General features: G+C 71.4%; 55 protein-coding genes (2 of these 55 cut by a window edge). 40 read left to right on the top strand and 15 right to left on the bottom strand.

The window, feature by feature from the left end:
* On the bottom strand, positions 1 to 20 hold the 5' portion of the coding sequence (locus JMJ56_RS07495) for an arylsulfatase (RefSeq protein WP_202831007.1). Its footprint begins 637 nt before the window's first position; only the first 20 of its 657 coding nucleotides appear in the window; its start codon is at positions 18 to 20; its stop codon lies beyond the left edge, outside the window.
* On the bottom strand, positions 20 to 475 hold the full coding sequence (locus JMJ56_RS07500; protein ID WP_202831008.1) for a hypothetical protein: 456 nt from the start codon (positions 473 to 475) through the stop codon (positions 20 to 22). The genes JMJ56_RS07495 and JMJ56_RS07500 overlap by 1 nt, the downstream gene beginning before the upstream one ends.
* 209 nt (positions 476 to 684) lie before the next feature.
* Here JMJ56_RS07500 and JMJ56_RS07505 point away from each other — a divergent pair, with 209 nt between their 5' ends.
* Positions 685 to 843, top strand: coding sequence for a hypothetical protein (locus JMJ56_RS07505; protein ID WP_202831009.1), 159 nt, complete (start codon positions 685 to 687; stop codon positions 841 to 843).
* A 57-nt stretch (positions 844 to 900) separates the two neighbouring features.
* On the opposite strand, the gene JMJ56_RS07510 is transcribed toward JMJ56_RS07505, so the two are convergent.
* Positions 901 to 2,073, bottom strand: a complete 1,173-nt coding sequence (locus JMJ56_RS07510; protein WP_202831010.1) for a M20 aminoacylase family protein — start codon at positions 2,071 to 2,073, stop codon at positions 901 to 903.
* Between the two features lie 142 nt (positions 2,074 to 2,215).
* Between JMJ56_RS07510 and JMJ56_RS07515 the strand changes: the two genes are divergently transcribed.
* Positions 2,216 to 3,451, top strand: coding sequence for a family 1 glycosylhydrolase (locus JMJ56_RS07515; RefSeq protein WP_202831011.1), 1,236 nt, complete (start codon positions 2,216 to 2,218; stop codon positions 3,449 to 3,451).
* On the opposite strand, the gene JMJ56_RS07520 is transcribed toward JMJ56_RS07515, so the two are convergent.
* The gene (locus tag JMJ56_RS07520) at positions 3,448 to 4,392 is read right to left on the bottom strand and encodes an SMP-30/gluconolactonase/LRE family protein (protein WP_202831012.1); all 945 of its coding nucleotides are present in this window, start codon (positions 4,390 to 4,392) and stop codon (positions 3,448 to 3,450) included. The two genes, JMJ56_RS07515 and JMJ56_RS07520, sit on opposite strands and share 4 nt — an antisense overlap.
* 163 nt (positions 4,393 to 4,555) lie before the next feature.
* Here JMJ56_RS07520 and JMJ56_RS07525 point away from each other — a divergent pair, with 163 nt between their 5' ends.
* A complete protein-coding gene (locus JMJ56_RS07525; RefSeq protein WP_202831013.1) occupies positions 4,556 to 5,398 on the top strand; it encodes a hypothetical protein in 843 nt (280 codons plus the stop codon).
* A gap of 352 nt (positions 5,399 to 5,750) precedes the next feature.
* Entirely contained in the window at positions 5,751 to 6,092 is a 342-nt protein-coding gene (locus tag JMJ56_RS07530; RefSeq protein ID WP_202831014.1) for a hypothetical protein, read from the top strand.
* Positions 6,093 to 6,222: 130 nt separating this feature from the next.
* Here JMJ56_RS07530 and JMJ56_RS07535 read toward each other — a convergent pair whose 3' ends face one another.
* Positions 6,223 to 6,387 carry a hypothetical protein gene (locus JMJ56_RS07535; protein ID WP_202831015.1) on the bottom strand — a complete coding sequence of 55 codons (165 nt, stop codon included), beginning with the start codon at positions 6,385 to 6,387 and terminating at the stop codon, positions 6,223 to 6,225.
* Positions 6,388 to 6,458: 71 nt separating this feature from the next.
* Complete coding sequence (locus tag JMJ56_RS07540; RefSeq protein ID WP_202831016.1) at positions 6,459 to 6,632, bottom strand: hypothetical protein; 174 nt, start codon at positions 6,630 to 6,632, stop codon at positions 6,459 to 6,461.
* A 293-nt stretch (positions 6,633 to 6,925) separates the two neighbouring features.
* On the opposite strand from JMJ56_RS07540, the gene JMJ56_RS07545 reads away from it, so the two are divergent.
* From JMJ56_RS07545 to JMJ56_RS07585, 9 genes are all read left to right on the top strand, one after another.
* Positions 6,926 to 8,833, top strand: coding sequence for a transglycosylase domain-containing protein (locus tag JMJ56_RS07545; protein WP_236037554.1), 1,908 nt, complete (start codon positions 6,926 to 6,928; stop codon positions 8,831 to 8,833).
* Positions 8,834 to 8,875: 42 nt separating this feature from the next.
* On the top strand, positions 8,876 to 9,514 hold the full coding sequence (locus JMJ56_RS07550) for a nitrogen regulation protein NR(II) (RefSeq protein WP_202831017.1): 639 nt from the start codon (positions 8,876 to 8,878) through the stop codon (positions 9,512 to 9,514).
* Between the two features lie 272 nt (positions 9,515 to 9,786).
* The gene (locus JMJ56_RS07555) at positions 9,787 to 10,794 is read left to right on the top strand and encodes an amino acid ABC transporter substrate-binding protein (RefSeq protein WP_202831018.1); all 1,008 of its coding nucleotides are present in this window, start codon (positions 9,787 to 9,789) and stop codon (positions 10,792 to 10,794) included.
* Between the two features lie 59 nt (positions 10,795 to 10,853).
* A complete protein-coding gene (locus JMJ56_RS07560) occupies positions 10,854 to 12,056 on the top strand; it encodes an amino acid ABC transporter permease (RefSeq protein ID WP_202831019.1) in 1,203 nt (400 codons plus the stop codon).
* Between the two features lie 4 nt (positions 12,057 to 12,060).
* Positions 12,061 to 13,191 carry an amino acid ABC transporter permease gene (locus JMJ56_RS07565; RefSeq protein WP_202831020.1) on the top strand — a complete coding sequence of 377 codons (1,131 nt, stop codon included), beginning with the start codon at positions 12,061 to 12,063 and terminating at the stop codon, positions 13,189 to 13,191.
* Positions 13,192 to 13,204: 13 nt separating this feature from the next.
* Positions 13,205 to 13,990: an amino acid ABC transporter ATP-binding protein gene (locus JMJ56_RS07570; protein WP_328702304.1), complete on the top strand. Its 786-nt coding sequence runs from the start codon at positions 13,205 to 13,207 to the stop codon at positions 13,988 to 13,990.
* Between the two features lie 136 nt (positions 13,991 to 14,126).
* Positions 14,127 to 15,977 carry a potassium transporter Kup gene (locus JMJ56_RS07575; RefSeq protein WP_202831021.1) on the top strand — a complete coding sequence of 617 codons (1,851 nt, stop codon included), beginning with the start codon at positions 14,127 to 14,129 and terminating at the stop codon, positions 15,975 to 15,977.
* 93 nt (positions 15,978 to 16,070) lie between these two features.
* Positions 16,071 to 16,436, top strand: coding sequence for a hypothetical protein (locus tag JMJ56_RS07580; protein ID WP_202831022.1), 366 nt, complete (start codon positions 16,071 to 16,073; stop codon positions 16,434 to 16,436).
* A gap of 81 nt (positions 16,437 to 16,517) precedes the next feature.
* The gene (locus JMJ56_RS07585) at positions 16,518 to 17,042 is read left to right on the top strand and encodes a ferritin-like domain-containing protein (RefSeq protein WP_202831023.1); all 525 of its coding nucleotides are present in this window, start codon (positions 16,518 to 16,520) and stop codon (positions 17,040 to 17,042) included.
* A 7-nt stretch (positions 17,043 to 17,049) separates the two neighbouring features.
* Here the strand turns inward: JMJ56_RS07585 and JMJ56_RS07590 are convergent, their stop codons facing one another.
* Positions 17,050 to 18,363, bottom strand: a complete 1,314-nt coding sequence (locus JMJ56_RS07590) for an NAD(P)/FAD-dependent oxidoreductase (protein WP_202831024.1) — start codon at positions 18,361 to 18,363, stop codon at positions 17,050 to 17,052.
* A gap of 174 nt (positions 18,364 to 18,537) precedes the next feature.
* Here JMJ56_RS07590 and JMJ56_RS07595 point away from each other — a divergent pair, with 174 nt between their 5' ends.
* On the top strand, positions 18,538 to 21,735 hold the full coding sequence (locus JMJ56_RS07595; RefSeq protein ID WP_202831025.1) for a DEAD/DEAH box helicase: 3,198 nt from the start codon (positions 18,538 to 18,540) through the stop codon (positions 21,733 to 21,735).
* Here the strand turns inward: JMJ56_RS07595 and JMJ56_RS07600 are convergent.
* Positions 21,674 to 23,455 carry an SLC13 family permease gene (locus JMJ56_RS07600; RefSeq protein ID WP_202831026.1) on the bottom strand — a complete coding sequence of 594 codons (1,782 nt, stop codon included), beginning with the start codon at positions 23,453 to 23,455 and terminating at the stop codon, positions 21,674 to 21,676. The two genes, JMJ56_RS07595 and JMJ56_RS07600, sit on opposite strands and share 62 nt — an antisense overlap.
* 104 nt (positions 23,456 to 23,559) lie before the next feature.
* On the opposite strand from JMJ56_RS07600, the gene JMJ56_RS07605 reads away from it, so the two are divergent.
* Both JMJ56_RS07605 and JMJ56_RS07610 read left to right on the top strand, forming a co-directional pair.
* Positions 23,560 to 23,919, top strand: coding sequence for an HPF/RaiA family ribosome-associated protein (locus JMJ56_RS07605; RefSeq protein ID WP_202831027.1), 360 nt, complete (start codon positions 23,560 to 23,562; stop codon positions 23,917 to 23,919).
* A 3-nt stretch (positions 23,920 to 23,922) separates the two neighbouring features.
* On the top strand, positions 23,923 to 24,834 hold the full coding sequence (locus tag JMJ56_RS07610) for a cation diffusion facilitator family transporter (protein ID WP_202831028.1): 912 nt from the start codon (positions 23,923 to 23,925) through the stop codon (positions 24,832 to 24,834).
* A gap of 215 nt (positions 24,835 to 25,049) precedes the next feature.
* Here JMJ56_RS07610 and JMJ56_RS07615 read toward each other — a convergent pair whose 3' ends face one another.
* Together JMJ56_RS07615 and JMJ56_RS07620 are read right to left on the bottom strand one after the other, a co-directional pair.
* Positions 25,050 to 25,199 carry a hypothetical protein gene (locus tag JMJ56_RS07615; RefSeq protein ID WP_202831029.1) on the bottom strand — a complete coding sequence of 50 codons (150 nt, stop codon included), beginning with the start codon at positions 25,197 to 25,199 and terminating at the stop codon, positions 25,050 to 25,052.
* Positions 25,200 to 25,400: 201 nt separating this feature from the next.
* Positions 25,401 to 26,336, bottom strand: coding sequence for a hypothetical protein (locus JMJ56_RS07620; protein WP_202831030.1), 936 nt, complete (start codon positions 26,334 to 26,336; stop codon positions 25,401 to 25,403).
* Positions 26,337 to 26,494: 158 nt separating this feature from the next.
* On the opposite strand from JMJ56_RS07620, the gene metW reads away from it, so the two are divergent.
* Positions 26,495 to 27,094, top strand: a complete 600-nt coding sequence (gene metW, locus JMJ56_RS07625; RefSeq protein WP_202831409.1) for a methionine biosynthesis protein MetW — start codon at positions 26,495 to 26,497, stop codon at positions 27,092 to 27,094.
* 8 nt (positions 27,095 to 27,102) lie between these two features.
* Here metW and JMJ56_RS07630 read toward each other — a convergent pair whose 3' ends face one another.
* From JMJ56_RS07630 to JMJ56_RS07640, 3 genes are all read right to left on the bottom strand, one after another.
* Positions 27,103 to 27,333, bottom strand: coding sequence for a hypothetical protein (locus tag JMJ56_RS07630; RefSeq protein WP_202831031.1), 231 nt, complete (start codon positions 27,331 to 27,333; stop codon positions 27,103 to 27,105).
* Between the two features lie 228 nt (positions 27,334 to 27,561).
* A complete protein-coding gene (locus JMJ56_RS07635; protein WP_202831032.1) occupies positions 27,562 to 28,230 on the bottom strand; it encodes an SDR family NAD(P)-dependent oxidoreductase in 669 nt (222 codons plus the stop codon).
* A 13-nt stretch (positions 28,231 to 28,243) separates the two neighbouring features.
* A complete protein-coding gene (locus JMJ56_RS07640) occupies positions 28,244 to 29,374 on the bottom strand; it encodes a M20 family metallopeptidase (protein WP_202831033.1) in 1,131 nt (376 codons plus the stop codon).
* Positions 29,375 to 29,460: 86 nt separating this feature from the next.
* Here JMJ56_RS07640 and JMJ56_RS07645 point away from each other — a divergent pair, with 86 nt between their 5' ends.
* From JMJ56_RS07645 to JMJ56_RS07700, 12 genes are all read left to right on the top strand, one after another.
* On the top strand, positions 29,461 to 30,399 hold the full coding sequence (locus tag JMJ56_RS07645; RefSeq protein WP_202831034.1) for a bifunctional riboflavin kinase/FAD synthetase: 939 nt from the start codon (positions 29,461 to 29,463) through the stop codon (positions 30,397 to 30,399).
* A gap of 166 nt (positions 30,400 to 30,565) precedes the next feature.
* Positions 30,566 to 33,397 (top strand): isoleucine--tRNA ligase, encoded by a 2,832-nt coding sequence (gene ileS, locus JMJ56_RS07650; RefSeq protein ID WP_202831035.1) that lies wholly within the window; start codon positions 30,566 to 30,568, stop codon positions 33,395 to 33,397.
* Positions 33,397 to 33,888 (top strand): signal peptidase II, encoded by a 492-nt coding sequence (lspA, locus tag JMJ56_RS07655; protein WP_043360312.1) that lies wholly within the window; start codon positions 33,397 to 33,399, stop codon positions 33,886 to 33,888. Before ileS ends, lspA begins: the two co-directional genes overlap by 1 nt.
* 2 nt (positions 33,889 to 33,890) lie before the next feature.
* Positions 33,891 to 34,475 (top strand): DUF3035 domain-containing protein, encoded by a 585-nt coding sequence (locus JMJ56_RS07660; protein ID WP_202831036.1) that lies wholly within the window; start codon positions 33,891 to 33,893, stop codon positions 34,473 to 34,475.
* A gap of 119 nt (positions 34,476 to 34,594) precedes the next feature.
* Positions 34,595 to 35,986, top strand: coding sequence for a M16 family metallopeptidase (locus JMJ56_RS07665; RefSeq protein ID WP_202831037.1), 1,392 nt, complete (start codon positions 34,595 to 34,597; stop codon positions 35,984 to 35,986).
* On the top strand, positions 35,983 to 37,275 hold the full coding sequence (locus JMJ56_RS07670; RefSeq protein ID WP_202831038.1) for a M16 family metallopeptidase: 1,293 nt from the start codon (positions 35,983 to 35,985) through the stop codon (positions 37,273 to 37,275). The genes JMJ56_RS07665 and JMJ56_RS07670 overlap by 4 nt, the downstream gene beginning before the upstream one ends.
* 68 nt (positions 37,276 to 37,343) lie before the next feature.
* Entirely contained in the window at positions 37,344 to 38,978 is a 1,635-nt protein-coding gene (gene pgi / locus JMJ56_RS07675; RefSeq protein WP_236037555.1) for a glucose-6-phosphate isomerase, read from the top strand.
* Between the two features lies 1 nt (position 38,979).
* Complete coding sequence (locus tag JMJ56_RS07680) at positions 38,980 to 39,729, top strand: metallophosphoesterase family protein (protein WP_202831039.1); 750 nt, start codon at positions 38,980 to 38,982, stop codon at positions 39,727 to 39,729.
* A gap of 92 nt (positions 39,730 to 39,821) precedes the next feature.
* Complete coding sequence (mutL, locus tag JMJ56_RS07685) at positions 39,822 to 41,618, top strand: DNA mismatch repair endonuclease MutL (protein WP_202831040.1); 1,797 nt, start codon at positions 39,822 to 39,824, stop codon at positions 41,616 to 41,618.
* Positions 41,619 to 41,676: 58 nt separating this feature from the next.
* Positions 41,677 to 43,020: an NtaA/DmoA family FMN-dependent monooxygenase gene (locus JMJ56_RS07690; RefSeq protein WP_202831041.1), complete on the top strand. Its 1,344-nt coding sequence runs from the start codon at positions 41,677 to 41,679 to the stop codon at positions 43,018 to 43,020.
* Between the two features lie 134 nt (positions 43,021 to 43,154).
* The gene (locus JMJ56_RS07695; protein WP_202831042.1) at positions 43,155 to 43,655 is read left to right on the top strand and encodes a hypothetical protein; all 501 of its coding nucleotides are present in this window, start codon (positions 43,155 to 43,157) and stop codon (positions 43,653 to 43,655) included.
* Positions 43,656 to 43,717: 62 nt separating this feature from the next.
* The gene (locus JMJ56_RS07700) at positions 43,718 to 44,620 is read left to right on the top strand and encodes a polysaccharide deacetylase family protein (protein WP_202831043.1); all 903 of its coding nucleotides are present in this window, start codon (positions 43,718 to 43,720) and stop codon (positions 44,618 to 44,620) included.
* On the opposite strand, the gene JMJ56_RS07705 is transcribed toward JMJ56_RS07700, so the two are convergent.
* Complete coding sequence (locus JMJ56_RS07705) at positions 44,511 to 45,293, bottom strand: glycosyltransferase family 2 protein (RefSeq protein ID WP_202831044.1); 783 nt, start codon at positions 45,291 to 45,293, stop codon at positions 44,511 to 44,513. The two genes, JMJ56_RS07700 and JMJ56_RS07705, sit on opposite strands and share 110 nt — an antisense overlap.
* Positions 45,293 to 46,084 carry a lysophospholipid acyltransferase family protein gene (locus JMJ56_RS07710; RefSeq protein ID WP_202831045.1) on the bottom strand — a complete coding sequence of 264 codons (792 nt, stop codon included), beginning with the start codon at positions 46,082 to 46,084 and terminating at the stop codon, positions 45,293 to 45,295. Before JMJ56_RS07710 ends, JMJ56_RS07705 begins: the two co-directional genes overlap by 1 nt.
* Before the next feature lie 124 nt (positions 46,085 to 46,208).
* Between JMJ56_RS07710 and JMJ56_RS07715 the strand changes: the two genes are divergently transcribed.
* The 11 genes from JMJ56_RS07715 to JMJ56_RS07765 form a co-directional block, all read left to right on the top strand.
* On the top strand, positions 46,209 to 46,970 hold the full coding sequence (locus JMJ56_RS07715; RefSeq protein ID WP_202831046.1) for a class I SAM-dependent methyltransferase: 762 nt from the start codon (positions 46,209 to 46,211) through the stop codon (positions 46,968 to 46,970).
* On the top strand, positions 46,967 to 47,608 hold the full coding sequence (locus tag JMJ56_RS07720; RefSeq protein WP_202831047.1) for a methyltransferase domain-containing protein: 642 nt from the start codon (positions 46,967 to 46,969) through the stop codon (positions 47,606 to 47,608). Before JMJ56_RS07715 ends, JMJ56_RS07720 begins: the two co-directional genes overlap by 4 nt.
* Before the next feature lie 151 nt (positions 47,609 to 47,759).
* Positions 47,760 to 48,044 (top strand): phosphopantetheine-binding protein, encoded by a 285-nt coding sequence (locus JMJ56_RS07725; protein ID WP_202831411.1) that lies wholly within the window; start codon positions 47,760 to 47,762, stop codon positions 48,042 to 48,044.
* A 4-nt stretch (positions 48,045 to 48,048) separates the two neighbouring features.
* Positions 48,049 to 48,504 carry a hypothetical protein gene (locus JMJ56_RS07730; protein ID WP_202831048.1) on the top strand — a complete coding sequence of 152 codons (456 nt, stop codon included), beginning with the start codon at positions 48,049 to 48,051 and terminating at the stop codon, positions 48,502 to 48,504.
* Positions 48,494 to 49,819 carry an AMP-binding protein gene (locus JMJ56_RS07735; protein WP_202831049.1) on the top strand — a complete coding sequence of 442 codons (1,326 nt, stop codon included), beginning with the start codon at positions 48,494 to 48,496 and terminating at the stop codon, positions 49,817 to 49,819. Before JMJ56_RS07730 ends, JMJ56_RS07735 begins: the two co-directional genes overlap by 11 nt.
* Positions 49,816 to 50,097 carry a 3-hydroxyacyl-ACP dehydratase FabZ family protein gene (locus JMJ56_RS07740; RefSeq protein WP_202831050.1) on the top strand — a complete coding sequence of 94 codons (282 nt, stop codon included), beginning with the start codon at positions 49,816 to 49,818 and terminating at the stop codon, positions 50,095 to 50,097. Before JMJ56_RS07735 ends, JMJ56_RS07740 begins: the two co-directional genes overlap by 4 nt.
* Positions 50,079 to 50,990, top strand: a complete 912-nt coding sequence (locus tag JMJ56_RS07745) for an LpxL/LpxP family acyltransferase (protein WP_202831051.1) — start codon at positions 50,079 to 50,081, stop codon at positions 50,988 to 50,990. Before JMJ56_RS07740 ends, JMJ56_RS07745 begins: the two co-directional genes overlap by 19 nt.
* Positions 50,987 to 51,547, top strand: a complete 561-nt coding sequence (locus JMJ56_RS07750) for a LolA-related protein (RefSeq protein WP_202831052.1) — start codon at positions 50,987 to 50,989, stop codon at positions 51,545 to 51,547. Before JMJ56_RS07745 ends, JMJ56_RS07750 begins: the two co-directional genes overlap by 4 nt.
* Positions 51,544 to 53,844, top strand: coding sequence for an MMPL family transporter (locus JMJ56_RS07755; RefSeq protein ID WP_202831053.1), 2,301 nt, complete (start codon positions 51,544 to 51,546; stop codon positions 53,842 to 53,844). Before JMJ56_RS07750 ends, JMJ56_RS07755 begins: the two co-directional genes overlap by 4 nt.
* Complete coding sequence (locus JMJ56_RS07760; RefSeq protein WP_202831054.1) at positions 53,837 to 55,045, top strand: beta-ketoacyl-ACP synthase; 1,209 nt, start codon at positions 53,837 to 53,839, stop codon at positions 55,043 to 55,045. Before JMJ56_RS07755 ends, JMJ56_RS07760 begins: the two co-directional genes overlap by 8 nt.
* On the top strand, positions 55,042 to 55,150 hold the 5' end (the start) of the coding sequence (locus tag JMJ56_RS07765) for a beta-ketoacyl synthase chain length factor (RefSeq protein ID WP_202831055.1). It continues 683 nt past the right edge of the window; only the first 109 of its 792 coding nucleotides appear in the window; the start codon lies at positions 55,042 to 55,044; its stop codon lies off the right edge, out of view. Before JMJ56_RS07760 ends, JMJ56_RS07765 begins: the two co-directional genes overlap by 4 nt.

Here is a 55,150-nt window from a genome sequence, read left to right on the forward strand (position 1 = left end):
TGGATCAAGGCGATGCGCATCAGCCCCGCCTCGTGCAGCGCCGCAGCAGCGAGGGGAAGTCGCTGCAATCGGTGAAGGCGATCTCGTCCGGTCCCCGCCGCTCCACCCGCAGCACGTCCGGGTTGCCGCCGCAGCCGAAGCCGAAATCCGGCGGCAGGCGGCTGCTGAAGGCGCTGCCCTGCGGCGCCGCCGGCAGGAAGCGGAATTCGAGGCCGTTCGGCTGCAGGGCCACGGTCTCGATCACCCGCTGCCGGTAGGGCGTGTCGAGCAGGCTGGCGCGCATGACGATGTCCTTGGTGAAGACCACCGTCGGGCTGCCGAAGCAGTTGGGCGTATCGGCATCGTTCGGCGGGAAGAGCCCGCCCGTCCAGGCGCCGAAGACCCATTCATGCGGCGGCCCCTGCCGCCCCTGCGCCCGCAGGATGGTGGGGCAAGCGAGCGTCGCCATGGTGACAAGCAGGGCCCGACGACGCATCCGTCTCTCTCCAGGTTTTCCGTGGTCACCCTGTGTAGCGCCCTTCCTGCCGCAAGCCCAGGTGGCGGGGCCGCACGGCGCCAAGGCCGCCCTGCGGGAGGCCAACCGCCACAGCCCCTTCGCACGGAAGCGTGACTCCAGGCGGGAGCGGCGCAACCCCTGCCCCGCCCGCCGCGTCTGCCGGATACCGCAAGCCCCCGGAGGACCCCATGGATTCCGACAACCTCGTCGTTTGGCTCTTCGCCATGACCCTCATCGTCGGCGCCGCGCTCGGCGTCTGGCAATGGACCCGCACCAAGCAGGCCAAGCGCACCAACGAGCATTCCGTGGCGACGACGCCTCAGGCCGGGCCGCAGCCCAAGGCCTGAGCATCCTCAGGTCCGGCGCGGGCATCGGACGGCCTGGACCGTGCAGCCCGGGAACGGCTACCCGCGCGGCAACTCCTGCTCGACCAGCGTGGCGAAGTAGCTCGCCCCGATCGGCAGCAGGTCGTCGTTGAAATCGTAGCGCGGGTGGTGCACCGGCACACCGCCGCGCTCCGCTCCCTTCTGCCCCATGAACAGGAAGGCCCCCGGCCGCTCCAGCAGCATGAAGGAGAAGTCCTCGCCGCCCATCACCGGCGGCAGGTTGCGATGCACGCGCGCCTCGCCCAGCACCCGCGCCGCCGCCCTCGCCGCGCGGTCGCTCTCTCCGGCATGGTTCACCGTCGCCGGGTACTTCCGCGTATAGACCACCTCCGCCTCGGCCTCATGCGCCGCGGCGGTATTCCGCGCCACCACCGGGATCAGCCGCTCCATCGCATCGCGCACCTCGGGCAGCAGCGTCCGCACCGTGCCGCCCAGCTCCGCCACCTCGGGGATGACGTTCATCGCGCTGCCTGCATGAAATTGCGTGACGCTGATGACGGCGCTCTGCAACGGATCGACCCGCCGCGCCACAAGCGCCTGCAACCCGACCACGATCTGCGCCCCCACCATCACCGGGTCGATGGCGATATGCGGCTTCGCGGCATGCCCGCCGAGGCCGCGCACGGTGATGCGGAGCCCATCGGACGCCGCCATGATCGGCCCCGTCCCCGCCGAGCACTCGCCGAGCGGCAGATCCGGTGCGTTGTGGATTCCATAGACGGTATCGCAGGGGAAGCGGTCGAACAGCCCCTCCTCCACCATCACCCGCCCGCCGCCGCCGCCCTCCTCGGCCGGCTGGAAGATGAAGGTGACGGTCCCGTCGAAATTCCGCGTCTCCGCGAGGTATTTCGCCGCGCCGAGCAGCGTCGCCGTATGCCCGTCATGCCCGCAGGCATGCATTCGGCCGGGGATGGTCGAGGCATGCGACACCCCGCTCGCCTCATCCATGGCGAGGCAATCCATGTCGGCCCGCAAGCTGATGCTCCGGCCGCCCGCGCCGTTGCGCAGCACGCCGACGACACCGGTCGTGGCCAGGCCACGATGCACCTCGATCCCCCATTCGGCGAGCTTCGCCGCGACGATGTCGCTGGTCCGCCGCTCCTCGAAGCCGAGCTCGGGGTGCTGGTGGAAGTCCCGCCGCCACGCCGTCATCTCGGCGGCGTAATCGGCGATGCGGTTGATGACGGGCATGGCGCGCTCCGGGGCTGGTTCGCCGCGGACCAAAGCGCCAGCCGCCCTGCTTGTCGAGTGCCTCCCGTCCCGCGGCATGAAACGGATCGTTACGCGCCGAACCGGCGGCCCCACCGCGCGTTGCCCCGGCGTGACCTATTTCATGTTCGCCACCGGTATCGAGAACAGCAACCCGACCATCGATGGCGGCCGAATCCGGCGCGACCAGATGGAAGAATGCGGCCATTACGCCCGCTGGCAGGAGGATCTGGCCCTCGTCGCCGAGACCGGCTGCGGCTTCCTCCGCATCGGCCCGCCCATCCACCGCACCCTGCTCGGCCCCGGCCGCCATGATTGGGACTACGCCGATACGGTCTTCGCCGAGATGCGCCGGCTGAAGATCGTCCCTATCGTCGATCTCTGCCATTTCGGCCTGCCGGACTGGCTGGGGGATTTCCAGAACCCCGACTTCCCCGCCGCCTTCGCCGCCTATGCGCGGGCCTTCGCCGAGCGCTTCCCCTGGGTGCAGCTCTATACGCCGGTCAACGAGATGTACATCACGGCGATCTTCTCCGCCCGCTACGGCTGGTGGAACGAGCAGCTCCGCAGCGACCGCGGTTTCGTCACCGCCCTCAAGCATGTCGTCCGCGCCAATGTCCTGGCGATGGAGGCGATCCTCGAGGTGCGCCCCGACGCCATCTTCATCCAGAGTGAATCGTCGGAATATTACCATGCCGACAGTCCCGCCGCCATCGGCCCCGCCGAGGTGAAGAATGCCGAGCGCTTCCTTTCCCTCGACCTGAACTACGGCCGCCGCGTCGATTCGGAGATGTACGACTATCTCCTCGACAACGGCATGACGCGCGAGGAGTACCGTTTCTTCATGAGCCACCGGCTGAAGCGCTGGTGCATCATGGGCAACGACTACTACGTGACGAACGAGCACCTGGTCTCCCCCGACGGCAGCACGCGCGCCTCGGGCGAGGTCTTCGGCTATGCCACCATCACCCGGCAATACCACGACCGCTACCGCCTGCCGGTGATGCATACCGAGACCAACCTGCAGGAAGGCCCGCGCGGCGACGAGGCGGTGCAATGGCTCTGGAAGCAATGGGCCAACGTGCTGCGCGTCCGGAATGACGGCATGCCCATCGTCGGCTTCACCTGGTTCTCGCTCATCGACCAAGTGGACTGGGACACGGCGCTGCGCGAACGGAACGGGCGCCAGAACCCGCTCGGCCTCTACGACCTCGACCGCCGCATCCGCCCCGTCGGCGCGGCCTACAGGAAGCTCATCTCCGACTGGCGCGATGTGTTGCCAGCGCAGAGCCTCTGCCTCCAGGTCCCGGTCCACATGCTGCGGGACCGGGATGGCTGGCCAGAGGGAGAGGGGACCTAACCCCCCGCCACCCCCTGCGTATTGACGTATAGCGAGAAGAGCGACTGCGCCGCCGACATGAACAGCCGGTTCCGGTGCAGCCCGCCGAAGCAGAGATTCGCACAGCGCTCCGGCAAATGGATATGCCCGATTGGCGCGCCGGCGCTGTTGAACACCCGCACGCCGTCCAGCTCCGGCGTCATCCCCCAGCCGCACCAGAGATTGCCGTCCACGTCGACGCGGAAGCCATCCGGCGTCTCCTCCGTCCCGCAGGCGACGAAGATGCGCCGGTTGCGCAGCATGTCCCCCGCCACGTCATAGGCGAGGATGTTGCGCGGCGAGCCCCGGCTCTCGATGACGTAGAGCAGGCTCTCGTCCGGGCTGAAGGCCAGGCCGTTCGGATGGTCGACGTCGTCGGCGACGCAGGTGATCGCCCCCGTCTTCCCATCGACGCGATAGACGTTGGTGTGCGGCAGCTCCGCCTCGGTCTTGATGCCCTCGTAGAAGGCATAGGTGCCGAAGGGCGGGTCCGTGAACCAGACCGACCCGTCCGACTTCACCACCACGTCGTTCGGGCTGTTGAGGCGCTTGCCCTGGTAGCTGTCGGCCAGCACCGTCGTGCTGCCGTCATGCTCGAAGCGAACCACCCGCCGCCCGGCATGCTCGCAGGCGACGATGCGCCCCTCGCGGTCGCGCGTATGGCCGTTGGCATTGTTGGAGGGCCGCTGCCAGTCGCACACCTGCCCCGTCGCTTCGTCCCATTTCAGCACGCGGTTGTTGGGGATGTCGGACCAGAGCAGGCAGCGCATGTCGCCAAGCCAGACCGGGCCCTCCCCCCAGCGGGAGCCGGTCCAGAGCCGCTCCACGGCCGACAGCGTCAGGTGGTACTTCTTGAAGGCGGGGTCGAGGGCGACGATCGACGGGTCCGGGTAGCGTTCGCTCGGCTGCCAGCGCTCGGTCATGGCGGTTCCTTCCCAAGTTGGGCGCCGATCCTGCCCCTGCCCCGCCGCCCGCGCCAGACCGCCAGGCGCATGAACCGGCGATGGATGTTTCACGCAACTGCGTCGGGACAGGTTGCGCAGGCAGGGCTAACCGGGAACCGAACCACATCCGTGAATGATCCGCATGAGCCTTGCACAAGTCGCAGATGTCTTCCCCGACCGTTCCCTAGTGCTGAAAGCTCCCGTCACCCGCTGGCGCGGATGGCTCTCGGCTTGCGTCCTCTTCCTGCTCTGCGCCGGCTTCGCCGGCTGGGCCGCAATCGGCTTGGTGCCGGCGCTGGCCGAGGACTACGCGCTGCGCAACAGCGCCGTGCCCATCAACGGGCGGGTGCTGAACGGACAGTGCCGGTCGCGCCTCGCCCTGCTGCAGGATTGCGAGATGACGCTGGTCGCCAATGCCACGAGGAAGGGTGCCGGGCCGCTGCGGCAGAAGGTCAGCTACCTCTTCGTCGAGCCGCATGTCGGCGACTTCCAGGTGCAGGTAATGGCAGACCCGGCACGGCCGGACCGGCTCACCACCGATATGGGCCTCGGCCACCTGACCAACCGGCTGCTGACGGGGCTCGGCATCGCCGTGGCGCTGGTGGGGCTGTTCCTCGGCGGCATCGTGCTGGTGCGGGCGAGCGGGCGGGCGCGGCGCGACATGGCGAACCTCTCGGGCCGACGGCTGGCACCGGTGCCGGTGCAGGTGACGCGCGACACGAATGGCTGGCAGGTGCGCCCGACGGACGGCAAGCGGCCGGCGCTCTGGCCGCTGCCCCGCAAGGCGGAACCCTTCTGGCTGGACGGCACGGGCCCCATCGCCCTCGGCGTGACGGCGCCGGGTGGCGCGCTCTTCCCGCTCGACCGTGACCTCGCCTGGGCGAATTTCACGCCCCAGGAGCGCGACCGGCTGCGCGTGGCAGCCGGCTACAGCGCCCCGCTCAGCGCCGGGGCGGCACCGAGCGCCGCGGCGACCGCCGCATAGGCCAACGGCCGCCCGGCCTTGACGGCATGGTCGAGCATGGCGGCCGCCACCGCCTCGCCGCCCCCGCAGCGGGCAGCGAAGAGGCAGGGCAGCGCGTCCTACCCGACGGCGGCACAATACCGCTCCAGGGCGGCGGCGAGGCAGGGATGGGCGATGGCGGGGTCTGGCATGGCGTCCTCCCTGGCCAGCAGTTAAGCGAAGCACGGGCCGGAGCATCATCCATCCGATGGATGCACCCTATCTGGGTTCCGCATTGGTCCTCGGCGGCGGCGAGGTCCATGTTCCGGTCAACAGACGAGGCAAGCAGGGTTTTCGAGCCCAGCCGCCCGTCCCCCAGAAGGAGAACCAAACCATGATCCGCCATACCGTATTCGCTTCAGTGATCGCTCTCGCCACCGCCGGTGCCGCCCAGGCACAGGATGCCGGCCCTCATCTGGTCGGTGGCGGCGCTGATGGTGGCCCGCGCATCGAGTATGCCGTGCCGAGCCAGAACGTTGTCGGCGGCGGCTATGCCCGCCTCACCGGCGAGAGCCGCAGCCGCGGCCTAGCCTATTCCGGCCCGACCACGACCCAGGGCCAGAGCGGCTACGTCACCCGCCTCGTCGGCGGCGGCCGCGAGCAGGCGCTCGTCCTCGTCCCTGCCTCCGAAGCCAGCCCGACGCTGGCCGGCCGCCTCACCGGCCAGGGTGGTTGAGTTCAGCTCAGGACTTGAAGATACGGCAGGGCGCCTCCGGGCGCCCTTTCGTATGTCCGGGTGACAACACCGGCTTCGAACGCCAGCCAGCGGCTCCCGCACCGCCGCGTGGCGGCTTTGTCGGGTATGACTAGCGCCCTGCCCTGCGCTCCCGGTCCGCCTCGGTCAACGCCCGGGCCGTCTCCACCAGCACCCGCCGCACCCCGGCATCGGCGATGGCGTTGAAGGCCCATACTAGGCTGTCTACCCTCTCGCTCCACGCGCTGCGGCATGTCGCCCTGGTCCAGCAGGTCATCCACCGCCACCCCGCAGGTGCAATGCCCATGCTGGCAGGCGAGCGGCGCAAAGGCGGTTCTGCCCGGCCTTCTATTCATGGATTCGCTGCGTGCTGACGCCGAGCGCCCGGCCCATCTGCGTCAGGGTCACCCCGGCATCCACCCACGCCTGGCGAAGGCGCCGATCGATGGGGTCGCCCAGGGGAGGAGCCAAGGCGATGGGAAGCGGCAGGTCGATATCGGTTATGGCGGTGCTGTGCGACATGGCTTCTTGATCCCCGACCATTTTTTAATGCGTAAGACGTTTCTCCGCCTTGAGTCGTAATGAACCGTCAACACAACCTCAAGAGCAGAAGGGGTAGGGCCGGCCGCCAGGAGCTGCACCTTCGAAACAAATAGATGGCTTCCCTCGCTGCCAAAAATAGGACTATAGTCCAGCCATCGCCTGCCGTGTCGCGTCCGCGGACCAGGGGCAATCAGTCCTCAAATCTTCAATTCCCGTCTCGAAACGCCGTTTTCCCAGAGGCTTGCCCTCCACCCTGTGAGGCGACCCGGCAATTGAAGCGGGCGAAGGCCGCCGCCCTTTCTCCGCCCTCCACCAAGGTCTATCATCCGCCCATGCTCCCGGCGCAGGCTGCCCGGAAGCGGCCGCGTCGGCCCCCCCCGCCCGCGGCCGGCTTCCGCCCAGCCCCCGCACCTTCCCCCAGCCCTTCCCGCGCGGCGCGCCGCGGCGGCTGGCGCTGGCTGCGCTGGCCGCTGCTCGTCGCCATCTGGGGCGGCCTCGCCCTGGCCCTGCTGCTGCTGGTCTTCGCCTGGGACCTGCCGCGGCCAGACAGCCTGCCCGCCGCCACCCGCCGCCCCGCCGTCACCTTGCTCGCGGCAGATGGCACGGTGCTGGCCAACCAGGGCGACCTTTATGGCGAGGTCGTCCGCCTGCGCGAGTTGCCTGCCCATCTCCCGGCGGCGCTCATGGCCATCGAGGACCGTCGCTTCCGCAGCCATCCTGGCATCGATCTCCGAGGCATGGCCCGCGCCGCCCATGCCAACTGGCGCGCGGGCGAGGTGGTGCAGGGCGGCTCCACCCTTACCCAACAGCTGGCGAAGAACCTGTTCCTGACGCCGGAGCGGAATTTCCGCCGCAAGGTGCAGGAGGCTCTGCTAGCCCTCTGGCTGGAGCGCCGCTTCAGCAAGGACCAGCTGATGGAGATCTACCTCAACCGCGTCTACCTGGGCGCCGGCGCCTATGGGGTGGACGCAGCGGCTCGGCTGTTCTTCGGCGTCCCGGCGCGGCGCCTCCAGCTCTGGCAATCGGCACTGCTGGCCGGGTTGCCGAAGGCGCCTTCCCGCCTCAACCCCCGCGCCTCGCCCGACCTCGCCGTCGCCCGCGCCTCGGAGGTGCTGGAGGCGATGGTGGCCACCGGCGCGATCACCCAGGCGCAGATGGAGGCCGAGCTCTCCCGCATGCGCCTGCCACCGCCGCGTGCCGGCCAGGCCGGCTGGTTCGCCGACTGGGCGCTGGAGGATCTGGGCGAGAGCTTCCCCGGCAATGCCGACCTGACACTCCGCGCCACGCTCGACACCCGGTTGCAGGCGGTGGTGGAGGCGCGGCTCGAGGCCCTGCTCGCCGGGCCGGGGGCGCGGGCCGGCGTTTCCCAGGGCGCCGTCATCGTGCTCGATGCCGCGAGCGGCGCCGTGCGCGCCATGGCGGGCGGGCGGGACTACCGCGGCAGCCAGTTCAACCGCGCGACCGATGCACGGCGCCAGCCCGGCTCCGCCTTCAAGCCGGTCTACTACCTAGCGGCGCTGGAACAGGGGATGCGGCCGGACGACCTGGTCTCCGACCTCCCGCTCACCCTCGGCGGCTGGTCGCCGGGCAACGGCACCTGGCGCGCCCGCGGCGAGATCACCATGGAGGAGGCGCTGGCCAACTCCGTCAACACCGCGGCCGTCCGGGTGCTCTACCGCGCCGGCGGGCCGAAGGGGGCCACCGAGATGGCCGTCCGCCTCGGCATCGAGGGCCGTTTCCCGAGGGATGCCTCGCTGGCGCTGGGCACCGGGGAGGTGAGGTTGCTCGACCTCGCCGCCGGCTATGCGGCGATCGCCAATGGCGGGATGCGCGTCACCCCCTTCGGCCTCGCCGCCGCCAGCGCCGGCGGCCGCCCCCTGCCGATGATCCGCGCCGCGCCGCGCCGCGCCGTCGCCGCCGAGCATGCGGCCGCGTTGCGGCGGATGCTGGAGGCCGTCGTCGCCCACGGCAGCGGCCGCGCCGCCGCCGTGCCGGGCCGCACCGTCGCCGGCAAGACCGGTACGACCCAGGATTCGCGCGATGCCTGGTTCATCGGCATGGTGGGCGGGCAGGTGATCGGCGTCTGGCTCGGCAATGACGATGCCCGGCCGATGGACGACGTACGCGGCGGCACCCTCCCTGCCCGGCTGTTTCGCGACGTGGCCGAATCCCTGCCCTGATAGGGGGTGCAGACGGCGGATAACCGCGATACACCACAGGTTATGACGGGCCAGCCCCCCACCCAGACCGATTCGGCCACCGAGATCCAGGCCAAGCGCCTCGCCAGCGTCGCCCACCTGGCGCGGCCGGTGCAGCACGACATCAACAACCTGCTGACGGTGGTCTTTGCCAACCTGGAGTTGCTGAAGCGCACCGCCGCCGTCGGCGGGCCGCAGCGCCAGCTCGACCGCATCCAGGAAGCGGCGAAGCGGCTGGAGGGCTCGACCCGCGCTATCCTCAGCCTGCTGCGCCGGCCGGTCGGGCAGACCGCGGCGTTCAAGATGTCGGACATCCTCCGCCCCATACACCCGCTGCTGGTGTTGCTGCTGCCGACCGGCGGCGCCTTGCGGCTCGACCTGCCGGAAGAGGACCCGCCGGTGCTGGTGGACCGCGCCGCCTTCGAGGACGCCCTGCTGGCGATGGCGCGCGAGGCGGCGGAGACGATGCCGCGCGGCGGCGCCCTGAGCATGGTGCTGGAGAAGCATGGGGGCAGCGTGGCGCTTGCCATCCGCCATCCGGAAGGGATGACGCTGCCGGGCCTCGAGATCCTGGCCGCCCTCGCCCGCGCCAGCGGCGGAACGGCGGAACTGGCGTCGGACGGGCTGCAACTCACCTTACCGGTGTCAGCGCCCGCCGGGTGACGCGCCTGGCGATTGGGCCGGCGCCCGTATTTTGGGCAAATTACATCTCGCGAGCTGGTAAAGTTTAACCGATTGCTTCGCAATTCTGTGACGCTCTGCTATCGGCCGCAGTCCGGCGATGCGGAGGCCGATAGGGCGTTGCCTCGGCGACGCTCCGTGGCGCAGCATTTGCTGGACAGGCAGGGACAGGGATCTGCCCCCGACAGGGGCGTCCAGAACGGGAGACGGAGTTGATGCCCCAATTTGGGCTTTTCTTGAAACGTGCTCTGGGCATGGCAGCCCTGGGCCTGACGCTGGCCCTGCCGGGTCACGCCCAGGCGCAGCAGGCGGCGCCGGCCAATACTATCGATGCCGTCCGCGGCCGCGGGCAGCTGGTCTGCGGCGTGAATACCGGCCTTGCCGGCTTCGCCCAGCCCGACAGCCAGGGCGTCTGGCGCGGCTTCGACGTCGACTACTGCCGCGCCGTCTCGGCCGCCGTCTTCGGTGACCCGAACAAGGTGCGCTACGTGCCGACCACCCCCCAGGTGCGCTTCACCGCGCTGCAATCGGGCGAAGTGGACCTGCTGTCCCGCAACACCACCTGGACGCTGTCGCGCGACACCGCGCTCGGCCTCGACTTCGCCGCGACCAACTTCTTCGACGGCCAGGGCTTCATGGTGAGGTCGAGCCTCGGCCTGAAGTCGGCGAAGGAGCTGGAGGGCGCCACCATCTGCGTCCAGCCCGGCACCACGACGGAGCAGAACCTCGCCGACTGGGCGCGGGCCAACCGCATCCGCTTCACCCCGGTGGTAATCGAGCGGCTGGAGGAGATCGTCGCCGCCTTCATCAGCGGCCGGTGCGACGCCTTCACCACCGACGTCTCCGGCCTGGCCGCGACGCGCTCGGCCCAGCAGAAGCCGGATGACTACCTCATCCTGCCCGAGGTCATCAGCAAGGAGCCGCTGGCACTCGGCGTGCGGCAGGGCGATGCGCGCTTCGCCGACATCGTCCGCTGGACCCACTTCCTGCTGCTGAGCGCCGAGGAGTTCGGCATCAACCAGGCCAACATCGACCAGATGGCGAACGACCCGCGGCCCGAGGTGCAGCGCATGCTCGGCCGGAACGGGGAACTCGGCAAGATGCTCGGCCTCGACAACCTCTGGGCCGTGAACGTCATCAAGGCCGTCGGCAACTATGCTGAGATCTTCGACCGCCACCTGAAGCCCATAGGCATCCAGCGCGGGCCGAACGCGCTCTGGACCACCACCGGCGGGTTGCAATACTCGCCGCCCTTCCGCTGATACCCCAAGGGGCCGGCCAGGCGGCCGGCCCCGCCATCGGCCTGGAGCGAGAGGGCGCCATGTCCCAGACCACAATCGACCCGCGTTCGCTGCGCGCCCCGCCCCGGCGGCCGCTGCGGCTCTCCTGGTCCGACGAACGGGTCCGCGCCATCGTCTGGCAAGTCCTCGTCGTTGGCATCATCGGCACCATCGTCTGGTGGCTCTGGTCGAACACCGTCCACAACCTCGAGGTGCGGCGCATCGCCACCGGCTTCGGCTTTCTCGGCCGCGAGGCGGGGCTGCCGATTGCCGAGAACCTCATACCCTACAGCCCGACCGACACCTATTTCCGCGCCCTGCTCATCGGCCTGCTGAACACGCTGAAGGTCGCCGTCGTCGGCATCGTGCTCGCGACGATCTTCGGCACGCTGATCGGCATCGCGCGCCTGTCGAAGAACTGGCTGCTCTCCAAGATCGCCGGCGTGTATATCGAGGTGATCCGCGACCTGCCGCTGCTGCTGCAGCTGCTCTTCTGGTACGCCATCCTCCAGGGCCTGCCCGGTCCGCGCCAGGCGTTGCACCCGGTGGGCGGCGTCTTCCTCTCCAACCGCGGACTCAAGCTGCCCTGGATCGAGTGGCAGGACGCGCATTCCTACGCGCTGCTGGCCTTCGCGCTGGGCGCGCTCTTCACCTGGTTCTACCGGCGCGACGCCATCCGCAAGCGCATCCTCGACGGCAGGCCACGGCCGGTCTGGCCGGTGGCGCTCGGCTGCCTCCTCGTGCTGCCGGTGGCCATCTGGGCCGCGGCCGGGGCGCCCTGGACCGTCGATTGGCCGGAGCTGCGCGGCTTCAACTTCCGCGGCGGGCTCAACATGAGCCCCGAGTATTTCGCCCTGTTGCTGGGGCTGACCACCTACACGGCCGGCTTCATCGCCGAGATCGTGCGCGCCGGCATCCTCGCCGTGCCGCATGGCCAGTGGGAGGCGGCGCAGGCGCTCGGCCTCCGCTCCGGCCAGGTGCTGAAGCAGGTGGTGCTGCCGCAGGCGCTGCGCGTCATCATCCCGCCGATGACCAGCCAGTACCTCAACATCACCAAGAACAGCAGCCTGGCAGTGGCGATCGGCTACCAGGACATCGTCTCGATCGCCAATACGACGCTGAACCAGACCGGCCAGGCGATCGAGGGCATCGCCATCATCATGCTGGTCTATCTCTCGATCAGCCTGTCGATCAGCCTGTTCATGAATTGGTACAACGCAAAAATCGCCTTGGTGGAGCGCTGAGCCCATGAGCGACATCACCCTCAACGCCAGCGCCAAGGTTGCCGAGGCGGCGCCACGCAGCGCGCCGATCTCCCAGATCGGCTTCGTCGGCTGGATGCGTGCCAACCTCTTCTCCGGATGGCTCTCGACCGCCGTCACCCTGCTGCTGGCCTACATGATCGTCCGCTGGGCGATCGGCTTCGTCGACTGGGCCTTCATCAACGCGGTCTGGTCGGTGCCGAACAACCAGACCCAGGCCTGCCGCGACCTGCGCGGCACCGGCGCCTGCTGGGCGGTGATCAACGAGAAGCACCGCTTCATCCTCTTCGGCACCTACCCCTATGAGGAGCATTGGCGCCCGGCGCTCTGCATCGCGCTCTTCGTCGGGCTCTACATCGTCTCCGCCATGCGGCGCTTCTGGCGGAAGGAGCTCGCGCTGATCTGGGTCGGCGTGCTGACGCTGATCGGCGTGCTGATGTGGGGTGGCGTGCTGGGGATGCCCTATGTGCCACAGGAGCGCTGGGGCGGCCTCGTCATCACCCTGATCCTGGCGACCTTCGGCCTGGCGCTCGCCTTCCCGCTCGCCATTCTCGTCGCCCTCGGGCGGCGGTCGAAGCTGCCGGCGATCAAGGCGCTGTGCGTGCTCTATGTCGAGCTGATCCGCGGCGTGCCGCTCATCTCGCTGCTCTTCATGGCGAGCGTGATGTTCCCGCTCTTCCTCCCCGAAGGCATGAATATCGACAAGCTACTGCGCGCCCAGCTCGCCATCATCCTCTTCGCCGGCGCCTATCTGGCCGAGGTGGTCCGCGGCGGGTTGCAGTCGCTGTCCAAGGGGCAGTACGAGGCGGCGGACGCGCTCGGCCTCTCCTACTGGCAGAAGACCGGCTTCATCATCCTGCCGCAGGCGCTGCGCCTCGTGATCCCGCCGCTGGTGAACACCTTCATCGGCTTCTTCAAGGACACCTCGCTGGTGCTCATCATCGGCATCTTCGACCTGCTGACCGCGGGCAAGACGGCGATCATCGAGCCCGCATGGCAGGGCTTCGGCATCGAGGTCTACCTCACCGTCGGCGCCATCTACTTCATCTTCTGCTTCGCCATGAGCAAGTACAGCCAGGGCCTGGAGGCGGAGCTCAACCGCCACGGCCGGCGCTGAGGGGAACCCAACGATGAGCGAGACCTTGGACCACATCGCCTCGGCCGCGCGGACGGATGCGCCGCCGGCTATCATGCTCGACAAGGTCAACAAGTGGTTCGGCGCGCTGCACGTCCTGCGCGACGTGTCCCTCAACGTCGCGCTCGGCGAGCGGGTGGTGGTCTGCGGGCCCTCGGGCTCCGGCAAGTCCACCATGATCCGCTGCATCAATCGGCTCGAGACGCATCAGGAGGGCAAGATCCTGGTCAACGGGATCGAGCTGTCCGATGACCTGAAGGCGCTGGACGACATCCGCCGCGAAGTCGGCATGGTGTTCCAGAGCTTCAACCTCTTTCCCCATCTCACCATCCTCGAGAACTGCACCCTGGCGCCGATCTGGGTCCGCCGGATGCCGAAGAAGGAGGCGGAAGAGCTGGCGATGGAGTACCTGACCCGGGTGCGCATCCCGGAGCAGGCGAAGAAGTATCCGGGCCAGCTCTCGGGCGGCCAGCAGCAGCGCGTCGCCATCGCCCGCGCGCTCTGCATGAAGCCGAAGATCATGCTGTTCGACGAGCCGACCTCGGCGCTCGACCCGGAGATGATCAAGGAGGTGCTCGACACCATGGTCGGCCTGGCCGAGACGGGCATGACCATGATCTGCGTCACCCATGAGATGGGCTTCGCCCGGCAGGTGGCGGACCGGGTGGTGTTCATGGACCGCGGCGAGATCGTCGAGATCGGCGAGCCGAACCACCTGTTCGAGAACCCGCAGACCGAGCGGTTGAAGACCTTCCTCAGCCAGATCCTCCGGGGGCACTAGGCCTCCGGCGGGCCGGTCCCCTGCCCCGGGGCCGGCCCTTGCGTGCCAACCGGGACCGGGCCTATGCGTTACGCCTCCCTGATCCCCCGGGCCCATATCCTTGCACGCTCCCACAGACGCCGCCCCCCGGCGCGAAATGACCCCCGCCCTGATCCTGGGCGTGCTCGGCGTCGTCTACGGCGATATCGGCACCAGCCCGCTCTATGCTCTCAAGGCTTCAGTCCTGCATTTCGCCGCCGATGGAGTGGAACGGTGGGAGGTGCTCGGGCTGCTCAGCCTGATCTTCTGGTCGCTCATCCTCACCGTCACGGTGAAATACGTCGTCTTCGTCCTCCGGGCCGACAACAAGGGAGAGGGCGGGATCCTGGCGCTGATGGCCCTTGCCCAGCGCAGCGCCCGGACGGAACGGGGGCGATGGTGGGTGGCGCTCGTCGGCATGGCAGGCGCCTGCCTGTTCTTCGGCGATGGCATCATCACCCCGGCCATCTCCGTGCTCTCGGCGGTGGAGGGGCTGAAGGTCGTCTCCGACGGCTTCGAAGGGGCGGTGATCCCGCTCTCGATCCTCGTCCTGATCGCGCTCTTCATCGTGCAGTATCGCGGCACCGGGAGCATGGGGGCGATCTTCGGGCCGGTCTGCGCGCTCTGGTTTGCCACCATCGGCGTGCTCGGACTGATCGAGGTCGTGCGGGAGCCGGAGGTGCTCGTCGCCCTCTCGCCGACCTATGCCATCCATTTCTGCGCCGTCTATCGGCTGGCGGCCTTCATCGCCATGGGCAGCGTGGTGCTGGCGGTGACGGGCGCGGAGGCGCTCTACGCGGATATGGGCCATTTCGGCAAACGGCCGATCAAGCTGGTCTGGCTGGTCTTCGTGCTGCCTTGCCTATCGCTCAACTATTTCGGCCAGGGGGCGCTGCTGCTTTCGGAACCGGCCGCGCTCGAGAACCCCTTCTTCCTCCTTGCGCCGGAGTGGCTGCGGCTGCCGCTGGTGATCCTGGCGACGGCGGCGACCATCATCGCCAGCCAGGCGATGATTTCGGGTGCCTATTCCATTGCGCGGCAATGCGTGCAGCTCGGCTTCTCCCCGCGGCTGGAAGTGCGGCACACCAGCGAGACGGAAGAGGGGCAGATCTACCTGCCGCAGGTGAATTTCGCCCTGCTGGCAGGCGTCCTCGTGCTGGTGCTGGCCTTCAAGAATTCGGACAGCCTGGCGGCCGCCTACGGCATTGCGGTGACGGGCACCTTCGTCTGCACCTCGGGCCTCGCCATCCTGGTTTTCCACCGGCAATTCGGCTGGTCGATCGCGCTGGTGACGCTGGTCTTCGGGCCGCTGCTGGCGCTCGACATCGTCTTCTTCATCGCCAACGTGCTCAAGATTCCGGATGGCGGCTATGTGCCGCTGGTGCTCGGCGCCATCCTGATGCTGCTGATGAACACCTGGTATCGCGGCCGGCAGCTGCTCTTCGCCCGCTTCCGCCAGGATAGCCTGCCGCTGAAGAGCTTCCTCGCCCGGCTGCCGCAGAGCCGGACGATCCGCGTGCCCGGCATCGCGGTCTTCATGACCGGCCAGGCCGATTACGTGCCCGGCGCGCTGCTGCACAACCTGAAGCACAACAAGGTCCTGCATGAGCGGGTGCTCTTCGTCACCGTGCTGAACGAGGACGTGCCCCAGGTCGGGCCGGACCGGCGGCGCGAGGTGCAGGAGCTCGCGGCCGGCATCCACCGGGTGATCCTGCGCTACGGCTTCCAGGAAAGCCCGCACATCCCGCGCGAGCTGGAGAGCCTGCGCGATGCGGGCGTCGCCTTCGACCCGATGCAGTCCAGCTACTTCCTTGGGCGGGAGACGCTGGTGCAGGCGGTGGTGCCGAAGATGTCGCGCTGGCGGCAATGGCTCTACACCTTCATGTCGCGTAATGCGGTGCCGGCGACGGAGTTCTTCCGTATCCCCTCCGACCGGGTGGTGGAGCTCGGGGTACGGGTCGCCATCTGATCGCGCGCCGCCGCGCGACGGGGCGCCTTGAACCCGTCCGATGCCTGGGCGTTACGTCATTCGTTGCCGCAGCTTGTGAGGATGATGCCGCCGATGCCCCTGGTGACCCTGGTGCTGGCCAATGGCCCCGGCTTCCCGCAGGGCAGCGCGGACCATCGCTACGAGATATCGGTGACGCTGACCCCGGGCGGGCACCTCGACCCCGACACCTGGCTCGCCGATCCGGCGCCCTGGCCGGCGGTGCGCTTCCGACCGGACGGGCCGCCGCAGCCCGGCACGGTGCAGTGGAACGAGCAGACCGGTTGGTCGCTCGCCTTCTCTCCGGTAGAGGGCGAGGCGGCGGATGCCGCTCCGCATGTGCAGATCGTCCAGGCGGGGCAGCTCAGGCCCGGGGAATACATCACCATCCGCGAACCGAACGGGCGCGACTACGGCTTCCGGGTGGTCGGCGTCGGCTGAATGACGTTCCGCTCCGGGCGGGCAACCTGCCCGGCCCGGGGGCCGTTCGTAGTCCTGGAACTGTTTCCCAAGGATGCGACCATGGCCGACACCATCATGGACCTGCTCGAACTTTCCCTGCAGGACACCTACAGCGCCGAGAACCAGATCCTTGCCGCCCTGCCGGAACTGGAGGAGGCCGCCACCTCGCCCACGCTGAAGCAGGCCTTCCGCGAGCATGGCGAGCAGACCGAGCGCCAGGTGGAGCGGCTGGAGGAGGTCTGCCGGATGCTCGACATGGAGCCGGACGGCGAGAGCTGCGCCGCCATGGAAGGGTTGGTCGAGGAGGCCGACGACATGATGGAGGAGCTGGAGGAGGGCCCAGTGCTCGACGCCGCCCTCATCGCCGCCGCGCAGAAGGTCGAGCATTACGAGATGGCGGCCTATGGCACGCTCTGCTCCATGCTGAAGGCCATGGGCCAGACCAAGGCCGCCGATCTCCTCTCCCAGACGCTCAAGGAGGAGAAGGACACCGACGAGCTGCTGACCCGGATTGCCGAACAGGAGGTCAACCCGGCGGCGATGCAGACCCTTCCGGCCGATGCGCCGTCGGGCGGCACGGCCTGAGCGGCCGCTACACCTTCTCTAGCGCCCGTGCCTGCCCAGGCACGGGCGTCGCGTTGCCGCCCTTCGGCTCACGCCCGGTGATGAGACGGGCGCCGCGCTGGAAGGTCAGGTAGCTCCACAGCCATTCGAAGGAGACGACGACCCGGCTGCGGAAGCCGATCAGGTACCAGACATGCGCGAGGCCCCAGAACCACCAGCCGACCAGGCCGGTGAGGCGGATGCGGCCCAGCTCCACCACGGCGGAGCGGCGGCCGATGGTGGCGAGGTCGCCATGGTGCCGGTAGCGAAAGGGCGCCGGTTCCGCCTGGCCCGCCGCACGGGCCGCCAGCAGCCGGCCGACATACTGCCCCATCTGCTTCGCCGCCGGCGCATTGCCCGGCACCGGCCTGCCCTTAGCGTCCGTGACCGTGGCCGTGTCGCCAAGCGCGAAGATGTCCCCCCGGCCGGGCACCGACAGGTCCGGCCCGACCTTGATGCGGCCCGCGCGGTCCCGCTCCGCCCCGATCCAGGCCCCGACCGGCGAGGCGACGACGCCCGCCGCCCAGACGATGGTGCTGGCGGCAATCCGCTCCTCGCCGCAATCGATGCCCGTCGCATCACAGCCGGTGACGCGAAGCCCCGTCAGCACCTGCACCCCCATCCGCTCCAGCGACTGCCGCGCCTTGGCGCCGAGTTCCTCCGGGAAGCTGGGCAGCAGGCGCGGCCCCGCCTCGATCAGCACGATGCGCGCCATGGCCGGGTCGATACGGCGGAATTCGCGCGGCATGGCGTGGCGGGCGAGCTCCGCCATGGCCCCGGCCAGCTCCACCCCCGTCGGCCCGCCGCCGATGACGGCGAAGGTCAGCAGGCGGCGCCGCTCCGCCTCGTCCTCCGTAAGCTCGGCGCGCTCGAAGGCGAGCAGCAGGCGGCGGCGGATATCCGTCGCATCCTCGATGGTCTTGAGGCCGGGCGCGACGGGCGCCCAGTCGTCGCGGCCGAAATAGGAATGGGTCGCGCCCGTCGCCAGCACCAGCGCGTCATAGGGGACGCGGAGGCCGGGGCCGGCTGAGACCTCGCGTGCTGCGGTGTCGATGCCGGTCACCTCGGCCATCATCACCCGCACGTTGCGCTGGCGGCGGAAAATGGTGCGGACCGGCCAGGCGATGTCGCCCGGCGATAGCGCCGCCGTCGCCACCTGGTAGAGCAGCGGCTGGAACAGATGGTGGTTGTGCCGGTCGATCAGGGTGACCTCGGCCGGCGCCCGCGCCAGGGCACGCGCCGCCTCCAGCCCGCCGAAGCCGGCGCCGATGATGACGACGCGGAGGGGCGTGCTAGCGGACATGCGGCATCTCCATGGCGGGCGGCATCCTTCGGCGCTGGGTCAGGCCGGTAACGCAGGCGGTGGCGCGGGACCGCATGAACAGGGCGCGATTGCACCGTCCGGACGTTGCGGCCGCGTGCCCGCAGCCTTCCACCGGGAGCGGCGTTCTGCGCATCCGCTTTGGGGGATCGCCATGTGATCGCGGAACCGGAAGGGCTGCTGGCCGCCTGCCTCGTCGAGCGTCTGCGGGAGGCAGGGGAGGCAGGACTCGTCTTCGTCGCACGGAGCGAGGGACGGGCGGCACGGCTGCATCGGGCGGTGCGGGCGCTGGCGCCGGCGGATGCGGCGGTCTCGCTGCTGCCGGGCTGGGACTGCCTGCCCTATGATCGCGTCTCGCCCTCCCGCGCAGTGATGGGGCAGCGCATGGCGCTCGCCGCCGGGCTGCCGCCGGGGCTGCTGATCGCCTCGGCGGAGACGATCGGGCAGCGCCTGCCGCGGGTGACGGAGCGGCTGCGGCTCGCCTGCGGCGATGCGCCGGACATGGCAGCCCTGCGCCGCGACCTGCTTCGCCTCGGCTATGTGCTCGACCAGCGCGTCGACGAGCCGGGTGAGGCGGTGCTGCATGGCGAGGTGGTCGATCTCTGGCCCGCCGCGGCGGAGGTGGCCTGGCGGCTGCGGCTGGACGAGGGACGCATCGCCGGCATCCACCGGCTCGACATCCTCAGCCAAAGGAGCCTCGACGCGGCGGCCGAGGCGCTGGAGCTCGGCCCGGCATCGGAGGTGGTGCTGGCGGCTGATGACCCGCTGCTGGAGGCGCGGCCGCCGGGGCTGGAACACGCGCTGCCCGACCATGCCGGTAGGTTGATCGCGCCGCTCGACCTGCTGCCGCGGGCAGCGGTGCTGCTGGATGCGGGGGCCGAGGCGGCGCTGGCGCAGCGCCGGGCGGAGGTGCTGGAAGCCTTCCGCACCCGCATCGCGCTTGGCCCGGCGGGATCGCCGCCGGAGGCGCTCCATTGCGGCGAGGACCCGCTCGACGGGCGGCGGGTGGAGCGGGTGGCGCCCGACCAGGGCGCCGCGCCGCCGCGCTTCGTCGAGGCGGAGGACCCGGAGGCCGCCTTTCTCGCCTATGCCGAAGCCCAGCGCGCGGCGGGACGGCGCGTCGCCATCGCCGGCGGGCGAGGGCGCGGGGTGCGCAGGCTCGCCGGGCGGCTCGGCGAGGTCGAAACGGCCCCGGACTGGCCGGCGCTGCTCGCTCTGCCAGCGGGCAGCGTCGCCCTGCTCGCGGCCGAGGTACCGGGCTTCGAGGCCAAGGCGGCGGCGGTGGTGCCCTATGCCGCGATCCGCGCCGTCAGCGGCGCCGGGCGGGACCGTGGCGCCGAGGCGCTCTTCGCCGCCAGCGCCCGGCTGCAACCAGGCGATGCGGTGATTCATCTCGACCACGGGCTCGGCGCGCTGGAAGGGGTGGAGCGGGTGGCGACCGGCGAGGCGTGCGTCGACTGCCTCAGGCTGCGCTATGCCGATGCGACGCGCCTCGTGCCCTTCGACGAACTGGACCGCATCTGGCGCTACGGGGCGGTGGCGGAGGGGCTTTCCCTCGACCGGCTCGGCGGTGAGGCCTGGCCGAAGCGGCGGGCGGAAGCGGAGGCCGCGGTCGCCGAAAGCGCGCGGGCGCTGCTCGCCCTGGCACGGGCGCGGAAGCGGGCACGGGCCCCGGCGCTGCGGCCGCCGCCGGATGAGTACGCCCGGCTTGCCGCGCGCTTCCCGCATGAGCTGACGGAGGACCAGGCGGCGGCCGTCAATGCCGTGCTGGGCGACCTCGCCTCCGGCCGGCCGATGGACCGGCTGGTCTGCGGCGATGTCGGTTTCGGCAAGACGGAGGTGGCGATCCGCGCGGCGGCGGTGGCGGCGCTCGGCGGGCACCAGGTGGCGCTGCTGGCGCCGACCACGGTGCTGGTGCGGCAGCATTTGGAAAGCTTCCGCCGGCGCTTTGCCGGCTTCGGCCTCCGCATCGAGGCGTTGTCGCGGCTCACTCCGCCTGCCGAGGCGCGCGAGATCAAGGCGGCGATGGCGCGGGGCGAGGTGGCGATCGTCATCGGCACCCAGGCGCTGGCGGCCCACGGCATCCGCTTCCGCGACCTCGTCCTGATGGTTGTCGATGAGGAACAGCGCTTCGGCGCGGCGCAGAAGGAGCAGCTGCGGCAGCTCCGCGGCGGTGATGGCCTGCACATGCTGACGCTGACGGCGACGCCCATTCCCCGCACCCTGCAGGCAACGCTGGTCGGGCTGCGGGAGCTGAGCGTCATCGCCACGCCGCCCGCGCGGCGCCAGCCGGTGCGGACCATCCGCGCGACCATCGAGGATGCGCTGCTGGCCGGCGCGCTGCGGCGCGAGGCACGGCGCGGCGGGCAGAGCTTCTGCGTCTGCCCGCGCATCGAGGACATCGCGCCGATGCGCGAGCGCCTGGCCGGGCTGGTGTCGGACCTCACCCTGATCGAGGCGCATGGCGCGATGCCGGCTGCGGAGGTGGATGCCGCCATGGTGCGCTTCGCCGAGGGCGAGGGCGACGTGCTGCTCTCGACCAACATCGTCGAGGCGGGGCTCGACGTGGCACGGGCCAATACCATGCTGGTGTGCCGGGCGGACCGCTTCGGCCTGGCGCAGCTCCACCAGCTGCGCGGCCGGGTCGGGCGCGGGCGGGTGCGGGGCGTCGCCTATCTGCTGACCGACCCCAAGGCGCGGATCGGCCCGGCGACGGAGCGGCGGCTGGCGATGCTGGAGGCGCTGGACCGCGTCGGCGCCGGCTTCGCCATCAGCGCGCGGGACCTCGACCTGCGCGGTGCGGGCGACCTGCTGGGCGAGGAGCAGGCGGGGCATCTGCGCCTCGTCGGGCTGGAGCTCTACCGCCACCTGCTCGACCGGGCGCTGGCCGAGGCGCGCGGCGAGGCGCCGCCGGAGGCCTGGAGCCCGAGCCTCGCCATCGGCGTCGATGCCTATGTGCCGGAGGAGCACGTGCCGGAGGAGGCGCTGCGCGTCTCCCTGCACGGGCGCCTTGCGAGCCTGCTCCGCGCCGGGGATGCCGCGGGGGTGGAGGCGCTGGAAGACGAGGTGGAGGACCGCTTCGGCCCCGCCCCCGCGCCGCTCGCCCAGCTCTTCGCCGTCGCCCGGATATCGGCGCGCTGCCGGCGGCTCGGCATCGGGAAGCTCGATGTGGGGCCGCTCGCCGCGGCGGCGACGCGGCGTGGCCAGGAGCGGGGCAGGCTGCTGCTGCGCCGGGCGAGCGAGACCCAGGCGGAGCGGCTGGCGGCGGCGGAGGCGCTGCTGGCCTCCTTCGTCAGGGCTCGTGCAGGGGCCAGACCAGGGCGATCATCGGCACGCCGACCAGCACCACGATGAGCGAGAGGGGCAGGCCGAGCCGCCAGTAGTCGCCGAACCTGTATCCCCCTGGGCCCATCACCAGCGTGTTGCACTGGTGGCCGATGGGGGTGAGGAAGTCGCAGGCGGCGCCGAGCGCGACCGCCATCAGGAAGGCATCCGGGCTCATTCCCAGCCGCTGCGCCAGGCTGCCGGCGATGGGGCCGAGCATCAGTACCGTCGCGGCGTTGTTGAGGAAGGGCGTCACCGCCATCGCCGCCATCATGATGAGGGCCAGCGCGCCCATCGGCGGCAGGTGCTCCACCGCTCCGGAGAGCCAGCCGGCGATCAGCTCCGTCCCGCCCGTGCTGCGCACCGCCTCGGAGACGGGTATGAGCGCGCCGAGCAGCACGATCACCGGCCATTCGACGGCGTTGTAGGCCTCCTGCGGCGTCAGCGCGCGGATCACCAGCAGCAGGACCGAGGCGGCGAAGAAGGCAACGGCGACCGGCACCAGGTTCAGCGCGACGGCGGCCATGGCGAGCGTCAGGATGATCGCCGGCAGCCAGCTCCGCCGGCTGCGGCCGAGGACGATGCCGCGCTCCGTCAGCGGCAGGATGCGCAGGGCGGCCAGGGTGTCGGGCAGGCGCACGGCCTCGCCCTTCAGGATGGCGACGTCGCCGCGGCGGAGCTTCAGCGTGTTCAGCCGTTCGGCGATGCGCGACCCGCGGCGGCTGACCGCCAGCAAGCTGACGCCGAAGCGACCTGCGAGGGAGGCACCGGCAGGCGTCGCGCCGACCAGCGGGGATTCGGCGGTGATGACGCCCTCCACCACCGTCTTCTCGTCCTCCGGCACCTCCTCGCCGCCGGTCGGCTTCTCGCCGACCAGGGTGAGGCCGGCCTGTGCGACGAGGGATTCCAGCTCCTCCGGATCGCCTTCGAGGATCAGCAGGTCGCCGGACTTCAGCACGACCTCGCCGGGCGGGTTCTCGCGGCGGAAGCGGTCGCGCAGCATGGTGCCGACGGTGATGCGCTCCTCGCCCATCGCCACGAGCTCGGCGATGGTGCGGCCGATAAGCGGGCTCTCGGCGGGGATGCGCGTCTCGGTCGTGTAGGCTTCGATCGCCATCGTCGCCTGGCCGGCGCTGCCCTGCCGCCCGCGTGGCAGCAGGCGCCACCCGAGGCTGAGGAAGGCGAGACCTGCCACCGCGATCGCCGCACCGACCGGTGCGTAGTCGAACATCCGGAAGGGCTCGCCCGTGACCTGCTCCCTGACGCGGGAGACGATGATGTTGGGCGAGGTGCCGATCAGCGTGCAGAGTCCGCCGAGCAGCGAGGCGAAGGCCATCGGCATCAGCAGCGCCGAGGGCGGCGTGCCGGTGCGCCGTGCGAGCTGCAGGGCGACCGGCATGAAGATGGCGAGGGCGCCGATGTTCTTCGTCACCACTGAGGCGGCCATGACGGCGGCGACCAGCGCCGGCACCTGCGTCCTGACGCTGGTGAGGTGCGGCAGCAGCGGCCGCATCAGCCGTTCCACCGCGCCGGACCGGGCGACGGCGGCGCTGACCACGAGGGCGGAGGCGACGATGATGACGATGTCGTCGCTGAAGCCGGCGAAGGCCGCCTCGGCCGGCACGATGCCGGTGACGAGGCCGGCGAGCAGGGCGAGCAACGCCACCAGGTCATAGGGCAGCCGGCCCCAGGCGAAGAGGCCTACGGTCACACCGAGGATGCCGAAGGCGAGGGCCTGGTCGAGGGTCACGGGGGCGCCAACAGCCCGAGGGCCGCTCTGGTTCCGCGCCATGGTGCAACGGGTCCGCCCGGGCGGCGTTCGCCCCCGGCACCACAGAGACGAGAGGGAGTTCGATGCGCCCCGACGACAACAATGCGGCGGACAGCCCGGCCATCGCCATCCATGGCCACCAGATGGATGTGGGCGAGGCGTTGCGTACCCATGTCACCGACAAGCTGACGGCGGTGGCAGAGAAGTATCTCGGCGCCGAGGACATGACGGCGCGCTTCTCCCGGACCGGCCATGGCGGCTTTTCCTGCTCGGTGCGGATTCATGCCGGCAAGGGCCTGTTCTTCGACGGCTCGGCCGAGGCGGCGGAAGCACCGATCGCCTTCAACGAGGCGCTGGAGCACGTGGCGAAGCAGCTGCGGCGGCGGAAGCGGGAACTGCGTGAGGACAAGCCGGTCAATCCGGACAAGGAAGGCCTCATTTAGCCCGTGGCCCATGGCGGCTCCCGCCGGGTGATCCTGGCGGCGCTGGCGGGCAACCTCGCCATCGCCGCCACCAAGCTGGCCGCCGCCCTGCACACCGGCTCCAGCGCCATGCTGAGCGAGGCGATCCACTCGGCGGTCGATACCGGCAACCAGGGGCTGCTGCTGATCGGGCTGCGGCGGGCGGCGCGTCCGCCATCGCCGCAGCATCCGCTCGGCCATGGAATGGAGCTGTATTTCTGGGCCTTCGTCGTCGCGCTGATGATCTTCGCGCTCGGCGGCGCCGTGTCGATCTACGAGGGCTGGCGGAAAGTCGTGGCGCCCGAGCCGGTCGAGGCCGTCTGGGTCAACTTCCTCGTGCTCGGCGCCTCGATCCTGTTCGAGGGGATGTCCCTCCGGGTCGCCCTGCGGGAATTCCGCCGCAGCCATGCGGGCGAGCCTTTCTGGGAGGCGATCCGCGCCAGCAAGGACCCCGGCGTCTTCGCAGTGCTGCTGGAGGATGCGGCGGCGCTGGCAGGGCTGGCCATCGCCCTTGTCGGGCTCGGCCTCGCGGCCTGGCTCGACCTGCCGGAACTGGATGGTGCGGCCTCCATCGGCATCGGCCTATTGCTGATCCTCACTGCCGCCTTCCTCGCCAACGAGACACGGAGCCTGCTGACCGGCGAGGCCGCCTCGCCGCGGCTGATCGCCGATGTGCGGGCGATGCTCGCCGCAGACCCGCGGGTGAAGACGGTGGAGGAATTGCTGACCATGCATCTCGGCCCGGCCGAGGTGCTGATGGCGGTGACCATCGACCTGGCCGACGATCTGCCGGGCGCCGGGGTGGAGCAGGCGGCGCGGGAGCTGACCCACCGCATCGAGGACCGGCACCCGGAGGTGACGCGCATCTTCTTGCGGCCGAAGCGGATGGCTGCCTAATACGGCAAGCCGCCCGCCGGGAGGGAGCAATCCCCCGGCGGGCGGCTCTATGCCTTGACGTGTCGGCCCGGCGTCCGGCCGGGTGGGGGATACGCCCCCACCACGCAGCGGGACTCACCCCCGCTTGTGCCGGACGGTATGAAGCGCCGCCCGGTTCGCGTTCAGTGCCAACCGGGCAGAGGGCCAGGGGTTTCTTGGCCCCCGGTCACATCTTCTCAGACCACGTCCTGCGCTGCGCCGGCCGGCATCAGCCCGGCCCCGTGCAGGACACCGGCCCGCTCCATGCTGCGGCGAACCGCGGCGCCCCAAAGCACCAGGGCCATGCCGGCACCGAGGCTGAGAACGCCGAAGACTGCGGATAACATCACTCTCTCCTTTCGCATCTTGCGTGACTGTATCTGGGGTGTTCCATGCCGGCGAGCAGCGGCGGGGAGTCCCCCCAGCCATGCGGGGAATGCGCTGCTCGAAGCGGTTTCTATTCACCATATTTTATGAAAGTTGCCGTGACCTGCTGCCTGACCGGGTATTACTTTCGATTGGATGATTCCATTCGAAGGGGCGCTGTTTCAGCGCCTGAGCGTCGCGTGCCAGCGGCGGAGGCCGATGGCGCCGCTGCTCAGCAGCCGGTGGCGCAGCAGCCAGAGCTCTGCCTCCTCGATCAGGCCGACGGCGGCATTGCGTAGCTGGCCGGCGCCGGCGGCGCGCAACTCCTCGATCAGCCGGACCCAGGTCGCGATGACGGCGGCGCACTGCCGGGGCGCGGCATTCTCGGCGACATGGATCTGGAAGCCGGCAGCCTGCAGCGCGCCCTCGGCCGCTCCGCGTTCCGGCGGCGGGACCGGGCGGCCTTCGAGTGCGAGCCAGCGGTCGAGGATTGGGCGGGAGGCGGGGCCGTCACCGCGGACAACCTCCAGCATGACGAGTTGCGCATCCGGCTTCAGTGCCTCGGCCAGGGCCTGGACGGTGCGGTCGAAGGTCCCGCCGCCGGCCAAGGGCTCCAACGCCAGGGCGTGGTGGTGGTAGCGGGGGCGGAAGGCGGGCTGGTTCGGCTGCCAGGGCAGCACCAGGGCACGGCGGCCGAAGGGGCGGAGGCGCAGCGCCATCCGCCCAGCCAGGAACGGGTCATGCTGGTAGGCGGCGACCCAGGCCCCGCGACGGCTGATGATGGTGCCAGCCGCCCCGCCGGCATCGCGGCCGACCAGCAGCAGCGTTGTCGCTGGCGACAGGGGAAGCAGCCCGGACAGCCGCTCGACCTCCGCCGCCCCGCCGGGGATGAGGCAGCCTTCGGCCCATAGCCGCTCGGCCCAGGCCATGCGGGCAAGGGCAAGGCTCTCGGCCGGGTCCTGCGGGGCGGACGGGTCCTCCGGCAGCGGGGCGAGGCCGGGAGCTTCCGCATCGGCACGAAGCGGCAGGCGGTCGGCCGCCGCGAGCAACAGGCCGGCGAAGCCGCGGCGCTGGCCGGGCCGGATGAACCGGGCCAGGGCGTTCGTCAGGGCCGGCATGGGGGCCGGGTCATGCGTGCGTTCCTCGCCTCTCGATGGAGAGGAGCGGCATGGGACCACGGAAGGGATGAAGGAAGCGTTGCGGCCGGGGCGGTGCGGGTCTATCGCAAGGGGCCATGCCCGAAGCGCCCTACCCGATCCGCTACGTCGCCAAGAACATGCGGCTTGATCTCCGGCTGATCGCCGAGATGGTCACGCCGGGCGCGCGCGTGCTGGATATCGGCTGCGGCGACGGGGCGCTGCTCGCCTATCTGACGGCGGAGAAGGGCGCCGATGCCCGCGGCATCGAGATCGACATGGCGGAGGCGACGCGGGCTGTTGCAGCCGGCCTCGCCGTGATCCATGGCGATGCCGACCATGACCTCGCCTCCTATCCGGACGGCGCGTTCGACTACGTGGTGCTGTCGCGCACGCTGCAGGCGGTGGAGCGGCCGCGCGAGGTGCTGCGGCAGATGCTGCGCATCGGCCGGCGGGCGATTGTCAGCTTCCCCAATTTCGGCCACTGGCTGGTGCGCTGGCAGGTGCTGTCGACCGGGCGGATGCCGATGACGGATACCTGGCACCGCGCCTGGTACGAGACGCCGAACATCCACCCCTGCACCATCCAGGACTTCTTCGACCTCTGCACCCTCGAGGGTTATATGGTCGAGCAGTGGCTGGCGGTGGATGAGCGCGGGCTGAAGGCGCCGTGGAAGCGGTCGCCGCGGCTCGCCAACCTGTTTGGCGAGCAGGCGCTGTTCCTGCTGCGGCGAGGTTAGCCGCAGGCTCAGTGCAGGCGGGCGTTGCGCGGGCGGACGGGGGCCGGAGGGCGCGGGGCGGCCGTGGCGGACACCGGGTCGGGCAGGTTGGAGACAGCGAGGGCGGCATGGCGCGCGGCCTCGGTGGCACCGATCCGCAGGCATTCCGCCTCCACATAGGAGAGCATCAGGCGGAGGGCGGACTGGTCGGGAGATTCAGGCTCGGACTCGGTCTCGAGAGGCTCGAACGCGGCACGCATCCAGCACGCTCCGGTTAAAGTGATTGCATAGCACACATACTATTGACTCAGTGATGCAGCAACATCGAAGTCGTTCTGAGGTTGCGCGCGCATGCGCAAGCAACGAAGGACGGGCGTAAATATCGCTCACGTTGCCGTTCTGCGCTGCTTAAATTCTACCTGAGGTTATCAAGCATCTGTGAGCTTTGTCGCTGGCCATTCATCGAAGTCGTGATATTGGGATCAGGCTCAGAACTTCTCGACCCATGGGCGAATTTCTAGCTCCCAACTCCACGCATTGCGCGGTTGCCGGACGAGCTGAAGGTAGTTTGTTGCAATCGCATCGGGGTCGAGCAGGCTGTCTTGCCCGCTATCCGTGTGGACTGTGCTTCGAATGCCACCATCGATGACAATGTGCGCCACATGCACGCCCTGCGGGTGCAGCTCCCGCGCGGCGGACTGGGCGAGGCCTCGGAGGGCGAATTTCCCCATGGCGAAGGGAGCGCTCTGGGCATAGCCCTTTACCCCGGCCGAGGCCCCGGTCAGCAGGATGGTGCCGTGCCCGGCGGCCAGCATGCGCCGCGCCGCCTCGCGCACCGCGAGGAAGCCGCCGAAGGCGCAGACCTGGAGGCTTTTCTGCACCTCGGCCGGGTCCAGCTCGGCGATCGGGCCGCGGGTGCGGTAACTCGGGTTGTAGACGACGACCTCGGCGTCGCCTTCGGACGTGAACAGCGCGGCGACCTGGGCGGCATCGGCGGCGTCGCAGGCATGGATGGTGGCGCCGGTCTCGGCGGCGAGCGGGGCGAGCTTCGCCGTGTTGCGGGCGGCGAGCGCCACCGCATACCCCTCGCGGGCCAGCAGCCGGGCGAGGGAGGCGGAAAGCCCGTCCCCCGCGCCGATGATGAGGGCCTTCGGCATGTGGCTCGCTCCTTTACCCCAGGGTTTCCAGCAACTCGCAGAGCACGGCACAGCGCGGCGCCAGGTCGGGCCAGCGGATATGCTCCTCCGGCGCATGGGCGCCGGCGCCGGTGCAGCCGAGGCCATCCAGCGTCGGAATGCCCATGGCGGCGGTGAAATTGCCGTCCGACCCGCCGCCGCGGTGCTGCTTCGGCAGATCGTAGCCCTGGCGGGCGGCAATGGCGCGGGCGGTCTCGTAGAGGGTGAGATTGGCCGGGCTCTCCTCCAGCGGCGGGCGGTTCAGGCCGCCCTCCACGGTGATGCGGATGCCGTCCGCCTCCCCGGCGAGGGCGCGGATGGCGGCCACCATGCGCTCCGCCTCGGCGAGGCTCGGTGCGCGGAAGTCGATGCGGCAGCCTGCCTCAGGCGGGATGACGTTCGGCCGCGTGCCGCCCCAGATCGGCGCGACATTGGTGGTGACGCCGCGCTCCAGGTCGGTCAGGGCATGGACCTTGAGGATTGCCTGGGCCAGGGCGACGACGGCGCTCCGCCCCTCGGACCAATTACCGCCGGCATGGGCGCTGCGGCCCTGGACGGTGAGCGTGAAGCCGCCTGTGCCCTTGCGGCCGGTGACGCAGGCACCCTGGCTGCCACCGGCGGGCTCCGGGATCAGCACGGCGCAGGCGCCGCGGGCAGCGGCCTCGATGGGGGCGCGGCTGGTCGGGCTGCCGACCTCCTCATCCGAAGTGAGCAGCAGGGTGATGGGGCGGCGGGTCCTCACCCTCTGGCGCAGGATCTCCCGCACGGAGTGGAAGGCGAAGAAGCTGCCGGCCTTCATGTCATAGATGCCGGGGCCATGGGCGCGCTCGCCCTCGACGCGCCAGGGCATCGACTTCGCCAGCGTGCCGTGGTCCCAGACGGTATCCAGATGGCCGGCGACCACCACCGGCGCGCCCTCACCCGGGGTGCGGGCGATCAGCGTATCGCCGAAGCCGTCGCGGCCCGGCAGGCGCTCGATGGCGGCGCCGGCTCCGGCGAGGTCTGCCTCGCAGCGGTCGAGCAGCGCATTGACGGCGCCAGGATCGGTGGTCGGGGTCTCGTGCTCCACCCAGGTCCTGAGCTCGGCGAGGAGGCGGTCGGAGCTGCCGGTATCGGTCTGGGGCATGAGGTCGGTCCTGCTGCGATCTCGATCCACTCTGGCGATGGCGCGGCGCTTGTCCACCCGCCCGGCTCTCGTTAGACCGCCGGGGCATGACCCAGCCCCTTGTCCTCACCGACTGGCGTGACCTGCCGCCCGGGCTGCGCGGGGCCACCGTCGCGCTCGGCAACATGGATGGGGTCCATCTGGGGCACCGGGCGGTGCTGGCGGCGGCGCATGCGGCCCGGCCCGCGGCGCCGCTCGCCGTACTGACCTTCGAGCCGCATCCGCGCGAGCATTTCCGGCCCGAGGACCCCCCTTTCCGCCTCACCCTACTGCCCGCCAAGGCCGAGGCGCTGGGGGCGGCGGGCGCGGCGCTGGTGGTGGCGCTGCCCTTCGATGCAGCGCTCGCCACCATGCCGGCCGAGCGCTTCTTCACCGAGGTGCTGCGGGACGGGCTCGGCGCCGTGCATCTGGCTTGCGGGCAGGATTTCGCCTTCGGGCACCGGCGCGGCGGGGATGCCGGCACGCTCACTGGCCTGGCCGAGGCGGCGGGCATCGGGCTGACCATCGTGCCGCCCGTCACCGATGCGCAGGGGCCGATCTCCTCCACCCGCATCCGCCGTGCCCTGCAGGATGGCTATCCGGAGCGGGCGACGGCCATGCTCGGCCGCCCCTGGGAGATCCGCGGCGAGGTGGTGCATGGCGACAAGCTCGGCCGGGTGCTGGGCTGGCCGACGGCCAATCTCTGGCTGGGCCGGCACCTGGAGCCGGCGCGCGGGGTCTATGCGGTGACGGCGATGCTGCCTGACGGGCAGGAGGTGAAGGGCGTGTCCAATATCGGCCGCCGCCCGACCCTCGGCGGCGACCCGGAAACCAGGCTCGAGACCTATCTCTTCGACTTCTCGGGCGACCTCTATGGGCTGGAGATCGGCGTCCGGCTGCGGCATTTCCTGCGGGCGGATGCTAAATTCGACGGGCTAGAGGCGCTGAAGGCGGCCATCGCCCGGGATGCCGAGGATGCGCGGGCGGCGCTGGCCCAGGATACCTGACCCCTATACTTGACCCCCTGGCCCTCCGATCCCCATAAGCCCCTCATGCATCGCCCGGTGGCCCATCCGCGAATTAGCCGCCCGGCCCTCGCCTGAGGGCCGGGACCGCCGCGCACCCGCCACCGCTGACCCGCCGCCGCGCCGCCGGCGGCCGGAGACCGCCCCGATGAACGACACCGAAGCCGCCGCCCAAGCCCCAGGGGCACAGTCTGGGACCCAAGACTACCGCGGCACCGTCTTCCTGCCGCAGACCGCCTTCCCGATGAAGGGCGACCTGCCGAAGCGCGAGCCGGACTGGCTGAAGCGCTGGGAGGGGCTCGGCCTCTGGTCCCGCCTGCGCGAGCAGTCGAAGGACCGGCCGTCCTTCATCCTGCATGACGGCCCGCCCTACGCGAACGGCCCGCTGCATATCGGCCACGCGCTGAACAAGATCCTGAAGGACGTCATCAACCGCGCCGCCCAGATGGCGGGGCACGATGCCGACTACGTTCCCGGCTGGGACTGCCACGGCCTGCCGATCGAGTGGAAGGTCGAGGAGGAGTACCGCGACCCCAAGGGCAAGTACCAGGGCGGCCGCAAGAAGGACGACGTGCCGGTCCTCGAATTCCGCGCCGAGTGCCGCGCCTATGCCACGCGCTGGCTCGACGTGCAGCGCGAGGAGTTCAAGCGCCTCGGCGTCTTCGGCGACTGGGCCGGGCGCTATGCGACCATGGACTTCCCCTCCGAAGCGACGATCGTCGGCGAGATCGGCAAGTTCCTGATGAACGGCTCGCTCTATCGCGGGCTCAGGCCGGTGATGTGGAGCCCGGTCGAGAAGACGGCGCTGGCCGAGGCGGAGATCGAGTATCACGACCACCTCTCGCCAACCCTTTGGGCGCGCTTCCGCCTGGTGAAGGCCGGCGCCGAGGACCTGGCCGGCGCCAGCGTCGTGATCTGGACGACGACGCCCTGGACCATCCCCGGCAACCGCGCCGTCGCCTATGGGGCGGAGATCGACTACGCGCTGGTGCATGTCACGGGTGTTGGCGAGGGCAGCTACCTCGCCCCCGGCGAGCGGCTGCTGGTCGCGCTGCCGCTGCTGCCGCAATTCGAGAAGGATGCGAAGCTCGGCGCCCATACGGTGGTGCGCGTGCTGAAGGGCGAGGAGCTGGCAGGCGCCATCGCCGCGCATCCGCTGCGCGGCGATGGCTACGACTTCGACGTGCCGCTGTTAGCAGGCGACTTCGTCACCACGGAGGCCGGCACCGGGTTCGTCCATATCGCGCCGAGCCATGGCGAGGACGACTTCAACCTCGGGCGCGAGAACGGCTTGCCGGTGCCCGAGACGGTGAACGACGACGGCACCTTCACCATGCAGGCGCCGGGCTTCGCCGGCCTGCATGTCTTCAAGGCGCATGATGCCGTCTATGCCGCCTGCGAGGCGGCCGGCACGCTGGTCGCCAAGGGCAAGCTCACGCACAGCTACCCGCATAGCTGGCGCTCGAAGAAGCCGGTGATCTTCCGCGCGACGCCGCAGTGGTTCATCGCCATGGACGATGCCAATGCGATCCGCGAGAAGTCGCTGGCGGCGATCGATGCGACGCAATTCGTGCCCGACCAGGGACGCAACCGCATCGGCAGCATGGTCGCCGCGCGGCCCGACTGGTGCATCAGCCGGCAGCGCGCCTGGGGCGTGCCGATCGCCGTCTTCGTCGACCGCCGCAGCGGCGAGCCGCTGCGCGACCCGGCGGTGATGGAGCGCATCGTCGAAGCCTTCCGCGTAGAGGGTGCCGATGCCTGGTACCAGCCGGGCGCGGCCGCGCGCTTCCTCGGCCAGGGGCGCGACCCTGCGGACTACGAGCAGGTGATGGACATCGTCGATGTGTGGTTCGAGAGCGGCTCGACCCATGCCTTCGTGCTGCGTGACCGCGGCATGCCCTTCCCGGCCGATCTCTACCTGGAGGGCTCCGACCAGCATCGCGGCTGGTTCCATTCCTCGTTGCTGGAGAGCGTCGGCACCAATGGCGTCGCGCCCTTCAAGGCGGTGCTGACGCATGGCTTCGTGCTCGACGAGTCGGGCCGGAAGATGTCGAAGTCGCTCGGCAACGTCACCGCCCCGCAGGAGGTGATGCAGCAATACGGCGCCGACATCCTGCGCCTTTGGGTGATGAACTCGGACACCGCCGAGGACCTCCGCATCGGCAAGGAGATCCTGAAGCAGCAGGCGGAGCTCTACCGGCGCTTGCGCAACACGCTGCGCTGGCTGCTCGGCAACCTCGCCGGCTTCGAGGAGGACGAGAAGGTCGCCCATGCCGAGCTGCCGGAGCTGGAGCGCTGGGTGCTGCACCGCCTCACCGAGCTGGATGCGAAGCTCCGCAAGGCGGCGAAGGATTACGACTGGACCGGCGTCTATCCCGAGATCCACGCCTTCTGCTCGACCGATCTCTCGGCCTTCTACTTCGACATCCGCAAGGACAGCCTCTACTGCGATGCCGCGGACAGCCATCGGCGGCGCAGCGCGCGCACGGTGCTCGACGTGCTGCATCGCTGCCTCTGCGCCTGGCTGGCGCCGGTGCTGGTCTTCACCGCGGAGGAGGCTTGGCTCGCCCGCTTCCCCGACGAGGATGACAGCATCCACCTGCACGACTTCCCGGTGCTGCCCAGCGAGTGGCGGGACGAGGCGCTGGCCGAGCGCTGGGCGGCGCTCCGCGCCCGCCGCGCCCTGGCGACCAACCTGCTGGAACGTCTCAGAAGAGATGGGGAGATCGGCTCATCGCTGCAGGCTAAGGTGATCGTCAACCCTATGGGCGATGAGTCGCTCGACTCATCGTTCTGGGAAGAATTCCTGATCGTTTCCAAGGTCGAAGCTGAGCCCGAGCCGTTCGAAGCGGGCTTCCGTGTCGTAAAGGCTCCCGGCGCCAAGTGCGACCGTTGCTGGCGCGTGCTGGAGGAGGTCGGCCAATCCGCTGCGCACCCGACGCTTTGCCGCCGCTGCGAGGCCGCGGTGACGGGCCAGTGATGCGCATCGGCCTCCTCATGGCGGCGCTGCTGCTCGCCGCCGATCAGCTCAGCAAGTGGTGGGTGCTGGAGGTGCTGGACCTCCCCAACCGCCGCACGCTGCCGCTGGTCGAGGCGGGGCCGCTCGGCCTCGACCTCACCATGGTCTGGAACCGCGGCGTCACCTTCGGCCTGCTTTCGGGCGAGGGGCCGCTGAACCACATCATCCTCGCCGTCCTCGCCGCCGTCATCGCCGCCTTCCTGCTGCGCTGGATGGCGCGGGCGGAGAACCGCGCGGTTGCAACCGCGCTGGGTGCGGTGGTCGGCGGCGCGGTCGGCAATGTCATCGACCGGCTGCGCTTCGGCGCGGTGGTCGATTTCGTTGATGCGCATGGCTGGGGTTGGCACTGGTACGTGTTCAACATCGCCGATGCCGGGATCGTATGCGGGGTTTTCGTCCTCCTCGCGGATGCCTTGTTCCGCAAGCCGCCGGCGAGTAAGGAAGCGGCATGAGGATGCGCCGCCCCGCGGGCCAGGCTATGGCCCTGTCCATTCTGCTTGCCACCGCCCTCGCTGGCTGCGGCGGCGACACCGCGCGCACCTTCGGCCTGACCCGGGACGCGCCGGATGAATTCCAGGTAACGACCCGGGCGCCGCTCTCCATGCCGCCCTCGCTCGGCGGCCCGCTGCCGGCGCCCCGCCCCGGCGCCGACCGGCCGCAGGAGGTCTCGACCCGCCAGGCGGCGGAGGCGACGCTGGTGCCGGGCGCGGTGCTCAGTGGCCCGGCCGCCGCCAGCGCCCCGAGCACCGCCGAGAGCGCGCTGCTGAGCCAGGCCGGTCGCCCGGTCGGCGACGACATCCGCCGCCGGGTGGACGAGGAGAGCCTGAAGCTCGACCAGCCGCAGCGCACGCTGGTGGACCGGCTGATGTTCTGGCGCGGGCCGGAGCCGGCCGGCACCGCGCTCGACCCGCGGCGCGAGGCGCAGCGGCTGCGCGAGAACGCGGCGCTCGGCCGCGAGGTGACGGATGGCGAGACGCCGGTCATCCAGCGCACCCGCAGCAGCAACCCGGTCACGGCGCTGTTCGAGAGCATCTTCTGAACACGGCTTGGCCCCCACGGCTTGGACACTAGGGGCCGAGCCGTCATGATCGGCCTCCCTGCCCCCATGGGCCTCGTGCGATGCTGGCGGAACGCCACCGGCATCCCCACATTGGAGGCATGCCCAGCGTGACACGCCGTACCGCCCTCCGCTCCGCCGCTGCCCTGCCGGTGGCCACCGCCGCTCCGCCCGCCCTCGCCCAGCCGGCCATCGCCCCGCCGACCGAACAGATCGCCGAGCGCCCGCTCTTCGGCGCGGTGAGCTGGACCATGGCGAACGGGCTGCGCGTGGTGCTCGCCGAGAGCCGGCGGGTGCCGGTCGTCTCGCACTACCTCTTCTATGGCGCGGGCGCGGGGGAGGACCCGGCGGGCCGGTCCGGCACCGCGCATTTCCTCGAGCACATGATGTTCAAGGGCAGCCGCAACGTGGCACCGGGCGCGCTGTCGCTGGCCGTGGCGCGGGAGGGCGGGCAGGACAATGCCTTCACCTCGCGCGACGTCACTGCCTACTACCAGACGGTCGAGGCCTCGCGCCTCCCGCTGGTCATGCGGATGGAGGCGGACCGCTTCGCCTATCCGCTGCTGCCCGAGGCGACGCTGGAGCCGGAGCGGGCGGTGATCCTTGAAGAGCGCAACCAGCGCACCAGCAGCAACCCGCGCGGCCGCTTCTGGGAAGGGTTCGAGGCTGCCATGTGGGGGCCGCAGCACTGGCACGGCCGCCCGCTGATCGGCTGGGAGGATGAGATCCGCGCCATCACGCTTGAGGATCTCCGCGGCTTCCACGAGCAGCGCTACGCCCCCGCCAACGCCGTGCTCGTCGTCACCGGCGATGCGCGGGAGGCCGAGGTGCGGAAGCTCGCCGAGGAATTCTACGGCGTGGTGCCGGCCCGGCCCTTCACACCCCGCCAGCGGGCGGAGTCGGTGCCGGCCGCGGCCGAGCCGCGCTTCGTCCAGCATGACCCGGCGGTGCGAGAGGCGAGCTTCATGCGCAGCGCCATGGCGCCGAGCCTCACCTGGGGCGAGACGCGCCATGCCTGGCCGCTCGAGGTCCTGGCGCATCTGCTCGGCAGCGGCTCCGGCAGCCGGTTGCACAAGGCGCTCGTCGAGACCGGGCTCGCGACCAGCGCCAGCGCCTCCTATGACAGCGAGACGGTGGGGCCGGGCAGCTTCAGCGTCTCGGCTACGGCGCGGCAGGGCGTGGCGCCGGAGCGGCTGGAGGCGGCGGTGGATGCCGCCCTCGCCGCGTTGCTGCAGGACGGGCTGAGCGAGGCGGAGGTCATCCGCTCCATCCGCCAGCTGACGGCGGGGGCGGTGCTGTCGCTCGACGGGATCGGCGCTGCGCCGCGGATGCTGGGCGGCGTGCTGGCGATCGGCCTGCCGCTGGAGCTGGTCGAATTCTGGCCGCGCTACCTGAAGGCGGTGACGCGGGAGCAGGTGACGGCGGCGGCGCGGGCGGTGCTCGGCCAGCCGGTCGGTACCACGGGCTGGCTGCTGCCGGGGGCGCCGGCATGACCGCCGCGTCGGACCGTGACGTGAATCCGCCACGCAATGAGCAGGGGTTCTCGCTGCCGATCCAGGTGGTCGAGGCAGACGGCATCTCCGCCTGGCTGGTCGAGGACCAGTCGGTACCGGTGGTCTCCATCACCTGGTCCTGGGCCGGCGGGGCGGCGCTCGACCCGGCAGGGCAGGAAGGGACGGCGGCGCTCGCAGCCGCCCTGCTGACCGAGGGGGCGGGCTCGCTGCGGGCCGTCGAGTTCGGCGATGCGCTGCGCGACCAGGCGATCAGCCTCAATTTCTCCGCCGACCGGGACAGTTTCGAGGGCGGCTTCCGGGCACTCAGCACCGCCCTGCCGGAGGCGGTTCGCCTCGCCCGCCTCGCCATGCAGGAGCCGCGGCTCGATGCGGATGCGGTGGAGAGGGTGCGGGCACGCTCCATCGCCGCCGCCCGCCGCGCGCTGGAAACGCCGCGCGGCCAGGCGGTACGGGCCTTCTGGGCACAGGCCTTCCCCGGCCATTCCGCCGGGCGGCCGAGCGGCGGCACGGCGGAGAGTCTGGCTGGCCTGCCTGCGGAGGCGCTGCGGGCGGCGCTCGCCCGGCAGGTTCACCGCGAAGGGCTGCTGGTGACGGCGAGCGGCGCCATTACCCCGGCCGCGTTGCAGGCGCTGCTGCCGGCGCTGTTCAGCGGGCTGCCCGCCGGGGCGCCGCAGCCCATGGTGCCGCTGCCGGCCTTCCGCGCCTTCGGTCAGCAGGTGCTGGCCGTCGCCTCGCCGCAATCGGCGGTGATCTTCGGCCAGGACGGGCTGGCCTCGTCCGATCCGGACTGGGAGGCGGCGCAGGTCGTGCTGCGCATCCTGGCTGGTGGCGGCTTCTCCTCTCGGCTCATGCAGTCGGTGCGGGAGCAGCGCGGCCTCTCCTACGGCATCGGCGCCGGGCTCGACCTGTTGTTCCGGCATGGCGTCGTCATCGGCTCGGTGGCAACGGAGAATGCACGGGTCGCCGAGACGCTGGCGGTGACGCGGGAGGAGTGGGCCCGCATGGCCGCCGAGGGGCCGACCGAGACGGAGCTGGCCGATGCCGTCGCCTTCCTCACCGGCTCCATGCCGCTGCAGTTCACCGACAGCCGGCGGGTGGCGGAGACGCTGCTGATGCTGCGGCAGAACGGCCGGTCGACCGATTGGCTCGCCGGCCGCCCGGCGCGGCTCAGGGCGCTGACGCAGGAACGGCTGGCCAAGGTGGCGGCGCGGGTGCTGGCGCCGGATGGGCTCTCGGTCGTGGTGGCGGGGCAACCGGCGGGGTTGTGACGCGGCGGCTGATTTCTCGTCTGGTGGTTTTGCTTTAAGCGAAGGGCGGTCGAAACGGAGGAAGGCGCATGGCGCAGGAACTGGCGGCTGCCTGGGCGGCGGTGATGACCCTGGCCCGGACGCCGCGGCCGGATGGCAGCGCCGCAGCCTCCATCCGCCCGCTCTTCGCCGCCGACCCCGAGCGATTCCAGCGCTTCTCCCACCAGGCGGACGGGCTGCTCCTCGACCTGTCCAAGACTTCGGTGAGCGATGCGGCCCGCACGGCGCTGCTCGGCCTCGCCCGCGCCGCCGACCTGCCCGGCCGTCGGGACGCCATGTCGCGGGGCGAGGCGGTCAACGTCACCGAGCGGCGAGCCGTGCTGCACATGGCGCTGCGCGGCGAGGGCGGCTTCCGCGCCGGGGCGGAGGATGCCTCGGCCGAGGTGGCCGCAGTGCTGGCGCGCATGCGGGAGTTCACCCAGGCCGTGACCGAGGGCCGGCTGCGCGGGGCGACGGGCGAGCGCTTCACCGATGTGCTGAACATCGGCATCGGCGGCTCCGATCTCGGCCCAGCGATGGTGGCGCGGGCGCTGTGGACGCCGGCCTCGCCGCTCCGGCCGCACTATCTCGGCAATGTCGATGCCCATGCTTGGGAGGAAATCCGCCCCCGGCTCGACCCGCGGCGGACCCTGGTGTTGGTGGCCAGCAAGACCTTCACCACCCAGGAGACGATGACCAATGCCGCGCTGGTCCGCGCCTGGCTCGCCGAGGGGGTGGGCGAGGCGGCGGTCGGCGGGCATCTGGCGGCGCTCTCCACCAACCTCAAGGCGACCGAGGGCTTCGGCATCGCCGCAGATCGGGTCTTCCCCTTCCGCGACTGGGTAGGCGGACGCTTCTCGCTCTGGTCGTCGATCGGCCTGTCATTGGCGCTCGCGCTCGGCTGGGAAGCCTTCGAGCAGTTGCTCGCCGGGGCGCGGGCGATGGACGCGCATTTCGTGACGGCGCCGCTCGAGGCCAACCTTCCGGTGCTGCTGGCGCTGACCGAGCTCTGGCACGTCAACGGCCTCGGCTATGCGACGCGGGCGGTGCTGCCCTATGATGAGCGCCTCGCCCGGCTGCCGGCGCATTTCCAGCAACTCGAAATGGAGAGCCTCGGCAAGCGGGTGACGCTGGAAGGGGCGCCGGTCGGGCATGACACGGGCGCGGTGGTCTTCGGCGAGCCGGGGACTAATGCGCAGCACAGCTTCATGCAGCTGATCCACCAGGGCACGCGGCCGGTGCCGGCCGACATCATCCTGGTGAAGCAGCCGGACCACGCGCACCCGGACAGCCACCGGAAGCTCCTGGCCAATGGCCTCGCCCAGTCGGCGGCGCTGATGCGGGGCAAGACCGAGGCGGAGGTGCGGGCCGAGATGGAAGCCGCGGGTACCGATCCGGCGGAGATCGAGCGGCTGCTGCCGCACCGCGTTTTCCCCGGCGACCGGCCGACCGCGACCCTGCTGCTGCCGCATCTCGATGCCTTCACCCTCGGCCAGGTCGTGGCGCTTTACGAGCACAAGGTCGCCTCGCTCGGTATCCTTTGGGACATCAACGCCTTCGACCAGTGGGGCGTGGAACTCGGCAAGCAGCTCACCGGGCCGATCCTGAAGGCGCTGGAGGGTGGCCCCGCGGAGGGGCAGGACGGCTCGACCCTCGGCCTGCTGGCGGCACTGCGCGAGGGCTGAGGTGCGGATCGCCGTCCTCGCCGATATCCACGGCAACCTCCGCGCGCTGGAGGCCGTGCTGGCCGACCTGCCGCGGCGCGGGGCCGACCTGGTCGTCAATCTCGGCGACTGCCTCTCCGGGCCGCTGCAGCCGGCGGAGGTTGCGGACCGGTTGATAGCGCTCGGCTGGCCGACGGTGCGCGGCAACCATGACCGGCAGCTGCTCGACCGGCCGGTGGAGGCGATGATCCCCTCCGATGCCTTCAGCGCCGTGCGGCTCGCGGCGGCGCACCGGGACTGGCTCGGCACGCTGCCGCCGGTGCTGCATCCAGCCGGGGGGGTGCTCGCCTGCCACGGCACGCCGTCCGACGACCTGACCTATGCGCTGGAGGTGGTGGCCGGGCCGCATCACCTGCGCCCGGCGATGGCGGCCGAGGCCGCCGGGCGCATCGGGGTGACGCCGGGAGTGAGGCTGATCCTTTGCGGCCATTCGCATTTGGCGCGGATGGCTTGGTTGCCGGACGGGCGGCTGGTGGTGAATCCCGGCAGCGTCGGCCAGCCGGGCTACTGGGATACCGAGCCGCATCCGCATGTCGTCTTCGCCGGCACGCCGCATGCGCGCTATGCGGTGGTGGAGCGTGGGCCAGCGGGGTGGAGCGCCGAATTCCACGCCATCCCCTATGATTGGGACGCGGCCGCGGCGGATGCCCAGGCAGCGGGACGGGCAGATTGGGCCCGGGCGCTGGCGACGGGGCAGCTCGACTATCCCTGAGCCTGCCCTGGCGGGTGGTGCCGCGGCGCCTTATCTTTCAGGGCGGAGGTTCGCTTCGCCCCCATGACCGCCCCCGCGCCGAGCCCCCGCTGATGCCCATCCGCCTCCTGTCCGAGACGACCGCCAACCGCATCGCCGCCGGCGAGGTGGTCGAGCGGCCGGCCGCGGTGGTGAAGGAGCTGGTGGAGAATGCCCTCGATGCCGGGGCGCGGCGCATCGCCGTCACGCTGGAGGGCGGCGGGGTCGAGCGCGTCGTCGTCGAGGATGACGGGCATGGGATGGGGCCGGAGGATCTCGGCCTGGCCGTTGAGCGGCACGCCACCTCGAAGCTGCCGGAGGAGGCGATGCTCTTCCGCATTGCGACCCTCGGTTTCCGCGGCGAGGCGCTGCCCTCGATCGGCGCCGTGGCGCGCCTCTCCATCACCAGCCGGCCGCGCGAGGGCGATGCCCATGCGTTGACTGTCGAGGGCGGGCGGAAGGGCGCGGTGGTGCCGGCCTCCGGCGCGCCGGGCACGCGGATCGAGGTGCGAGACCTGTTCTACGCCGTCCCGGCCCGGCGGAAATTCCTCAAATCCCTCCGCACCGAGGCCGACCAGGCGGTGGAGGCGGTGCGGCGCCTGGCCCTCGCCTGGCCCGAGGTCGGCTTCCGGGTGACGCAGGACGGGCGGGAGATCCTCGCCCTCGCGCCGGCGGAGCGGGATGCGCGCATCGCCGAGCTGCTCGGGGCCGATTTCGCCGGGGCCGGCCTGCCCGTGGCGGCGGAGGGAGGCGGCCTCGCCCTTTCCGGCCTGGCTGCGCAGCCGGCCTATACGCGGGCGACGGGGATGGAGCAGCACCTCGTCGTCAACCGCCGCCCGGTGCGGGACCAGCTGCTGCGGACGGCGCTGCGCGTCGCCTATCGCGACCTGGTCGCGGCCGGGCGGCATCCGGTGGCGGCGCTCTTCCTCGAGCTGCCGCCCGAGGCGGTCGACGTGAATGTCCACCCGATGAAGACCGAACTGCGCTTCCGCGACGAGGCCGGGGTGCGCGGGTTGCTGATCGGGGCGCTGCGGCGGTCGCTTTCGGCAGGCGCCGGGGTGGCGGCGCCGGCCCCGGCGCTGACCGCCTATGCGCCGCGCACCGGCTGGTCCGGCGGCTGGCGGCGGCCGGAGCCGGCACCGCTGCCGGACCGGATCGGCCTGGCCGAGATGCAGCTCGCCCTGACGCCGCCGCCGCGAGAGCCGATGCCCGTCCCGGCGCCCGCCCTGCCGCTCGGCTTCGCTCCGCCGCGACCGCCTGCCCCGGCGCCCGAGCCGGCACCGGCGGAGCATCCGCTCGGGCGCGCGCTGGCGCAGATCATGGAGACATACATCCTCGCCGAGGCGCCGGATGGGGCGCTCGTGCTGGTCGACCAGCATGCGGCGCATGAGCGGCTGACGCATGAGGCGCTGCGGGCGCAGCTCATCGAGGGCGGCGTCAGGGCGCAGCCGCTGCTGCTGCCTGCGGTGGTCGACCTGCCGCCTGCGGATGCGGCGCGGCTGCTCGGCTTCGCCGCCGACCTCGCCCGGCTTGGCCTCGAGGTCGAGGGCTTCGGGCCGGGCGCCGTGCTGGTGCGGGCGCTGCCGGCGCTGCTCGGCCCGGCCGACCCCGGGCCGCTGCTGCGCGACCTCGCCGAGGAACTCGCCGCCTATGACGAGGCGACGGCGCTCGACCGCAGGCTGGATGCCGCCGTGGCGCGGCTCGCCTGCCACGGCTCGGTGCGGGCCGGGCGGCGGCTCACCCCGCCGGAGATGGACGCGCTGCTGCGCCAGATGGAGGCGACGCCGCGCGCCGCCACCTGCTCGCATGGCCGCCCGACCTTCCTTCGCCTCGGCAATGCCGAGCTGGAGCGGCTGTTCGGCCGGCGTTGATGCCGTAAGCTGCGTGTGGGGAAGAAGCCGCCAGGCACCATCGCCAGGGGACACGCGCATGGCCAGGCGCCGCATGCATCTCGGCTTCGACTTCTCCTACTCGCATATGGGCGGGCGCTGGCGCATGCCGGGCTCCTGGCCGGGCCGCACCTTTCCCGACATCACCATGTTCGAGGAGATGGCGCGCATCGCCGAGCGGGGGCTGCTCGACCTGCTCTTCTCCGGCGACGGCACCGGCGTGCCGGATACCTGGCGCGGCACGCGCGACGCCGCCGTCGAATGGGGCATCAACTGGCCGCGGCAGGACATCCAGCCCATCGCCGTCGCGATGTCCCGCGTGACGCGGCATATCGGCTTCGGCCTGACCTACTCGTCGAGCTTCATGCACCCGTATTACACCGCGCGGCTGATGAACACGCTCGACCACGTCACCGGCGGGCGGATCGCGATGAACCTCGTCGCCTCCACGCGGCGCTCGGACTTCGCCAATTTCGGCCATGACGGCTTGGTGGACCATGAGGCGCGCTATGCGCGGATGGAAGAGTTCGTCGCCGTCTGCAAGGCGCTCTGGGCCAGCGTCGAGCCGGATGCGATGCTCTGGGACCGTGCGACGGGCCGCGTCGGCGACCCGCGCAAGGTCCACGACGTCCATCACGAGGGCCGCTTCTTCAAGGTCGACGGGCCGCTGAACACGCCGCCCTCGCCGCAGGGGCGGCCGGTGCTGATCCAGGCGGGCGGCTCGCCGCGCGGGGTGCGCGCCTCGGCCCGCGTCGCCGACCATGTCTTCGGCGCCGACATGGCGCTCGACCTCCAGGTGAAGCAGCGCCGGGCGCTCGACGAGGCGTTGCGGGCCGAGGGGCGCGACCCGGCGACGGTGGGCATCCTCTGGCAGACGCCGATGGTGATCGCCGAGACGGAGCGCGAGGCGCTGGCACGGCGGGATGCGATGCTGGCCGCCATCCCGGACGAGGCGGTGGGCGCCTATCTCTCCTACAATTCCGGCTACGACTTCTCGACCCTGCCGGAGCGCTTCACCCTGCATGCGCTGCATGCCGAGATCATCGCCGGCCAGGCCTCGCCGGTCGGGTTCATCCATGAGCTGGCGGCCGAGAGCGGCGGCGACAGGGAGATCACGCGGCGCGACTTCTTCGAGCATGGCCGGCGCGAGGCGACGGCCTATGACACCACCATCGCCGGCTCGCCGCGGCAGATCGCCGACCGGCTGGAGGAAGCCTTCGAGGCGACCGGGGAGCGCGGCGGCTTCATGCTCGGGCACACGGTCTCGATGCCGCTCGACCTCATCGGCATCGTCGATCTGCTGGTGCCGGAGTTGCAGCGGCGCGGTCGCTTCCGTACCCGGTATGACGGAGGGACGCTGGCGGAGATGCTGGTGGGGGCCTGAGGCAAGGTCGCGACAGCGTGTCCCTCCCTGACCGATGCGTCACCCGGCGTGGAGGACCCCTCCACCTCCACAGTCGCAAGCTCCTGCCGGGCGCCCGGCGCCTCACCAGCAACCCAGCAACAGGGAGAGCGACCATGCGTTTCGTATCCATGGCCTCGGTCGGCGCGGCGGCCCTGCTCGCCGCCATGCTGCCCGGCGGCAAGGCCCTTGCGGATGACAGCGACATCCCGGGCATCAACCGGCGCACCGCGACCTTCGAGCGGACGATGCACGAGAACCCGGAGATGCGGCCCTTCATGAACCGGGCGCCGCCGCGGATCGCCGCCGCGCCGGAGGCGCCCGCCGCCCCGCCGGCGCCGGCACCCGTCCCGACCCGCATGAACGTGCTGCACGACGCAGATGCGCTGATCCAGGAGGCGGAGGCCCGCATCCGTGCGCATGATGCGCGACAGGCCGAGCTTACCCTGGAGCGGGCCGAGACGGCGCTGCTGAACGGCAAGGCAGCGGGTGAGGCGGTGCCGGAGGCTGCGATAAGGCCTCTCGTCCAGGCACGCGCCGCCCTGCATCATGGCCAGATGGCCGCCTCGGGGCGCCAGGCGGAGGCTGCACGGCAGATCATCGCCTCGGCGCAATAAGTCTTCGCGTCCGAAACGTCTCTGCTTGAGCGCGGGCGGCATCCGTGAGAGAGGTTCGGGTGATGCCGCCCGCCTTCCCCGTCGCGGCGGGCCAGTGGCGTGGCCTGCTCGCCTGGTCGCCGAGCCCCACGATCCGTGCCTCGCTCGCGCTGCATGCCGGCGGGCTGCTTGCCATGGCCGCCGAGCCGGGGTGCTGGCTGGAGACGCTCTCGGCCCTCGCTGCCAACCACCTGGCCCTGGCCGGCTGCATGCATCCTCGCTGCCGCCTGCTCGGGCCGGTGCTGACGCGGCTCGGCGGGGCGGAGCCGCGGATCGCCCTCACCTTCGACGACGGGCCGGACCCAGAGGTGACGCCGCGGGTCCTCGACCTGCTCGATGCCTCGGAGGCCAAGGCCAGCTTCTTCGTCATCGGCGAGCGGGCGGCGCGCCACCCTGCCCTGTTGCGGGAGATGCTGCGACGCGGCCATGGCGTCGAGAACCACACGCATCGTCATCCGCTCAGCTTCGCCGCCTGGGGGCCAGGGGCAATGCGGCGAGAGATCGAGACGGCGCAGGCGGCCATCGCCGATGCCTGCGGGCAGGCGCCGCGCTTCTTCCGCCCGCCGGCCGGGCTGCGGAGCCCGTTGCTCGACCCGGTGCTGGCGCTGGCCGGCCTCTCGCTCGCCGCCTGGACGCGGCGGGGCTACGACACCGTCTCGCCCCGGCCGGACCGCGTGCTGGCGCGGCTCTCCCGCGACCTCGCGCCCGGGGACGTGCTGCTGCTGCATGATGGGCGCTCGGCGCGCGGCTATCCGCACCCTTCCGTCGCGCTCGACCTGCTGCCGGCGTTGCTGGGGCGGATCGCCGCCGACGGCCTCAGCGCCGTCGCGTTGCCGCCAGCGGAGGAGGCGACGCGCGCCGCCGCCACAGCAGGGCCGGCAGGCGCGGCAGCATCCCGAGCACCAGCCGCGTATGCATCCAGGTGAGCAGCAGGTTGTCCCGTGCATAGTGGAAATGCGAGACGCCGCCTTCCTCTTTGGAGAGGTAGCGGCAGGGCACCGGCAGGTTCACCACCGGCAGGCCGCGCCAGCAGAGACGCACAACCGCTTCCGGGTCGAAGTCGAAGCGGCGCATCCAGCGATGCCGCTCCATCACCGCGACCAGTGGCGCCACCGGATAGACGCGGAAGCCGAAGAGGCAGTCGCCGATGCCGCCCCCGGCGGTCTGGACCTGCGCCAGCCAGTTGGAGATGCGCCGGCCCTGCACGCGGATCCGCGGCGCCTCCGGCCCGAAGACCGGGCGGCCGAGGATCATCGCCTCCGGCGCGGTGCGGGAGGCCTCCATCATCGCGCCGATGCGGTCGGCCGGATGTTGGCCATCGGCATCCATGGTCAGCGCATGGGTGAAGCCGCGTCGCGTCGCCTCGCGCAAACCGTGCAGGACGGCCCCGCCCTTGCCGCCGTTGCGCGGCAGGACCACGACCTCAAGGCCCGGGTCACGCGCCGCCTCCTCCAGCAACAGGGCATCGGTGCCGTCCGTGCTGCCGTCGACGACGACCCAGACCGGCGTCCAGGCGGCGCGGGCCTCGCGCACGGTCTGCAACACGCGGGCGCCGGTGTTGTAGCTAGGGATCAGGACCAGCCGCGTCTCGCGCGGCATCAGCGCGGGGCCTGCACCGGCAATTCCTCGCGGAAATAGGCCTCGAGCCCGGTGACGAAGCCCTGCGGGTCCTCCCCCACCTCGAAGCGGCGGCCGAGGCGGATGCGGTAGACCAGCGGCAGCTGCGGCCGACGGAAGAGCGGCCAGCCCTTGCGCAGGTAGGGGCTGTCCGCCTCGATCAGCAAAGTCTGCACCGGGGCGCCGGCGGCCTTGGCCATGACGGCGAAGCTGCGGTGGAAGGCATCGATCGGCGGCGATGACGTGCGCGAGCCCTCGGGAAAGATGACGAGCTGGGCGCCGTTGCGGATGGCCTGGGCGGCACGGCGGATCATCGGCAGCGGCGCATCGTTGCGGATATAGGCTGCCAGCCGCACGCTGCCGCCGTAGAAGATGTTGTCCCAGAGCGCCGCCTTGGTGATGCAGACGACGCGCGGCAGGCGGGAGGTGAGCAGCACCGCATCCAGCATCGTCGGGTGGTTGGGGGCGATGACCAGGCCGCGCTCCCGGCTCAGCCGGTCGAGCTCGGAGAAGTCGATGCGCAGCACGCCGCTCAGCCGCATCACGCCGATGAACCAGCGGAAGCCGAGCATGATCATGAACTGGCCGAAGGCCTCGCCGGAGCGCTTCGGCAGGACACGGTAGAGAAGTCCTGCCGGCATGCTCCATAAGAAGCAGCTCAGGCCGAACAGCATCACGCAAAAATAGAAAGCGACCGGATAGTAGATTGCGGCCAGCCAATCGAGAGGCGAGAGACTCTCGCGCGGGTGCCGCAGACTGGTTGTCGGCTGCATCTTTTCCGGGCCTTCCTGTTCGCGTAATATAGTCTTGCGTGATGCTTGACGTCCAGGAGCCGGCCGGACCGTGACAGGGAAACAGGGGTTGCAGGCTGCGGTTCGGCCGCCTGCGGAGACTAGCATGTCAGGCGGCCGGGAGGACGAGGCCCGCCCCGTACCGCATCCGACTTTAACCGAATATTACCAGAACGCCGACGCCCGCGATGGCTTCGTCCGGCAATTGTTCGATCAGGCGGCGGGCTCCTACGACCGGATCAACACCGCCTTCTCCCTCGGCTCCGGGGCCTGGTACCGGCGGCGGGCGTTGTGGCAGGCCGGGCTGCGGCCGGGGCAGCGGATGCTGGATGTCGCCATCGGCACCGGGCTCGTGGCACGGGAGGGGGTACGCATCCTCGGCCGGCCGGAGGCGGTGACGGGCATCGACCTCAGCGCCGGAATGCTGGCCGAGGCACGTCGGAGCCTCGTCCTCCCGCTGGTCCGCGGGCGGGCGGAGGCGCTGCCCTTCGCCGATGGCAACTTCGACTTCCTCAGCATGGGCTATGCGCTGCGGCATGTGCCGGACCTCGTCACCGCCTTCGTTGAATACCGCCGGGTGCTGCGGCCGGGCGGCCGGCTGCTGCTGCTGGAGATCGGCCGGCCGGAAGGGCCGCTCGCCTACCGGGCGGCACGCTTCTATCTCGGCCGGGTGGTGCCGGCGCTCAGCCGCCTGACCGGCGGCGGGGCGCGGGCCGGGCTGATGATGCAGTACTACTGGGACACGATCGATGCCTGCGTGCCGCCGGCGACCATCCTCCAGGCGCTGCGGACGGCCGGGCTCGACGAGGCACGCTGCGACACGCAGCTCGGCCTGTTCCGTGCCTACATGGCCGAGCGCCCGGCATGAGCGCGGCGCTGGCGCGGGAGGTGGCAGGGCTCTATGCCGGCGCCTCGCGCTTCGCCCGCGGCTATGTCAGCGGCAAATTGCGCACCGATCCGGCGAGCCGGGTGGTGCTGGAGCGGGCGGCGGGCAAGCCCTTCGGGATGGTGGCCGATCTCGGCTGCGGCCGCGGGCAGCTCGGGCTGGCCCTGCTGATGGCGGGGCGGGCGCGGGAGGTGGTCGGCCTCGACCGCGATGCGCGGAAGATCGTCGAGGCCCAGGCGGCGGCGGCCCGGCTGCCGGCGCGCTTCACGGCGGGTGACCTTACCGCGGACAGCGTGCCGGACTGCGACACGGCGCTACTGATCGACGTGCTCTACCAGCTCCCCGCCGAGGTGCAGCGGCCGGTGCTGGCGGCGGTGGCGGCGCGAGCGCGGCGGCAAGTGCTGATCCGCGCCTTCGATCCGGCCCGCGGCTGGCGCAGCGCCCTCGGCCTCGCCATGGAGCGGGCCGGGCGCCTCATCCGGGGCGACAGCAATGCCATCGCCCCGCTTCCGATGGAGGAGCTGGCGGCGCCTTTCCGCGTGGCGGGCTTCGCCGTCACGGTCACGCCTTGCTGGGAGGGGACGCCCCTGCCGAATGTGCTGCTGGCAGCGGAGCGGTGAGGCAGACGGCCTCGCTTCCGATGTTCCGCGAACTGTGTCGCCCACTTCCTTGCCTCGGCGGGTAACCGTCTGATATCGAGAGTGAGATTGAGCAACGCCCGTTAACACCAGCGCACCAGCAAGGTTTCACGGCTCCATGCCTGACGGCACCATGACCCAGACTGCCATCGCCTCCGGCCTCACCCCGCAGGAACTCGAGGTGGCGCGGCTGATCGTCAGCGCGCTGTCGCTCGAGGTCGCGCCCGAGGCGATCGAGCCGGAGGCGCCGCTCTTCAACGAGGGGCTCGGCCTCGACTCCATCGACGCGCTGGAGATGGCGCTGGCCGTCTCCAAGGCTTACGACGTGAAGCTCCGCTCCGACGACGAGCGCAACCATCGTATCTTCGCCTCCTTGCGGAGCCTCACGGCACATATCGAAAAGCACCGGACGCGCTGAACGCATGCCGCGCGGACGCAGCCTCCTCCGGTTGCTGCTGCTGGCCGGCGCCTCGGTCGTCCTGGCGGTGCTGCTCGTGGGCAACCCGGTGGCGGCGGCGCTCGGCAACGCGGCGGTCGCGCTGCGCTTCGGCCTGACGCTGCTGCCGGGGCGGGAGCCGCTGATCGCCCATTACAGCCGCTTCGACTGGGCCGGACCGCCGGAGGGCGGCTACACGCGGGCGCTGACGCTGGCCTGGGCGCTGTTGCTGGGCGGCTTCGCCCTGGCCCATGCCGTGCTCGCCGCCATGGGGCGGAGCGACGTGCCGCTCGCCATCGCCGAGCCGCTGGTCTGCGCCCTGCTCTTCCTTGGCGAGCATGGGCTGCGCAACCGCCGCTTCCCAGAGCACGGGCGGGCGACGCCGCTCCGCACGCTACGGGCGATAGGGCTCGCGCATGGGCTGGTTCGGCATGCGGCCTGAGGCGGTGCTGCCGCTCGTCAACCGCGAGGCTGGGGAGGTGATCTGCCATCGCCCGACCGGGCCGGTGACGGTCGGCCGCCTGCTCGGTGAGGCGCGGGCGCTCGCCGCGCGGCTGCCGGCGGCGGGACACACGATCAACCTTTGCGCCGACCGCTACCGCATGCTGCTCGGCTTCACTGCCGCCCTGCTGCGCGGGCATCCGACGCTGCTCAATGCCGATGCCTCGCCGCACCGGCTGCGGGCGCTGGCCGAGGCCTATCCGGGAACCTACCTGCTGGCAGACAAGCCGGTCGCCTCCGAGCTGCCGCTGGTCCTCGTCGAGGACAAGGCGGCCGAGGACTGGACCGGGCCGGTGCCCATGCTCCCCGCCGCGCAGCTCGCCGCCATCGCCTTCACCTCCGGTTCCACCGGCCAGCCAACGGCCCATCGGAAGCCCTGGGACGCGCTGGTCGCCGCGGCGCTCGCCGCCGCCGAGCGCTTCGCCCTCCGCCCGAGCGACGGGCCGCCGGGCAGCGTGCTGGCGACCGTGCCGCCGCAGCATATGTACGGCTTCGAGACCACCATCATGCTGCCCCTGCAGGCTGCTCTCGCCTGCCATACCGGCGAGGCCTTCTTCCCTTCGGACGTGCTGGATGCGCTGGACGGCCTGCCGCCGCGCCGCCTGCTGGTGACGACGCCGTTGCATCTCCGCGCCCTGCTGGCCGAGCGGCGCCGGCCGGCGCCGCTCGCCGCCGTCATTTCGGCAACCGCCCCCCTGGCCATGAGCATGGCCGAGGCGGTGGAGCGGGACTGGGGCGCGCCCATGCTCGAGATCTACGGCGCCAGCGAGGCCGGCTCCATGGCCAGCCGCCGCACCGCGCTGGAGCCGGACTGGCTACCCTATCCCGGCATCGGCATGGGGCAAGGCGAGGTCCATGTGCCCGGCCTTGGCGCCGTACCGCTCGCCGATGCGGTGGAGCCGGCGCCGGGCGGCCGCTTCCGCCTGCTGGGGCGCCGGGCCGACCTGGTGAAGCCCGGCGGCAGGCGGGCCTCGCTCGCCGATCTCAACCGGGTGCTGATGGAGGTCACGGGCGTCGAGGACGGCGTCTTCGTCGCGCCGGAGGATATCGAGCGCAACCCGGCCGCCCGGCTCAGCGCCTATGTGGTCGCGCCGGGGCGGAGCGCGGAGGAGATCCTGGCCGCGCTCCGGCTGCGGCTGGAGCCGGTCTTCCTCCCCCGGCCGCTGGTGCTGGTGCCCGCCCTGCCCCGCAACGGGCTCGGCAAGCTGACGCGGGCGGCGCTGGCCGAGCTGCGCCTGGCGGCAGCCACGCCGTGACCACCCGCTTCGAGGTCCCGGCCGGGCATCCGGCCCTGCCCGGGCATTTCCCCGGCCGGCCGATCCTGCCCGGCGTTGTGCTGCTCGATGCGGTGCTGCAGGCGGCGGGCCATGATCGGGCGCATCTGCTGCGGGCGAAGTTCATCGCCCCCGTCCTCCCGGGGGATGTGGTGGAGATCGCGCTAACGCCACGGTCAGGGGGACGCATCGGCTTCGCCTGCGCGAGCGGCGGCAGGACGGTTCTTTCGGGGGAGCTGGCATGCGAACCGGCGCCCTAGAATGGGTGGATGTGCCGGAGCGGGGCAGCGTCCGCCTCGCCCGCTTCATGGTCTGGCTGGTGCACACCATCGGCTGGTGGCCGGGCCATGCGCTGCTCTTCCCGATCGCTTTCTACTTCATGCTCTTCTCGCCCCGGCAGCGGCGGGTGGCGCGCCGGTTCCTCGGCCGGGCCCTGGGCCGGCGGGTGGGGTTCCGCGATGTCTTCCGGCTCTATTTCGCCTTCGCCTCGACCATCCTCGACCGTGCCTTCCTGGTGACGGGGCGGACCGGGCGCTACCGCATCGATGTCCACGGGCTCGACGCGTTGAAGGCACGCATCGCCGAGGGCCGCGGCTGCCTGCTGCTCGGCGCGCATATGGGCAGCTTCGAGGCGCTGCGGGCCGTCGCCGATGCCGGCAGCCCGGTCGAGGTCGCCGTCCTCATGCATGAGGCGAATGCGGCGCGGCTGAAGGCGGTGTTCGACGCGCTCGGCGGGGCGAAGCGGCAGGAGGTGGTGATCCCCCTCGGCACGACCGATGCGATGCTGCGGGCGCGCGAGGTGCTGGAGCGCGGCGGGCTGGTCGGGCTGCTGGCCGACCGCGCGCCGCGGGGCGAGCGGATGCAGCCCGTCCCCTTCCTCGGGCAGGAGGCGCCGCTGCCGACCGGGCCGCATGTGCTGGCCGCCGTGCTCGGCGCGCCGGTGATGCTCGCCTTCGGCCTCTGGCGCGGGCCGCGGCATTACGAGGTGCGGTTCGAGCCCTTCGCCGATGCCACGCCGCCTGGCCGGGCCGGGCGGCAGGCGCTGGTCGAGGAGCGCGTCTGCCGCTATGCCGCGCGCATCGAGGCTTTGTGCCGGCGCTACCCATATAACTGGTTCAACTTCTACGACTTCTGGCAGGAGCGCGGGCGATGAGATGGGCGCTGCTGCCGCTCCTCGCCCTCGCCGCGCCGGCCTGGGCGGAGGACCCGGCGCTGGCCCGGCTGATGCAGGGCTTCGCGGCCCAGCCGCGCTCGGAGGCACGCTTCACCGAGGAGAAGGCCATCCCCGAACTCGACCTGCCGCTGCCGAGCCAGGGCACGCTCCGCTGGCAGGCGCCGGACCGGCTGGAGAAGCACACCACCTCCCCCATCGACGAGGTGCTGCGGGTCGAGGGCGGGCGATTGCTCTATGAACGGCCCGACCGCGGCATCCGCCGCGAATTCGGCCTGGAGGAGCAGCCGGAGATGCGGGCGCTGGTCGAGGCGGTGCGCGGCACGTTGGCCGGCGACCTGGCCGGGCTGCACCGCTACTACGAGATCGGCTTCACCCCGGAGGGCCGCGATGCGCCCTGGCGGATGGTGCTGACGCCGCTCTCCCTGCGGGTGCGGGCGGCGGTGCAGCGCATCCTGGTCAGCGGCCGCGGCGCGCAGGTCCGCAGCATCGAGACCGAGGGCGGCGGCGGCGTGACGCGCATGCAGATCGGCCCGTGAGGCGCCTCCTCGCGGCGCTGCTGCTGCTGGCGGCGCTGGGCGGGGGGCTCGGGGCGCTGGTCGGGGTGCGGGCCGATCTCGCGGAGTTCCTGCCCCCTGGCCGCAGCCCGGCGAGTGCCTTCCTCTTCCGCGAATTGCGGAGCGGCGCGGCGACGACGCTGCTGCTGGCCGGCATCGAGGGTGCCGCGCCGGCGGAGCTGGCGAGGGTTTCACGGGAAACAGCGGCGGGGCTGCGCGCTTCGGGCCGGTTCGACTTCGTCGGCGACGGGACGGTGACGCTCGGCGATGCGGAGCAGGCGCTGCTCTTCCGCTACCGCTACCTGCTCTCGCCCGAGACGCGGCCCGAAGCCTTCACCGCCGCTGCGTTGCGGCCGAAGCTGGAGGCGCTGCTGGAGGGGCTGCGCAGCGCCGCCTCGCCGCTGCTGGCACGCTTCGGGTTCGCCGACCCAACCGGCGCCTTCCTCGGCCTGGCCCGCGCCTTCCTGGCGGAGAGCCGGCTGGAGGTGCGGGACGGCGCCTGGTTCGCCGCCGAGGGACCGCCGCGCGCCCTGCTGATCGCGCGCGCCCAGGGCGGGGCGGGGTTGGATGCAGAGGCCCAGGGGCAGGCCGTCGCCGCCTTCCGCACGGCCTTCGAGGCCGCGAATCCAGGCCCGGCGCGGCTGCTGCTGAGCGGGCCGGGCGTCTTCGCCAGCGAGGCGGCGACGGCGATCCGGGCCGATGTGCGGCTCATCACCCTGGCCTCGGGCGGGTTGCTCGCGGCCTTCCTGTTCTGGCGCTACCGCTCGCTGATGCTGCTCGGCCTGGTCGCGGTGCCGCTGGCGGTGGGGACCCTGGCCGGCTTCGCGGTGACGGCGCTCGCCTTCGACGGCAAGGTGCAGGGCATCGCGCTCGGCTTCGGGATGACGATGCTCGGCGTCACCGTCGATTATCCGATCCTGCTGGCGAGCCTGCGTCGCCCGGAGGAGGGGCTGGCGGCCGCGGCCCGGCGCATCTGGCCGACGCTCCGCCTCGCCGCCGCCTCGGCCGCGACGGGATTGGCGGCGATGCTAGGCTCCGGCTTCCCCGGCCTCGTCCAGCTCGGCGTCTTCGCCGGGACGGGGCTGCTGGCCGCCGCCGCCACGACCCGCTGGGTGCTGCCCTGGCTGCTGCCCGGGGCGCGGATCGTGGCGCGTCCGCTGCCCCGGCCGGTCCGCGCGGCGCTTGGCGCGCTGCGGGGGCGGCGGAGGCTCGCCGCCGGAGTGGTGGCCGGCGCAGGGCTGCTGCTGGCGGTGCTCGGCGGCCCCGTCTGGCAGCGCGATCTTTCGGCGCTCAGCCCAGTGCCGCGCGAGGCCCAGGTGCTGGATGCCACGCTGCGCCGTCAGCTCGGCGCACCGGATGTGCGGGTGCTCTTCGCCCTCGGGCCGGGAACGGAGGGGGAGGTGCTGGCCGCCTCGGAGCGGCTGGGCGAGGCGATGGTGCCGCTGCTCGGCACCGCGCTTGAGGGCATCGACCTCCCCAGCCGCTACCTGCCGGCCGAGGCGACGCAACACAGCCGGCAGGCCGCGCTGCCCACGCCCGAAGCGGCGGAGGCGGTGCTTCGCGAGGCGATAACGGGCCTGCCCTTCCGCCCAACCGCCTTCGCCCCCTTCCTCGCCGCCCTCGGCGAGAGCCGCGCCCTGCCGCCGCTCGACGCTGCCGGTCTCGCTGCCGGGGCGCCGACCCTTGCCGCCCGTCTCTCACCCCTGCTCTCCCACAGGGGCGAGTCGATGGTGGGCGTGGCCCTCGCCCAGGATGTGCGGGACACGGCGGCGCTCGCCGCGGTGGCGCAGCGCCTCGGCGACCCGCGCATCCTCTTCATCGACGTGAAGGCGGAGACGGAGGGGCTGCTCGATGCCTATGGGCAGGCGACCCTGCTTTGGGCGCTGGCCGGAGGCGTGCTGGTGCTCGGCCTGCTCGCGCTCGGCCTCCGCTCGCCGGGGCGGGCGCTGCGGGTCGCCGGGCCGATCGGCGGGGCGCTGCTCGTCACCCTCGCCGCCCTCACCCTGCTCGGCGAGGCGCTGACCCTCTTCCACCTTGCCTCCCTGCTGTTGCTCGCGGGGCTGGCGATTGACTATTCTCTTTTCCTCGCCGGTGACGCAACCGACGACACAATGGGAGCCATCTTGAACTGCGCCGTCTCCACCCTGCTCACTTTCGGCCTGCTCGCCTTCTGTGGAACGCCGGTGCTGCACGGGATTGGGCTGACGGTCTCGCTCGGCGTGGCGAGCGCCTTCCTGCTCGCCTGCGCCATGGCTCCGAGGTCCCTTCCCCATGCCTGACCGCTCCCGCCTCTGGCCGTTGAGCCTCGCGGCCGCCACGGCCGTCACCGCCCTCGGCGCCGGGATCGCCCCGCTGCGCCGGGCCCTGCATGCGCGGGAGGGCGGGCTGCGGCCGAGCCACTTCCCGGGCGGGCCGGAGGATATCTGGGTCGGCCAGGTGCCGGGGGTGGAGGCGGTCGCCCTGCCGCCCGCGCTCGCCGGTTTCGCCTGCCGCAACAACCGCTTGGCGGAGATGGCGCTCGGCAGCGACGGCTTCGCCGAGGCAGTGGCGGCCGCCGTGGCGCGGCACGGGCCGGAGCGCATCGCCGTCGTCCTCGGCACCAGCACCGCCGGGATCGAGGAGACGGAACAGGCCTATCGCCGGCGCGACGGCGCGGGCGCGCTGCCGGCCTCCTTCGATTATGCCGGGTCGCATGACCTGCAAAGCCTGCCGGCCTATGTGCGGGCACGGCTCGGCCTGCGCGGGCCGGCCCTCGCCGTCTCCACCGCCTGCACCTCCGGCGCGCGGTCGATGCTGGAAGCGGCCTCGCTGATCGCATCGGGCCTTGCCGATGCGGTGGTGGCGGGCGGCGTCGACAGCCTCTGCCGGCTGACGCTGCACGGATTCGCCTCGCTCGAACTGCTGAGCCGCGGCCGGCCGACCCGGCCCTGCGCCGCCGACCGCGACGGCATCTCCATCGGCGAGGCGGCCGGCCTTGTCCTGCTGACGCGGCCGGACCATGCGCCGCCGGGCTCGCCCCTGCTGCTCGGCGCCGGGGCCAGCAGCGACGGGCACCACATGTCCTCGCCGCATCCCGAGGGGCTCGGCGCCGTCAGCGCCATGCGGGCCGCACTCGATGCGGCGGGGTTGACGCCGGGGGAGGTCGACTATGTGAACCTCCATGGAACCGGCACCCGCGCCAATGACGCCATGGAGGACCGCGCCGTCCACCACCTCTTCGGTGACGGCGTGCCCTGCAGCTCGACCAAGGGCTGGACGGGGCATGCGCTCGGCGCCTCCGGCGCGGTGGAGGTGGTCATCGCCATGCTCTGCCTGGAGGACGGGCTGGTGCCTGGTTGCCTTGGCGTCGCCGAGCGAGACCCGGAATTCCGCAGCGCCGTCGCCATTGCCAACGAGGCGCGGCCGGTACGCCGCGTCGCCAGCAACTCCTTCGGCTTTGGGGGCAGCAATTGCTGCCTGCTGATCGGCCAGGCCGCGTGAACTGCTGGGTTTCGGGGGTCGCGGTCCTTGGCGCCGGCCTGCCGGGCTGGGCGGCGAGCGAAGCTGTCCTGGCCGCCACCGCGCCCTGGAACGCGGGCGATGTCG

The sequence above is a fragment of the Belnapia arida genome (assembly GCF_016773205.1).
GTDB lineage: Bacteria > Pseudomonadota > Alphaproteobacteria > Acetobacterales > Acetobacteraceae > Belnapia > Belnapia arida.

Coding starts and splice junctions, on each gene's coding strand:
- JMJ56_RS07500 (WP_202831008.1), bottom strand. CDS start 475: ATGCGTCGTCGGGCCCTGCTTGTCACCATGGCGACGCTCGCTTGCCCC.
- JMJ56_RS07505 (WP_202831009.1), top strand. CDS start 685: ATGGATTCCGACAACCTCGTCGTTTGGCTCTTCGCCATGACCCTCATC.
- JMJ56_RS07510 (WP_202831010.1), bottom strand. CDS start 2,073: ATGCCCGTCATCAACCGCATCGCCGATTACGCCGCCGAGATGACGGCG.
- JMJ56_RS07515 (WP_202831011.1), top strand. CDS start 2,216: ATGTTCGCCACCGGTATCGAGAACAGCAACCCGACCATCGATGGCGGC.
- JMJ56_RS07520 (WP_202831012.1), bottom strand. CDS start 4,392: ATGACCGAGCGCTGGCAGCCGAGCGAACGCTACCCGGACCCGTCGATC.
- JMJ56_RS07525 (WP_202831013.1), top strand. CDS start 4,556: ATGAGCCTTGCACAAGTCGCAGATGTCTTCCCCGACCGTTCCCTAGTG.
- JMJ56_RS07530 (WP_202831014.1), top strand. CDS start 5,751: ATGATCCGCCATACCGTATTCGCTTCAGTGATCGCTCTCGCCACCGCC.
- JMJ56_RS07535 (WP_202831015.1), bottom strand. CDS start 6,387: ATGACCTGCTGGACCAGGGCGACATGCCGCAGCGCGTGGAGCGAGAGG.
- JMJ56_RS07540 (WP_202831016.1), bottom strand. CDS start 6,632: ATGTCGCACAGCACCGCCATAACCGATATCGACCTGCCGCTTCCCATC.
- JMJ56_RS07550 (WP_202831017.1), top strand. CDS start 8,876: ATGACGGGCCAGCCCCCCACCCAGACCGATTCGGCCACCGAGATCCAG.
- JMJ56_RS07555 (WP_202831018.1), top strand. CDS start 9,787: ATGGCAGCCCTGGGCCTGACGCTGGCCCTGCCGGGTCACGCCCAGGCG.
- JMJ56_RS07560 (WP_202831019.1), top strand. CDS start 10,854: ATGTCCCAGACCACAATCGACCCGCGTTCGCTGCGCGCCCCGCCCCGG.
- JMJ56_RS07565 (WP_202831020.1), top strand. CDS start 12,061: ATGAGCGACATCACCCTCAACGCCAGCGCCAAGGTTGCCGAGGCGGCG.
- JMJ56_RS07570 (WP_328702304.1), top strand. CDS start 13,205: ATGAGCGAGACCTTGGACCACATCGCCTCGGCCGCGCGGACGGATGCG.
- JMJ56_RS07575 (WP_202831021.1), top strand. CDS start 14,127: ATGACCCCCGCCCTGATCCTGGGCGTGCTCGGCGTCGTCTACGGCGAT.
- JMJ56_RS07580 (WP_202831022.1), top strand. CDS start 16,071: ATGCCCCTGGTGACCCTGGTGCTGGCCAATGGCCCCGGCTTCCCGCAG.
- JMJ56_RS07585 (WP_202831023.1), top strand. CDS start 16,518: ATGGCCGACACCATCATGGACCTGCTCGAACTTTCCCTGCAGGACACC.
- JMJ56_RS07590 (WP_202831024.1), bottom strand. CDS start 18,363: ATGTCCGCTAGCACGCCCCTCCGCGTCGTCATCATCGGCGCCGGCTTC.
- JMJ56_RS07605 (WP_202831027.1), top strand. CDS start 23,560: ATGCGCCCCGACGACAACAATGCGGCGGACAGCCCGGCCATCGCCATC.
- JMJ56_RS07615 (WP_202831029.1), bottom strand. CDS start 25,199: ATGTTATCCGCAGTCTTCGGCGTTCTCAGCCTCGGTGCCGGCATGGCC.
- JMJ56_RS07620 (WP_202831030.1), bottom strand. CDS start 26,336: ATGCCGGCCCTGACGAACGCCCTGGCCCGGTTCATCCGGCCCGGCCAG.
- metW (WP_202831409.1), top strand. CDS start 26,495: ATGCGGCTTGATCTCCGGCTGATCGCCGAGATGGTCACGCCGGGCGCG.
- JMJ56_RS07630 (WP_202831031.1), bottom strand. CDS start 27,333: ATGCGTGCCGCGTTCGAGCCTCTCGAGACCGAGTCCGAGCCTGAATCT.
- JMJ56_RS07635 (WP_202831032.1), bottom strand. CDS start 28,230: ATGCCGAAGGCCCTCATCATCGGCGCGGGGGACGGGCTTTCCGCCTCC.
- JMJ56_RS07640 (WP_202831033.1), bottom strand. CDS start 29,374: ATGCCCCAGACCGATACCGGCAGCTCCGACCGCCTCCTCGCCGAGCTC.
- JMJ56_RS07645 (WP_202831034.1), top strand. CDS start 29,461: ATGACCCAGCCCCTTGTCCTCACCGACTGGCGTGACCTGCCGCCCGGG.
- ileS (WP_202831035.1), top strand. CDS start 30,566: ATGAACGACACCGAAGCCGCCGCCCAAGCCCCAGGGGCACAGTCTGGG.
- lspA (WP_043360312.1), top strand. CDS start 33,397: ATGCGCATCGGCCTCCTCATGGCGGCGCTGCTGCTCGCCGCCGATCAG.
- JMJ56_RS07660 (WP_202831036.1), top strand. CDS start 33,891: ATGCGCCGCCCCGCGGGCCAGGCTATGGCCCTGTCCATTCTGCTTGCC.
- JMJ56_RS07665 (WP_202831037.1), top strand. CDS start 34,595: ATGCCCAGCGTGACACGCCGTACCGCCCTCCGCTCCGCCGCTGCCCTG.
- JMJ56_RS07670 (WP_202831038.1), top strand. CDS start 35,983: ATGACCGCCGCGTCGGACCGTGACGTGAATCCGCCACGCAATGAGCAG.
- pgi (WP_236037555.1), top strand. CDS start 37,344: ATGGCGCAGGAACTGGCGGCTGCCTGGGCGGCGGTGATGACCCTGGCC.
- mutL (WP_202831040.1), top strand. CDS start 39,822: ATGCCCATCCGCCTCCTGTCCGAGACGACCGCCAACCGCATCGCCGCC.
- JMJ56_RS07690 (WP_202831041.1), top strand. CDS start 41,677: ATGGCCAGGCGCCGCATGCATCTCGGCTTCGACTTCTCCTACTCGCAT.
- JMJ56_RS07695 (WP_202831042.1), top strand. CDS start 43,155: ATGCGTTTCGTATCCATGGCCTCGGTCGGCGCGGCGGCCCTGCTCGCC.
- JMJ56_RS07700 (WP_202831043.1), top strand. CDS start 43,718: ATGCCGCCCGCCTTCCCCGTCGCGGCGGGCCAGTGGCGTGGCCTGCTC.
- JMJ56_RS07705 (WP_202831044.1), bottom strand. CDS start 45,293: ATGCCGCGCGAGACGCGGCTGGTCCTGATCCCTAGCTACAACACCGGC.
- JMJ56_RS07710 (WP_202831045.1), bottom strand. CDS start 46,084: ATGCAGCCGACAACCAGTCTGCGGCACCCGCGCGAGAGTCTCTCGCCT.
- JMJ56_RS07715 (WP_202831046.1), top strand. CDS start 46,209: ATGTCAGGCGGCCGGGAGGACGAGGCCCGCCCCGTACCGCATCCGACT.
- JMJ56_RS07720 (WP_202831047.1), top strand. CDS start 46,967: ATGAGCGCGGCGCTGGCGCGGGAGGTGGCAGGGCTCTATGCCGGCGCC.
- JMJ56_RS07725 (WP_202831411.1), top strand. CDS start 47,760: ATGACCCAGACTGCCATCGCCTCCGGCCTCACCCCGCAGGAACTCGAG.
- JMJ56_RS07730 (WP_202831048.1), top strand. CDS start 48,049: ATGCCGCGCGGACGCAGCCTCCTCCGGTTGCTGCTGCTGGCCGGCGCC.
- JMJ56_RS07735 (WP_202831049.1), top strand. CDS start 48,494: ATGCGGCCTGAGGCGGTGCTGCCGCTCGTCAACCGCGAGGCTGGGGAG.
- JMJ56_RS07745 (WP_202831051.1), top strand. CDS start 50,079: ATGCGAACCGGCGCCCTAGAATGGGTGGATGTGCCGGAGCGGGGCAGC.
- JMJ56_RS07750 (WP_202831052.1), top strand. CDS start 50,987: ATGAGATGGGCGCTGCTGCCGCTCCTCGCCCTCGCCGCGCCGGCCTGG.
- JMJ56_RS07760 (WP_202831054.1), top strand. CDS start 53,837: ATGCCTGACCGCTCCCGCCTCTGGCCGTTGAGCCTCGCGGCCGCCACG.